The organism is Streptomyces pyxinicus (assembly GCF_024753135.1).
GTDB lineage: Bacteria > Actinomycetota > Actinomycetes > Streptomycetales > Streptomycetaceae > Streptomyces > Streptomyces pyxinicus.
This window is the reverse complement of record NZ_JANUGP010000010.1, coordinates 1-56,138: the sequence shown is the minus strand read 5'-3', so window position 1 is coordinate 56,138 and position 56,138 is coordinate 1. Positions and strand designations below refer to the sequence as shown.

Genomic DNA, 56,138 nt, shown 5'->3' with positions numbered 1-56,138 from the left:
GCGCGGGGGGCGTGCCTCGGGCGCCACGCGCGGCTCCCGGCCCCGGCCGACGTTTCGCGTGGCCGTGCGGTGATACTGGGAGGCGCATCCGCCCCCATCAGCAGATTGGCCCATGTCGAACTCCGCCGCCGACCGCGCCACCATCCCGCAGACCCTCTGGGCGGCCCGGGGCCGCCACACCGGTCCCGACCCCGGGGACGTCGTCCGCCGTACGCTGTGCCGGCACAAGGAGAGCGGCGCCATCGACGACTTCACCGAACCGCCCGTGCCCGATCCCGTGCCGGAGGAACCGGCCCACCGGGTCTTCGAGGCGCGCTGGCGGGCCGCCGGCACGGTGACCGTGCGGGCCCGGCTGACCCTCGTACCGCCCGAGGGCCGGACGCCGGGGCACGAGTGGCGGCTCGTCGCGGAAGGGGAGCGGCCCTGGGAGGACGCCTGGCCCTCGCCGGCGACCCTCTTCTGGCCCGAGACCGGGGCGGACGAGGGGGGCGACGGGGAGGACGGCGCCTGGGACCACCACGCCACCGTCGAGGGTCTCCGGCTGCGGCAGGTCAACGCGCTGCCCGCCGACGACAAGGAGATGCGCCGCCGGCTGAAGGACGCGGCCCGCGAAGGCTGGTGCGTGAACCTGGTCGTGCACGAGGCCATGACCCCGGACGAGCACGGCCGGCTGCCGCTGGCCCGGCTGCTGCCGCCCGGCCTGCGGCACCGCGTCGTGGAGCACCGCGCCGCCCCGCACCAGCTGCGGGCCGTCAACTGGGCGCTCAAGGACCTCGGGGTGGAGGTGCCGCGCGGCGGCGCCGTCCTGCTGCCGCCGGACCCGGAGCCCGCGGACTACGACAGCCGGGAGCACCGCGTGCGCAGCGTCTTCCTGGACGGCTCCGCGCCGACTGAACTCCTCGCCGCCCTGCGCCACTTCACCGCCCAGTCCCGCCCGCTGCCCCGGAGCGCCGAGGACGCGCTGACGGAGCTGCGCGAGAACTGGACGCTGCTGACCGCCCGGGAGGAGCTGGCGCGGGAGCGGGAGCTGGTCGCCATGTACGCCGGGGCGCTGGAGGCGATGACGAAGTCCCGGGACCTGTACAAGCAGGCCGCCGAGCAGGCTCTGGAGGCGCTGTCCGCCTACCGTGACGTCCCCGTGCCCGCGTTGCCGCGGCAGCAGCCGGCCGCTTCCTCCCGCACGTCCGGCCCGCTCCAGCAGTTGACGCGGACCTTCGAACGCTTGAAGTCCACGGCCAAGGGGCAGCGGTATTCGGTACCCGCCCAGGACGGCGCGCCGGACAGCTCCCCCGCCGCGCCCGAACAGGAGAGCGCCGACGGGACGACCACGGCCGACGGCACGGACCGGTCGTCGTAGCCCCGCCGTCGCGGAAGGAGGCCGGATGGATGCGACCACGACCCTGCTGGTGATCGCCGCCGTCGTCGCGGTGGTGCTGCTCGCGGTCGCCGTCGGGGTGCTGGTCAGGCTGGTCCGCACCCGGCGCACCCTGCGCCGGGCCGGGCTGCCGACGGGCCCGCGCTGGGTGTTCTGGGGCGCGGTCGCCTATCTGCTGCTCCCCACCGACCTGCTCCCCGACCCCGTCTACCTGGACGACATCGGCGTCCTCCTGCTCGCCCTGCGCAGCATGCGGGCCGCCCGCCCGCTGCCGCCGGATCCCACCCAACTCTGACCTGCGCGCACCGTGGCCAGGGGCGGGGCGGCACCCGTTCGGTCAGCTTCCCGCCCCGCGCCGCCGGGAGACGCCCACGGCCAGTCCCGCCGCGAGCACCGCCAGCGCCGCGAGCGCGGCGGCCGTCGCCGTCGTCGCGGCGAGCCAGGGCGGGGCGAGGGTGCCGTCCCACAGTCCGGCGAGGCCGGCCGGCCCGGTCCTGCCGAGCAGGTGCCCAGCGACCACCGCGCCGGTGACGCCCGCGGCGACCGCCGCCGCGACGAGCCGTACCGCCGTGGCCCGGGCGCGCAGGGCGAGGGCCGCCAGCATGCACAGTCCCGCGATGACGACCGTAGCTCCGAGGACGGCCTCGGACAGCCCGTCCCGGTAGCGCGGGGCGTGGGCCGCCCCGCACAGGAACACCAGCAGCGCGGCGGCCCGGGCGATCGACAGGGCGGCTTCCCCGCCCCGGCCCGGCGGTCGGCCCTCGGCTGCCTGGTTCCTGGCGGGCCGGTCCTCGGCGGCCCGGGCCGGTGCCGGCCGGTCCTTCCGCTCGGTCCCGGCCCTGGCGAGGAGCGCGGCCGGCGGGGCGGCCGATCCCGGATGCCGTCGCACGGGGTCGGCCTCGGCCGGGGGCCCGGCGGCGGAGGGGTCCTCGGCGAGCCGGCCGATCAGCTCGGCGAGTTCCTCCACCGGCCGGCTGACGGCCGCCGCCCGTACGGCCTCCTGGCGGCAGCGGCGTTTCCACCGGGGCGTCGTGCAGCAGCCGCATCAGCCGGGTCACGTCGTCCAGGGACCGGTGTGCGGCCGCCGCGCGGATCGCCTCGTCCGCGCTGTCGGACTCCCGGGGCGGCTCGGTGAGCAGCGCGACCAGGCGGGTGACGTCCTCCACGGACCGGCCGACCCCCGCGGCGCGCAGCGCGTCCGCCGCGGTGCGGGCGTGCTCGGGCGAGCGCTCCAGCAGCATGACCAGCCGCGCGACGTCCTCCACTGGACGGTCCGCGACGGCCGCGCGGACCAGGTCGTGCAGCGGGTCACCGTCCGGGAGACCCTGCGGCCGGCCGTCCCCGGGCGGTGCGGCCGGCCACTGCTCCACGGACTGCGGGGCCGGCGCGACCGCGATGCCGGCTATGACGGAGTCGTCGGGACGTGGGGACTCAGAGCGGGTCGTCATCTCGGCTCCAGGAGACTCCGGGAGAAGGGTGCGGCCGCCGTCGCGCCCCCGCGCGCGGCATCGCCGCACTCCAGTACGCGTCACTGCCCTCCATTACTAGGAGCGGGTGCCCGGCCCCGCCACCGGGACGGGCCAGGGGTGTGAGCGGACGGCCGGCGCCGGCCCTCCCGGCCCCGCGCACCGCGGATCCGGCGCGGGCGGCCCCACCCGTCCCTCCCCCGCCCAGGTGCATCCTCCGGTGCTCGTGGCGCATTCTTGCTGTGTCATCCACCCTGAGGCGCACGGGACGAGGTAGGGCCGATGGCCGGGAGCGGCGAGGAGGCGGTCCGTGGGCGGGACCGCCTTGCCGCGCTCCTGGCCGAGACCTCGACGGGCGCGCTCGGCGCGGCCCGGGGCCGGATGGCGGGCGTCTATCTCCGCTCCGGCACGCCCCGGCTGCTGCGTCTGGCGGTGCTCGCGGGACTGCCCGGGCCGCTGTTCAAGCCCTGGTGGCGGCTGCACGTGGACCGGCCCTTCCCGGTCTCCGACGCCTACCGGCTGGGCGTGCCGGTGCTGCTGCCGAACGCCACCGAGACGGTGCGCAGGTATCCGCAGTTCGCGGCGGGGCTGCCGTTCCCGTTCGGCTCGGTGCACGTGCCCGTGCCGGGGGGCGGGGGCGAGCCGCTGGGCGTGCTCACGGTGCTGCGGCCGGCGATCGCCGAGTCGGCGGACGAACTCCCGGACCGGGAACTGCTCGCCCGGCTGGCCGAGGGGCTCGGCGCCGAGCTGCTGGGACTCGCCGACGGCGACCCGGCGGCGGTCGCCTGGGAGGCGGACCCGCTGTGTGTCCGGCCGCCCGCGAGCCTGCCGGCGCGGGCGGCGGCGGGCCGCTTCAGCTGGGACCCGGTGAGCTGCTCGGTGGAGGCGGACGAACGGCTGCACGCGCTGCTCGGCCTGCGGCCCGGCGAGTTCGCGGGGACGGACACGGCGCTCGCGGACGCGGTGGCGCCCTCCGACGCGCGGCGGATCCTGGCCGCGCTGCGCGACGCGGCGGCCGGCCGGCCGCCCGACGCGCCCCTGGGCCTGCGGTCGCCGCACGGGGCGCCGCGGCTGCTGGACCTGTGGCCGGTGCCGGGCGGCGGTCCCGCCCGGATCGGCGGGGTGGTCGTCGAGCCCGGTCCGGGCGCGTTCGCCGACGGCGCCGCCGATCTGCTGCCGCAGGGCGTGCTGTGCGTCGACCGGACGGGCGTGATCGTGTACGTGAACCCGGCCGCCGCCCGGCTCGCGGGGCGGGAGCCGGAGTGGCTGCTCGGGCGGGAGCTGTGGGACGGCGTGCCCTGGCTGGCCGGGCCGCCGTACGACGACCACCTGCGGGGCGCGCTGCTGTCCGCCGACCCGGTGCACTTCCCTGTGCGGCGGCCGCCCGGGGGCCCCGGGAAGGGCGGGAAGGGCGACTGGCTCGCGGTGTCGGTGCATCCCGGTCCCGACCTGCTGGCCTGCACCATCGTCCCGGCCACCCGGATGGACGCGCCGGTCGAGCCGGTCGCGGGCGCCCGGGTGCCGCCGGACGGGGTGACGCATGTACCCGAGGACCCGGCGGACGGCCTGCCGGGCGGGCCGGCGCTGGAGCCGCTGTACCGGCCGATCGCGCTGGCCATCGCGCTGACGGACGCGGTCACCGCCCGGCAGGTGTCGGCGGTGGTGGTGCGGGAGCTGCTGCCCACGTTCGGGGGCCGCCGATTGGCCATCTACCTGCTGCAGGAGCGTCATCTGTACCTGGCCTGGGAGACCGGCTTCCCGCACGGCTTCCTGGCACCGTTCGAGGGAGTCGGCCTGGACGCCCATCTGCCGGGGGTGGAGACCCTCACCACGGGCCGGCCGCTGTTCTTCGAGTCGATGCAGCAGATGGCCGCCGCCTACCCGGGCATGCCGCTCGACGCCGACGAGGGCGCCCGCGCCTTCCTGCCGCTGATCGCCTCCGGGCGGCCGGTCGGCTCGTGCATCCTCGGCTTCGAGGGCTCGCGCGGGTTCAGCACCGAGGAGCGCACGGTGCTGACCGCGCTGGCCGGGCTGATCGCGCACGCCATGGAGCGGGCGCAGCGCTACGACAGCGAGGCGGCGCTCGCCCGCGGCCTCCAGCAGGCGCTGCTGCCGCGCCGGCTGTGTGCGCACCCGCGGGTGGAGACGGCGGGCCGGTATCTGCCGGGCACCCAGGGCATGGACGTGGGCGGCGACTGGTACGACGTGGTGGGGGCCGGGGACGGGCTCGCGCTGGTGATCGGCGATGTGCAGGGGCACGGGGTGCAGGCGGCGGCCACCATGGGCCAGGTGCGCAGCGCGGTGCGCGCCTTCGCGCTGGGCGACCGGCCTCCGGACGAGGTGCTCAGCGGCACCAACCACCTGTTGATCGACCTGGACCCGGGCCAGTTCGCCAGCTGCTGCTATCTGCGTCTGGACCCGGCGACCGGCCGGTCCCGGGTGGCCCGCGCGGGCCACCCGCCGCCGCTGCTGCGCGACCCCCGCGGCCGGACCCGGGTCCTCGACATCCCCGGCGGTGTGGTCCTCGGCGTCGACCCGTTGGCCCGCTACCCCGTGACCGAGCTGCTGCTGGAGCCGGACGCGATCCTCGCCCTGTACACGGACGGTCTCGTGGAGCGGCCGGGCGCCGACATCGACGACGGCATCACGGCGCTGCGGCTCGCCCTGGCCCGGGCCGGCCGCGCGGCGGGCCGGCGGGGCGGGCGGTCGCTCTCGGGGGTCGCCGACCGGCTGACCGCGACCGCCCGGGGGGCCAGGGACCGGCCCGACGACGTCGCGCTGCTGCTGGCCGCCCGGCGGGCCGGTCCCGGAAGCCGGTGATCGGGGGCGGCGGGGAAAGATCGGGACCACGGTCTCGCCTGACGGCGCCGGGCAGTGTAGACATGGGCACATGGTGCGACTGCCCGGCCGGCCCGTGACGCGGCCGCCCCTGCCTTTCGGGCAACCGCGCGCACAGCGGGGGCCGCGTCCGCAGGGCGCGGGCGGCGAACGGCCGGGTGTGCTGTGGGCGGCGGTGACCGGGCGGAACCTGGCCGGGCAGGTGTTCGTCCTGCAGGTGGTGATCGTGCTGCTGCTGGTCGTGTCGGCCGTGGTGGCGCAGGTGCTCCAGGTGCAGCACGACAGCACCCAGGAGGCCCGCAACCGGTCGCTGGCCGTCGCCGAGACCTTCGCCAACGGGCCCGGCACGGCCGCGGCGCTGCGCGCCCCGAATCCGTCGGCGGTCCTCCAGCCGAAGGCGGAGGCGGCCCGCAAGGCGTCCCACGTGGACTTCCTGGTGGTGATGAACACCGACGGCGTCCGTTACACGCACCCCATGCCCGACCGCATCGGCAAGAAGTTCGTCGGCACGACAGGGCCGGCCCTGGCCGGGGGCACCGTGGTCGAGGAGATCAACGGGACGATCGGACAGCTCGTGCAGGTCGTCGTCCCGGTGAAGGACGCCGGCGGCCAGGTGGTCGGCCTGGTGTCGGCCGGTATCACCACCGAGCACGTCGGCGGCACCGCCGACCAGCAGCTGCCCCTGCTGCTGGCGGCAGCGGCGGCGGCGCTCGCGCTGGCCACCGCGGGCACCGCGCTGGTCTCCCGGCGGCTGCTGCACCAGACGCACGGGCTCGGTCCCGCCGAGATGACGCGCATGTACGAGCACCACGACGCCGTCCTGCACGCGGTCCGCGAGGGTGTGCTGATCGCCGGCGGCGACGGCCGGCTGCTGCTCGCCAACGACGAGGCGCACCGGCTGCTGGACCTGCCCGAGGACGCCGAGGGGCGCGCCGTCGCGGAGCTGGGCCTGGACGGCGAGACGGCGGAGCTGCTGGCCTCCGGCCGGGTCGCGACGGACGAGGTGCACCTGGTCAAGGACCGGCTGCTGGCGATCAACCAGCGGCCCACCGATCTGCGCGGCGGCCCGCCGGGCAGCGTCACGACGCTGCGCGACTCCACCGAGCTGCGGGCCCTGTCCGGGCGCGCGGAGGTGGCCCGGGAGCGGCTGAACATGCTGTACGACGCCGGGGTGGGCATCGGCACCAGCCTGGACGTGACCCGCACGGCCGAGGAGCTGGCCGAGCTGGCGGTGCCCCGGTTCGCGGACTTCGCGACGGTGGACCTGTTCGACGCGGTGCTGCGCGGCGACGAGCCGAAGCCGGGGACGGGACTGCGCCGGGCGGCCGTGGCCGGGATCCGCAAGGACGCCCCGCTGTACCCGGTCGGCGAGCACATCCGGTTCGTGGCCACCTCGCCGCAGGCCCGGAGCCTGACCACCGGGCAGCCGGTGGTCGAGCCCCGGCTGCGGGACGCCCGCGGCTGGCGGGCCCAGGACCTGGAGCGCACCGACCAGGCGCTGGCGTACGGCATCCACTCGCTGATCACGGTGCCGCTGCGCGCGGGCAGCCTGGTGCTCGGCGTGGCGACCTTCTGGCGGTCGGAGCGGCCGCAGCCGTTCGACACCGAGGAACTGGCCCTGGCGGAGGAGCTGGTGGCGCGCGCGGCGGTGTCCATCGACAACGCCCGCCGGTACACCCGCGAGCACAGCATGGCGGTGACCCTGCAGCGCAGCCTGCTGCCCCGGTCGCTGCCCGAACAGGGCGCCCTGGACCTGGCCTACCGCTATCTGCCGGCGCAGTCGGGGGTGGGCGGCGACTGGTTCGACGTGCTGCCGCTGTCCGGTGCGCGGGTGGCGCTGGTCGTCGGTGACGTGGTGGGGCACGGTCTGCACGCGGCGGCGACGATGGGCCGGCTGCGGACGGCGGTGCACAACTTCTCGTCGCTTGACCTGCCGCCCGACGAACTCCTCGGCCTGCTGGACGAGTTGGTGGGCCGGATCGACCAGGACGAGGTCCCGGCGGACGGCGCGGCCGTCGTCACCGGCGCGACCTGCGTGTACGCGATCTACGACCCGGTGTCCCGGCGGTGCACGATCGCCCGGGCCGGCCATCCGCCGCCCGCCCTGGTGCGTCCCGACGGCCGGGTGGAGTACCCGGACGTGCCGGCGGGCCCGCCGCTTGGCCTGGGCGGGCTGCCGTTCGAGACGGCCGAACTGGAGCTGGCCGAGGGCAGCCGGCTGGTGCTCTACACCGACGGGCTGGTGGAGGACCGGGAACGGGACATCGACGAGGGCCTGGAGATGCTGCGCGACGCCCTGGGCCGGACGCCGGGCGACTCCCCCGAGGAGACCTGCCGGGCGGTGCTGGAGCGGCTGCCGAAGCGGCCGAGCGACGACGTGGCGCTGATCGTGGCCCGCACCCGGGTGCTGGGCGCCGGGCAGGTCGCCGAATGGCAGGTGCCCTCGGACCCGGCGGCCGTCTCGCAGGTGCGCTCCTCGGTGACGGAGCAGCTGGCCGCATGGGGGCTGGACGAACTGGCCTTCACCACCGAGCTGGTGCTGAGCGAGCTGGTCACCAACGCCATCCGGTACGGGCGGGGCCCGATCGGGGTACGGCTGCTGCGCGACCGGACGCTGATCTGCGAGGTCTCCGACGGCAGCACCACCTCCCCGCATCTGCGGTACGCGGCGAGCACGGACGAGGGCGGCCGGGGCCTGTTCCTGGTGGCGCAGCTCGCCGAGCGCTGGGGCACCCGGTACACCCCGCACGGCAAGGTGATCTGGGCGGAGCAGCCGCTGCCCTGAGCCGGGCGCCGTCCGGCGCCCGGCTCAGGGCAGCGGCCAGGGGCGGGTTCGGCTACTCGTCGACGACGGAGCCGAAGTGGGCGCCGTGCGCGGGGGCGCCGAGGGCGGCGGCGCCGTAGGAGCGGGAGCCGTCGGCGAGCAGTCCGCCGGCGCTCGCGGGCAGCAGCCAGACCGCGCCGTCGCCGGCGTTCTCGCCCGGTGCGGCGGCCACCAGTTCGGCGCGGCCGTCACGGTCGGTGTCCACGAGCCGCACCTGGGCGCCCCATGCGTCGCCGGTCTCGGCCGTGCCGGGGATGCCGGCGGTGTTCTGGTCGAAGGACTGGGCGCCGGTGCCAGTCAGGCCCTGCCGGGTGCCGCGCAGCAGCCAGACGGCGCCCGCGTCGGCGACGGTGCCGATGTCCTCGCCGGGCGCGCCGACCGCGACGTCCGCGTAGCCGTCGCCGTTCACGTCGGCCACCGAGAGGTCGTTGCCCCAGGCGTCGCCCGCCTCGGCGGTGCCGGGCACGCCCGGGGAGTTCTGCGACCACCACTGCGGGGCGGTGCCCGGGCCCTGGGTGCCGGCCGGGCCGTCCGCGCCGCCGCGGTAGACGGCGATCAGACCGCCGGGCGCGCTGGTGTCGCCGGCCTGGTCGTCGACGGCGCTGCGCTGGCCGACCACGAGGTCGTCGTAACCGTCGCCGTCGATGTCGCCGGACGCGGAGCCGAGTCCGCCGTGCAGGTCGCGGCGGTAGCCGAGGCCTTCGGCGCCGCCCGCGTAGTACGCCGACCAGCCCATGGCGTAGTCGTCGTCGGGGCTGTACCCGGAGACGACGAGGTCGGCGAAGCCGTCGCGGTCGTAGTCGCCGGTGGTGAGGTAGGCGCCCTGGAGGCGGTGGCCGGTGGAGTGCGGGGTGCCGACCTGGCGCAGGACGCCGGCGTGCCAGGTGAACACGTTCAGGCCGGACGTCTGGTCGAGGACGACGAGCTGGTCGGCGTCGATGTCGCCGGTGAACCGGGCGGCGGCCACCGCGAGGCCGAAGCGGGCGCCGGCGGTGGGCCGGGCGGCGGTGAGCGAGGCGGTCCGCTCGGCGCCGAGGCCGCCCTTCGAGCCGTACAGGACGGTCACCCGGCCGGCGTCCTCGGTGCCGCCCTCGTCCTCGCCGGGCGCGCCGATCACCGCGTCGTCGTAGCCGTCGCCGTCCAGGTCGCCGGTGGCCACGGCCCCGCCGAAGCGGTCGCCGGCCTCGGAGGTGCCGGGCACGCCCGCGGTGGACTGGCCGACGACCTGGACGCGCCCCCTGGGAACGGTGGCGTGGGTGCCGATGCCGTTCGGGGCGCCGTACTGGACGGTGACGTAGCCGGCGCCCTCCTGGCCGGCGTCGGTGCCGTCCGGGGCGCCGGTGAGGAGGTCGGCGTAGCCGTCGCCGTCGAAGTCGCAGTTGCGGTCGGCGGCCGCGGTGCCGCCGGGTACGCCCGCGAACGCGGCCGGCGCGGCGAGGATGCCCGCCGAGGCCAGCAGCAGGAAGGAGGCCGCGGCGACGGCAGCGGATCCTGTGGTGCGGCGCGTGAAGCTGGTCATGTCCCTTGCCCCCGTGGGTCGTTGACGCCTGTGGCGGTCGGCGGGTCGGTGCCGACACGGGGTTCGACCCGGCGCCCCCGGCAGGGGTTGTGGGGGCGCCGGGGGCTGTGACAGGGCGGTGACAGCCGTTGCGGGAGCGGGACGCTCCGGGCCGGTCAGCCGAGGGCGCGGTCCAGGTTGAAGGCGGCGCTGATCAGGGACAGGTGGGTGAACGCCTGCGGGAAGTTGCCCTGTTGCTCGCCGGTGCGGCCGATCTCCTCGGCGTACAGGCCGAGATGGTTGGCGTAGGTGAGCATCTTCTCGAAGGCCAGCCGGGCCTCGTCGACCCGGCCGGCCCGCACCAGCGCCTCGACGTACCAGAACGAGCAGATGGAGAAGGTGCCCTCGTCGCCGCGCAGGCCGTCGGGGCTGGCGGCGGGGTCGTAGCGGTAGACCAGGGAGTCGGAGACCAGGTCCTCGGTGAGGGCGTCCAGGGTGGACAGCCACTTGGGGTCGGTGGGGGCGATGAACTTGGCGAGCGGCATCATCAGCAGGGAGGCGTCCAGGACGTCGCCGCCCTCGTACTGCACGAACGCGGAGCGGCGTTCGCACCAGCCGCGGTCCATGATCCGCCGGTAGATGGCGTCGCGGGACTGCCGCCAGCGGGGCAGGTCGGCGGGCAGGCCGCGGCGGTTGGCGAGCCGGATGGCGCGCTCGACGGCCACCCAGCACATCAGCCGGGAGTACAGGAAGTTCCGGCGGCCGCCCCGGGTCTCCCACACGCCCTCGTCGGGCTGGTCCCAGTGGTCGCACACCCAGCTCACCAGCCGGCACACGTCGTCCCACTGGGCGCTGGAGATGGGCTGGGCCCACTTGTCGTAGAGGTAGATGGAGTCGATGAGGGCGCCGTAGATGTCGAGCTGGAGCTGGCCGACGGCGGCGTTGCCGACCCGGACCGGTGCCGAGCCGTGGTGCCCCTCCAGGTGCGGCACCTCGCGCTCGGGCAGCTCGGTGCGGCCGTCGATGCCGTACATGATCTGGAGCGGGCCCAGGCCGTCGTGGCAGCCGGGGCTGATGTGCGTGGTCAGGAAGCGCATGAACGCCTCGGCCTCGCCGGTGAAGCCCAGCCTCAGCAGCGCGTACACGGCGAAGGCGGCGTCGCGCACCCACACGTACCGGTAGTCCCAGTTGCGCTCGCCGCCGAGCTGCTCGGGCAGGCTGGTGGTGGGGGCGGCGACGATGGCGCCGGTGGGGGCGTAGGTGAGGAGTTTGAGGGTGAGCGCGGAGCGGTGCACCATCTCCCGCCAGCGGCCCCGGTAGCGGGACTGGTGCAGCCAGTGCCGCCAGTAGGCGACCGTGGCGTTGAACTGGTGCTCGGCCTCGGCGTGGGCGCAGCCGCGCGGGGCGATGACGTCGTCCACCTGGTCGAGGGCGAACACCGCGGACTCGCCCTCGCCGAGTTTGAAGTCGGCGCGCGCGTCGCGGTCGTCGCACTCCAGGGCGACGGTGGCGGTGAGCGCCAGCGCCTGGTCCGCCGACTCGAACAGCACCAGGTCGTCCGTGGGCCGCAGGGTGTGGGGGGCGGCGCCGTAGTCGAAGCGGGGGGCGACCAGCACCCGGAAGGGCACGGTGCCGCGGACGCACACCACGCGCCGGATCAGCCGGTGCCGGCCGGTCTCGGCGGGGGCCTCGCCGTCGACCGGCATGAAGTCCTGCACCTCGCCGACGCCGTCCTCGGTGAAGAAGCGGGTGATCAGCACGTTGGTGTCGGGGAAGTAGAACTGCTTGGTCCGGGCCGGTACGGCGGCGGCCAGCTCGAAGCGGCCGCCGCGCTCGGCGTCCAGGATCGCGGCGAAGACGCTGGGTGAGTCGAAGGACGGGCTGCAGTACCAGTCGATGGTGCCGTTGCTGCCGACCAGGGCCACGCTGCGCAGGTCGCCGATGAGGCCGTGCTCGGCGATGGGCAGGTAGCGCGGGCCGCGGGACGGGTCCTCGGGTGACGGGGTCTCGGCCATCGCCGGCCTCCCGGTACGTGGTGCGGGTGATGTCCAGCTTACGGGCGAGTGCTTCCGTGTCACGTGGGCAGGCGCTCCTCACTCGCCCCCTGGGGGCGCCTTCGCGGACGCGGGGTGCGCCGGGGCGCGGGATACGGAATGGTGAGAGTGTGCTCCATTCGGAGGCACCGGCACGGATGCGGTCATCCGGACCGAGGAGGAGGCATCATGTCGACATCCACACCCGAAGAGTCCCGGTCGTCCGACGACCACTGCACCCCGGACGCCCTGCTGCACTCCGCGCCCGCGCGGGGCGTCTCCGCCGAGGACCTGGTGATGGCGGCGGGCAGGGACGTCACCCCGCAGACCCTCGACTGGGCCCGTCGCAAGCTGGAGACGGAGGGGCCGGCGGCCATCGAGAAGCTGCTGCCGTAGGGCGGTCCGGTACCGGCCCGCGCGGGCGGTGAACGGGGAGCGACCGGCCGGGCACGGGCTGCCCGGCCGGTCGCTCCTGCGCTCGGGAACCCGAAGTCCCCGGACACTTGCGGCGCGTGGGTCACGGGAGTTCCCTGGAAGTACCGGCGGTGAAGCGAGCGCGAGAGGCCACGGCGGCCACGCCCTGGTCTGCATCCCCGGCGGCGGCCCGTGCCCGCTGCCGCCTTCCAGCGCTCGTCGCGGAGGTGACTTCAGGTGAAGGCCGTTGTCTACGAAAAGCCCTTCAGCGTCACGGTGAGGGACGTCGACGATCCGCGGATCCAGCATCCGAACGACGTGCTCGTACGGGTCACGTCGACCGCGATCTGCGGATCGGACCTGCATATGTACGAGGGCCGCACGGCAGCCGAGCCGGGCATCGTCTTCGGGCACGAGAACCTCGGGGTCGTCGAGGAGACCGGGGACGGCGTGACCTCCCTGTCCGTGGGGGACCGCGTCGTGATGCCGTTCAACGTCGCCTGCGGATTCTGCAAGAACTGTCTCGCCGGGGAGACCGGGTTCTGTCTGACGGTCAACCCCGGATTCGCCGGCGGCGCGTACGGCTATGTCGCCATGGGCCCCTACACGGGCGGCCAGGCCGAGCTGCTGCGGGTGCCGTTCGCCGACTTCAACTGTCTGAAGCTGCCGGCGGGCGAGGAGTTCGAGACGGACTTCGTGCTGCTGGCGGACATCTTCCCGACCGGGTACCACGGCTGTGAGCTGGCCCAGGTCACCCCCGGCGAGACGGTCGCCGTGTACGGCGCGGGTCCGGTGGGTCTGATGGCCGCCTACTCGGCGCTGCTGCGCGGCGCGGCGAAGGTGTTCTCGGTGGACCGGGTGCCGGAGCGGCTGGCCAAGGCGGAGGAGATCGGGGCCGTACCGGTCGACTTCACGAAGGGCGACCCGGCCGAGCAGATCAAGGAGCAGACGAAGGGAGAGGGCACCGACAAGGGCGTGGACGCCGTCGGCTACCAGGCCCAGGCGCACGACACCAGCCACGAGGAACCCGCCATCGTGCTGAACGCGCTGGTGGAGACGGTCCGGGCGACCGGCAGGCTCGGAGTGCCGGGGCTGTACGTGCCCTCCGACCCGGGCGGACCCGACGAGCACGCCAAGCACGGCCAGCTGCTCGTCTCGATCGGCCGGATGTTCGAGAAGGGGCAGAAGATGGGCACCGGTCAGTGCAACGTCAAGCGGTACAACCGCCAGTTGCGCGACCTGATCATCGCCGGGCGGGCCAAGCCCTGCTTCGTGGTCTCCCATGAGCTGTCGCTGGAGGAGGCGCCGGGGGCGTACGAGAAGTTCGACAAGCGGATCGAGGGCTACACCAAGGTGGTCCTGCATCCGGGTCACGCGCTGGCCGCGTGAGACGGGGCGAGGGGATGGGCGAGGGTCCGGGCAGGTGCCCGGACCCTTCCGCGTGTGCCCCCGCCGGGCCGGGCGGGGGTCAGTCCGGCAGGGCGGTCTCGTCCGGGATCACGTGCACGGCCGCCTCCTCGGCGCCCGCCGCTCCCCCGTCGATGCCGACGTCGTCGGCGATCTCCTCCTTGACGGTGTCGCCGTGGGCGCCCTCGTCGGGTGCGACCAGCCGGCCCGCGCGGTCCTCGCCCACCTCGGGGTCGAGGGGTTCGCCCGCGCCGCCGGGCAGGTCCCCGATCTCGTCGCCGGGCGGCACCGTCACGTCGGGCACCTCTTCGCCGAGCCGCTCGTCCAGGCTCTCGCCCTCGTGCTGCTCGGCGGCGGTGGTGCCGTGCCGGGTGACGCCGAGCGGGCGCTCGGGCGGCGAGTAGCCCTCGTCGAGCAGCTCGTCGTAGTCGCGTTCGCCCAGCGCGTCCTGGAGGTCCAGCGGCGCGGCGTCCTCCTGTTCCTCGTTGGTGCCGGTGGGCTGGTAGGCGTCGTCCGCCATGGGGGTCTGCTCGGACTGCTGGTCGCTCATCGTCGCCTCCTTCACGAAGCTCGCGGGCGGGTCCCGGACCGCGTTTCCCGAAGGCGGCCGGTTAACCCCGCGAAAGCCGGGGGACCTGCGGCGACGAGGTCAGTCGGCGGACCGGTCGGCGAGCTGTGCCGTCCACCGCTCCTCGATCCGGCCGGCCTTCCAGACCAGCAGCGCGATCACCCAGGTGGCGAAGAACAGGCCGACGATGACGAAGCCGACCGTATTGAGGTCGAGGCCCCCGACCCAGTCCCAGAACGCGCCGTGCAGGTCCAGCTTCTCGGCGAGCAGGCCCAGCAGTTCCACGGTGCCGATGATCAGGGCGACGGCGACGGAGAGCCCGGTGATGGTGAGGTTGTAGTAAACCTTGCGGACCGGCTTGGAGAACGCCCAGCCGTAGGCGAAGTTCATGAACGAGCCGTCGATGGTGTCCAGCAGGGACATGCCCGCGGCGAACAGGACCGGCAGGCACAGGATGGCGTACCAGGGCAGTCCGGAGGCGGCGCCGGAACCGGCGAGGACCAGCAGGGCGATCTCGGTCGCGGTGTCGAAGCCGAGCCCGAAGAGCAGGCCGAGCGGGTACATGTGCCAGGGCTTGCCGACCGAACCGGTGACCCGGCCGAGCAGCCGGTTCATGAAGCCGCGGTTGTTGAGCTGGTGCTCCAGGGCGGCCTCGTCGTAGTGCCCGGAGCGCATCTGCCGGAACACCTTCCAGATGCCGGCCAGGATGACCAGGTTGATGCCGGCGATCAGGTAGAGGAAGGCGCCCGAGACGGTGGTGCCGATGAGGCCGGTGACCTGGTGCAGGTGGGAGTCGTCGTCGCGGACGGGTCCGGACAGGGTGCGCAGGCCGAGGGAGAGCAGCACGGCGAGGCCGAAGACGATGCTGGAGTGGCCGAGGGAGAACCAGAAGCCGACCGACAGCGGGCGCTGCCCCTCCCCCATCAGCTTGCGGGTGGTGTTGTCGATGGCCGCGATGTGGTCGGCGTCGAAGGCGTGCCGCATGCCGAGGGTGTAGGCGGTGACGCCGATCCCGATGCCGAAGGACTCGGTGCCGACGCTGAAGTGCCGGGGCGCGACGAGTGCCACGAGCGTGCCCCAGCCGATGACGTGCAGGGCGAGGATGAAGCCGGCCATGCCGCCGGCCCTGATCCACTCCTGCCGCGTCATGGAGCCGAGGACGCGGTGCCGGACCGACGGGGTGGCCGCGGTCCGGGCGGGGAGGGTCGGAGCGGGATCAGGGGCGGCCGTCATCGGGAGGTGTTCCTTCGGTGGTGCGGGTACGGCTGCGTCGTACAGCCCGGTGTCTTCGGTGGAGCGGGTGCGGCTGCGTCACACAGCCCGGTGCCATCTTTCCGTACCTGCAAGCCATGTGCAGTAAAGGCGACGGCAGGCCTTGCCCATGGTCGGGGAAAGCCTGCCCCGGCCGGGGGCGCTCAGAGGGCTCTGCGGCGCAGCAGCACCCCGAGCACCAGCAGTCCGGGCAGCAGCGGCAGCCACACCGTCAGCAGCCGGTAGCCGAGCACCGCGGAGGCGACGGCCGCGCCGGGGGCGCCGGACGTGGTGAGGGCGAGGGCGAGCGCGGCGTCCAGCGAGCCGATGCCGCCGGGGGTGGGCAGCAGGGCGGCGGCGCTGCTGGCGGCCAGGTACAGCAGGGCCACCTGGAGCGGGGCGAGGGGCAGGGCGACGGCCCGGGTGACGGAGATCAGCACGAGGGCATGCAGGGCGGCGAAGGCCAGCGAGCCGCCCCACAGGGCCGCCGCGCGGGCGGGGGTGGCGTGCAGGGCGCGGAGATCGGCGAGGACGGCCGTGAGCGCCCGCCGGCAGCGCGGCCACCAGGGGGTGAGCGGCAGCAGCGACGGCAGGGCGAGGGCGGCGAGGACCACGGCGGTCACCGTGCCGGACGGGTGCGGCAGGCGCAGCAGCCCGGGGCAGACCGGGGCGAGCAGCGCCAGCAGCGCGAGGCGGACGGCGCCGCCCGCGGTGGCCTTGACGGCGAGGGCGGCGGCGGAGCGCGCGGCGGGCAGTCCGCAGCGCATCAGGAACCGCACGTTCACCGCGCCCGCGCCGAGCCCGGCCGGCAGCAGGTGGTTGGCTGCGGAGGCGGCGAACTGGGCGGCGACCAGCCGGGGACCGGGCAGCTTTCGCAGGACGGCGCCCTGCTGGGCGAGCGCCGAGGCCGCCCACGTGCCGGTGGCCGCGGCGGCCCCGGCCAGCAGCCAGCTCTGGTCCGCGACCGCGAGCCGCAGCGCCCCGCTCCGCAGGGCCGGCCAGTACCGGTGGGCGAGGCAGAGCACGCCGAGCAGGACGGCGAGCCCGGCGGCGGCCTGCCAGCGGGCCCGCCGGTGCCTGACGGGCGGGGCGGTCGGTTCCACCGGGGATGTCACGGGCCGGCCTCCGGGACGACGTAGTAGAGGCGCGTGCCGCCGAGGGTCACCGACGCCCAGGCGCGGGCGTAGCCGGGCGGTCGGGCGCCCTGCGGGACCAGGACGGCCGCCGGGATGCGCCGGGCGGTGCGGACGAGGGCGTCCTCGGTGGTGTTGGCGTTGTGTCCGGCGGTGGCGGCCGAGGAGCAGCCCGCGGCGAAGGCCACCGGGATGGCCTCCTGCCCGGTGACCAGACAGGGCGGGCGCACGCCCAGGTGGTGCAGCGTGTCCGCGGCGCGTGCCCAGGCGCGGTGCGCGGCGGTGGCGCCGGCGGCCGTGTGGTGCAGGACGGCGAGCTGGACGCCGAGATGGGCGGCCAGGGCCAGGCAGAGCAGGGCCGCGACGGGGCGGCGCCGGTCCGGGCGGGCGCGGGCGGGCAGGGCGAGGAGGGCGTCGGCGGCGGGGAGCGCGAGCAGGGCGTAGGCGGGCAGCAGGAAGCGGGGCGCGGCGTAGCCGATCAGGAACAGGTACGGGAACGCGGCGCTCGCCGCGCACAGCAGGGGCAGTGCCGTGGCCGCCGGGCGCCCGGCGCGGGCGGCGAGGACGAGCCCGAGGACGGCGAGCAGGGGCAGGACGAACCACCAGAGGGTGAGGGCCGGGTGCGGCAGCGCCCCGGCGCAGGGCCGGCACAGCGTGCGTCCGCCGAGCGCCCGCAGCTGGTCGGGTACGGCGACGTGCCAGGCAAGGCCGCCCTGGATCGCCGAGGCGTCCGCGAGCCGCCGCGCGAGACCGCCGTACGCGGCCGTCGCCTCGGCCACCCACTCCAGGGCCCCGGCCGCGAGCCCGGCGAGCAGCGCGGCGAGGGCGCGCCGGTGGCCGCGGCCCAGGCCCAGGGCGAACAGCGGCAGTGCGGCCCAGAGGGCGTCCATCGGCCGCGTCCAGGCCATCAGCGCGGCGCTCGCCGCCAGCCCCCACCGGGCGGACCGCTCGGCGCGGGCGCGGAGGAAGCAGCCGGCGGCGGCCAGGGCGCCCAGGGCGACCCAGAGGTTCGGCATGGCCTGCGGGCCGTAGAAGAGCGTCACCCACAGGGAGGCGAACAGGGCGCCGCCCAGGGCGAGTACGCGCACCGGGAACAGGCCGCGCCAGGTGCGCAGGGCCAGGTACAGGGCGAGGCCGGAGAGGGCCGCCAGGTAGCCGCGCAGCAGGACGGTCGAGGACGACCAGGAGGCCACCGGCGCGACGAGCAGCGACACGCCCCGGGCCCGGGGCGCGCTGAAGAACGCGGCGGGGGCGTGCCCGCTGACCTGGCTGACGTAGACCGTCTCGTCCCAGCCGAGGCCCATGCCGGGCCGGACGAGCAGCAGCTGGGCGAGGGTGTAGGCGGCCGCGACGGCGGCGAGCGGCAGCACCGCCCGCCGGGACCGGGCGTGCTCGGACGGATGACCCGGCCGCCCGTGCCGGATCCCGCCGAGCGTGGCGTAGGCGCCGCCGGTCATGCTCACCCCCTCTGCCCCTCCACGCGACAAACAGGGTCAAGCTAACCGGAATCCGGACGGATCACTGCTCGGACACGGCCATCCGGCCGTCGATGGCGCGGGTGTCAGCCTCCGTTCGGGGCGCGGTGCTCCGGCTGGTGCGGGACGGTTCGCCGGGGAGCGGCCGGGATGGGGCGTACGGCGGGTTCGTCGGCGCTCACCGTCAGGGCCTCCCCGTGGTGGCGCAGGCTGAGCGGCGGGCCGTCCAGCAGGGAGTAGGAGGCCTTGTCGGCGCCGATGTCGACGCGCAGCCGACGCCCCCGGAACTCCAGGTTGAACGCGAGCCGGCGCAGCCGCTCGGGCAGCCGGGGCGCGAACTTGAGCCGCTCGCGGTCCCGGCGCAGCCCGCCGAACCCGGCCACCAGCGCCATCCAGGTCCCGGCCAGCGAGGCGATGTGCAGCCCGTCCCGGGTGTTGTGCTCCAGGTCGTGCAGGTCCATCAGCGCGGCCTCGCGGGTGTAGTCCAGGGCGAGCCCGAGATGGCCGGCCTGGGCGGCGATGACGGCCTGGCAGCAGGCGGACAGGGAGGAGTCCCGGACGGTGAGCGGCTCGTAGTAGGCGAAGTTCCGGGCGGTCTGCTCGTCGTCGAAGAGCTCGTCGCACGTGTACATGGCCAGCACCAGGTCCGCCTGCTTGACGACCTGCTTGCGGTACAGGTCGAAGTACGGGAAGTGCAGCAGCAGCGGGTACTGGTCCGCGCGGGTGGCGGCGAAATCCCAGCGCTGATAGCGGGTGAAGCCGGCGTGCTGCTCGTGGACGCCCAGCTCGTCGTTGTAGGGGACGTGCATGGCCTCGGCGGCGTCGCGCCAGGCCGCGCTCTCCTCCTCGTCCACGCCGAGCCGCTCGGCCTCGCGCGGGTGCCGTTCGACGGTGTCGGCGGCGGCCAGCAGGTTCTGCCGGGCCATCAGGTTGGTGTAGGTGTTGTCGTCGGCGACCGCGCTGTACTCGTCGGGCCCGGTGACGCCGTCGAGGTGGAAGACGCCGTGGCTGTCGTGGTGGCCCAGCGACCGCCACAGCCGGGCCGTCTCCACCAGCAGCTCCACCCCGGCCTCCCGCTCGAAGGCGGTGTCGCCGGTGGCCTCCACGTAGCGGACGACGGCGTCGGCGATGTCGGCGTTCACATGGAAGGCGGCGGTGCCGGCCGGCCAGTACGCGGACCCCTCCGGGCCGGCGATGGTCCGCCAGGGGAACGCGGCGCCGCCGAGGCCGAGTTGGGCCGCCCGCTCGCGGGCCTCGTCCAGGGTGTGGTACCGCCAGCGCAGTGCCTCGGCGACGGCGGCCGGGGCGGTGTGGGTGAGCACGGGCAGCACGAACATCTCGGTGTCCCAGAAGGCGTGCCCGTCGTACCCGGAACCGGTCAGCCCCTTGGCGGGGATGGCCCGTCCCTCGGCGCGGGCGCCGGCCTGGAAGACGTGGAAGAGGGCGAACCGGACGGCCTGCTGGATCTCCTCGTCGCCCTCCACCTCGACGTCGGCGCGGGCCCAGAAGTCGTCCAGGGTGGCCCGCTGGTCGGCGAGCAGCCCCTCCCAGCCGTCGTGCGCGGCGGCGGCGAGCGCCGCGTCCACCTGGTCGGCCATGGCGGGCAGCGAGCGGACGCCGGACCAGCCGTGCGCGACCAGCTTCTCCACCCGGAGCGTCTGGCCGGGCTCCAGCACCGAGGTGACGGTCAGCCGGGCCACGTCGATGCCGCTCTCGCTGTGCGTGGTGGTGCGTTCCGGGCCGTCGACCACGTGGTCGGCGGCGACGGCGACCCGGAGGCCGCTGCGCCGGGTGCGGTGCACCAGCCGCAGCCGGTGCCCGGAGGCGAAGTCGTCCTCCTGCTCCAGGGGCGACTTGAGCGCGACCGCGGCGCGCGGGTCGCCGTCGGAGTCGGGCAGGCTCTCGTTGGCGACCAGCTCCGACTGGATCACCACCCGGCTGCGGGCGCCGACCGCCTCCACCTCGTAGGCCACGGCGGCCACCGCGCGCTGGGTGAGCGACACCAGCCGGGTCGAGCGGACCCGGACCGTGGAGCCGGCCGGCGAGGTCCACTCGCAGGTCCGCTCCAGCACCCCGCGGCGCAGGTCGAGCACCCGCTCGTGGGAGACGAGACGGCCGTAGCGCAGGTCGAAGGGCTCGTCGTCCACCAGCAGCCGGAGGACCTTGCCGTTGGTGACGTTGATGACGGTCTGCCCGGACTCCGGATAGCCGTACCCGGCCTCCGCGTACGGCAGCGGGTGGACCTCGTGCACGCCGTTGAGGTAACTGCCGGGCAGGCCGTGCGGCTCGCCCTCGTCGAGGTTGCCGCGCCAGCCGACATGGCCGTTGGACAGCGCGAACACCGACTCGCTCTGGGCGAGGACGTCCAGGTCGAGCGAGGTCTCCCGGACGGTCCACGGCTCGACGGCGTACGCCCGTTCGCTGATCACCGCGTGCCTCCCAGCTCGGCCAGGTCCTTGACGACGATGTCCGCGCCGTGCGTGTAGAGGGCGTCGCTCTGGCCGACCCGGTCCAGGCCGACGACGTAGCCGAAGTGGCCCGAGCGGCCGGCGTCCATGCCGGCGAGCGCGTCCTCGAAGACGGCCGCCCGGGACGCCTCGACTCCGAGGTCCTCGGCGGCGGCGAGGAAGGTGTCGGGGCGCGGCTTGCCCGGCAGCTTCCGCTCGGCGGCCACCACCCCGTCGATGCGGACGTCGAAGAAGTGCTCGGCGTCGATGGAGCGCAGCACGTCCCGGCAGTTGGCGCTGGAGGAGACGATCGCCGTGCGCAGCCCCCGGGCGCGGACCGCCTCCAGATAGCGCAGGGTGCCCTCGTAGGCCTCGACGCCGTCGGTGCGGATCTTCTCCAGGAGCAGCACGTTCTTGCGGTTGCCGACGCCGTTCACCGTGCGGGCGTCCGGTGGGTCCTCCGGGGTGCCCTCGGGCAGCTCGATGCCGCGCGAGGCGAGGAAGGCGCGGACGCCGTCGGCGCGGGGCCGGCCGTCGACGTACTCGTCGTAGTCGGCGGAGGCGTCGAACGGCCGCCCCCGCTCGCCGTCGTAGTCGCGCAGGAAGGCGTCGAAGGTCTCCTTCCAGGCCGCGGCGTGCACGACGGCCGTCTTGGTGACGACGCCGTCGAGATCGAACAGACAGGCCTGGATCGGGTCGGGCAGACCGAGCTGAGTCATACCCTGCACTCTTCCCCACCGAACGCCCTCCAGTGAGTGGCGCACGCCACATCAGGGCGGCTCCGGGTGAAAATCCGGCACGGAGACCACCGGGACCGCTCCCGCCCCCCGGTGCCACACTTGCCCCTGTGCCGCAGCCGACCTTCGACGACCTCCTCACCCGCGCCCGTGCCCTGGCCCAAGGCGGGCGGCGGGCCGTCCTCGGGATCGCGGGCGGCCCCGGCGCGGGCAAGACGACCCTCGCCGAGCACCTGGTGCGCGCCCTCACCGGTGACGGCCCGCCGTGGGCGGCGCACGTGCCGATGGACGGCTTCCACCTGGCCGACGCCGAGCTGGACCGGCTGAGCCGCCGCGACCGCAAGGGCGCGCCGGACACCTTCGACGCGGCCGGGTACGCGGCGCTGCTGAGACGGCTGCGCGAGGACAGTGACGAGGTGGTGTACGCGCCCGGGTTCGAACGGGTGCTGGAGCAGCCGCTCGCGGGCTCGATCCCGGTGCCGCCCAGCGCCCGGCTGGTGGTGACGGAGGGCAACTACCTGCTGCTGCGGGAGGGTTCGTGGGCGCGGGTGCGGCCGTGCCTGGACGAGGTGTGGTTCTGCGAGCTGCCCGAACAGGAGCGGATCCGCCGGCTGGTGGCCCGGCACGAGGAGTTCGGCAAGGACCGCGCGACGGCCAGGGCGTGGGTGCTGGGCACCGACCAGCGCAACGCCGACCTGGTCGCGGCGACCCGCGAGCTGGCGGACCTGGTGGTGCCGCCCGGGGCGATGCCGGTACGGGACACGCGCCGCCCGGGCTGAACCCCGGCCGGTCCCGGGCCGTACCCGTGGGCGCGGCGGAGGGTCCGCCCGCAGTGCTCGGGGAACGGTGAGGCCTTGTGGGGCGGTTGACGGCACGCGCGCGGCGGACGGTCTCGCGGCGCCGGCTGACGCCCTGTCTTGTGGTGCTGCTGCTGGCGCAGATGGCGGCGGTGATGGTGACCACGGCCGTTCAGCAGACGCCGACCATCGACGAACCGGTGTACGTGGCGACGGCCACCGACTACCTGCGCGCGCACCGGCTGCGCTACAACCCGGAGCACCCGCCGCTCGGCAAGCTGCTGATCGCGGCCGGCGTGGCGGTGGCGGACCCGCACTACGACCCCTCGTACACCGGAACCCAGGGCGACGTGGGCCGGCACCTGCTCTACGAGTCGGGCAACGACCCCGGACGGCTGATGCTGTGGGCGCGGCTGCCGGTGATCGCGCTGACCCTGCTGTTCGGGCTGGTCGCCTTCGCGTTCGCGCGCGGTGTCGCGGGTACGGCGGGCGGCCTGGTGGCGCTCGCGCTGTACGCCTTCGATCCCGACGTGATCACCCACGGCTCCCTGGCCACGCTGGACATGCCGGCGACCGGCTTCGTCCTCACCTCGGTATGGCTGGCGTGGAAGGCACGGGGCCGCCCGGGACGTTGCCTGCCGCTCGCCGGGGCGGCGCTGGGGGCGGCCGTGGCGACCAAGATGAGCATGCTGGCGGCGGTTCCGGTGGTGGTGGGGCTGGCGGTGGTGTCGGTGCGGAGGGCGCGCGCGGGCGTGGGGAGCGGGTTCGGGTGGGGGGCGGAGGCGTCCGGGCTCCGGTGGCCGACGGGGGCGTCCGCGCTCTGTCGGCGGCCGGCGCCGCTCGGGATCGGGTGGCGGGATGCGACGCCCGGACTCCGGGAGCTGGCGGCGGGGCCCGGACCCTGGTGGCGAACGGCGGCGCCCGGGCACTGGTGGCGGCCGGTGGCGGACGGGCTGGTGGCGGCCGGTGTCGTCGTGGGCATGGCACTCGCGGTCGTCTGGGCCGCCTATCTGGCCGTCGACCCCCGGCTGCGCTTCTCCCCCGCCGAACCCGTCCCCACCCTGCACGGCCTGCGCGGGCACCTGGTGGACCTGCTGCCGATGCCGCCCGCCTACCGGGCCGGGATGCGGGCGCAGTTCGGGCTGGAGAGCCGGCCGTGGCAGGGCTTCCTCTTCGGGCACCTGTACACGGGTTCGCGCTGGTACTACCTGCCGGCCGCACTGCTGGTGAAGACACCGCTCGGACTGCTGGCGCTGGGCGCGGCCGGTGCCGTGACGGCCGTGGCGCTGCGGCGGCTGCGGCCGGCGGCGCCGTATCTGCTGCTGCCGCCGGCGGTCCTGCTGGCGGCGGCGATGACCGGCACCCGGGACTTCGGCACCCGGTACGCGCTGTTCGTGCCGGTGTTCCTGGCGGTCGCGGCGGGCTGCGCGGTCGTACCGGGGCGGCGGTGGGCGCGACCGCTCGCCGGTGCGCTGGTGCTGTGGGCGGCGCTGAGTTCGCTGCGGACGTGCCCGTACTACCTGCCGTACGCCAACGAGGCGTTCGGCGGTCCCGCGCGCACCCACCTGCTGCTGCACGACTCCAACGTGGACTGGGGTCAGGACCTGGGCAGGCTCGGTGACGTGCTGCGCGAGCGGTACCCCGGCGAGCGGGTGTGGCTCGTCTACAAGGGCGCGGGGGTGCCGTCGTCCTACGGCATCCACGCCGCCGATCCGCGCACCGTGCCGGCGAACCGGGTGCACGGTCTGCTGGTGGTGTCGGACTCGGCACTCGCCAAGGCGCGCGGGGGTCTGGCGCGGCTGATCGACAGCAGCCGTCCGGTCGGTGACGTGGGCCGTTCGATCAGCCTCTACCGGCGCTGATGCCCTGCCTCAACCCCCTGGTCACCGTGGGCGGTGGGCTATGTTGAGTGCTCGTGGCAGAAAAAGGAGACGGACCGGTGCCCTCGCCGCAGCAGGCCCGCGCACAGGCGTCAGCGATCACGTCGGGCAAGACCGCGCCCGAGGCCGAGCCCTCCCCGACCTCCCGGCTGCGCGAGCTCTTCGACGGCCCGCGGCTGTCGCCCGGGCAGCGGCGCATCGCGCAGTACCTGATCGAGCACATCACCGAGGCCGCGTTCCTGTCGATCACCGAGCTGGCGGACCGGGTCGGGGTCAGCCAGCCCTCCGTGACCCGCTTCGCCGCCGCCGTGGGCTTCAGCGGCTATCCGGCGCTGCGCGAGAAGCTCCAGTCGATCGCGCTGAGCACGTTCGCCGGCGGGCCCGGCTACGTGGACCGGGCCAACGAACTCCAGGCGGCGGTCGACGCCGAGATCGAGAACCTGGAGAACCTGCGCCGCGACTTCGCCGACCCCGACCGGGTCATCCACCTGGGCCGCGAACTGTCCCGCTCCAGTCCGCTGACCGTGCTGGGCCTGAGGATCTCGGTGTCGCTCGCCGAGTACTTCGGGTACGCCGCGCGCCGGATCCACCCGGACGTGCGGCTGGTGACCCGGGGCGGCAGCGTCGCCTACGACACACTGCTCCAGGCCCGCGAGGCGGGCGGCACCTGGGTGCTGGCGTTCGCGATGCCCCGGCACTCGCAGGAGACACTGCAGGCGGTCCGGGTGGCGCGCGGCGCCGGTCTGAAGGTCGCCCTGGTCACCGACCTGGCCCTGGGGCCGCTGGCCGACGAGGCCGACATCGCTTTCGCCACCGGCACCGGCTCGCGCCTGGTCTTCGACAGCTACGCCGCGCCGGGGGTGCTGGCCGCCGCGCTGCTCCAGGCCATGACCGACGCCGATCCGGAGCGCACCCAGGCCCGGCTGGAGAAGTACGAGCAGCTCTCCGATCAGCACCAGTTCTTCCTCAGAGAGTGAGCGATCCCGGCGGTTGATCCTTCAGCTACCGCCGGGTACTCGTGAAGATCTTGCGGTCTCCCCCCACTCGGACAGGGACCATTCACCACAAAAGGTGCATGAATGTTTTCATACCTCTTGCCAACTGGACGGCATATATAAATACTGCTCACGGATCGCGCCCGATCGATCGCGAGCACGTTCCGCACCTGCGGATCTCCTTCCGCGTACCGCCCCGAGAAAGCCGACGGACCGCCCATGCGCCCGCACCACCGCACGCCGCACCGGTCCCCGGCACCCGGGGTCCTCGAACGGACACCAGGTGCCGCCGTCTCCTACCCATGGCGGCGCACGGGGTGTACCGGGGCACGTCGACTGTGCGACGCGCCCGTGGCGGCCCCGGCCATCCCCTAGGCCGGGGCCGCCCCGAATTCCGTCGGACCACCCTCACGACGCCGCACACCGGAAGCGATGATCATGACCCTGACCAGCACGCGCATCAGTCCGGACTGGCCCTGCCAGGTCAAGACGCCGGGCAGCTACGACTGGGAGCGCTCGGCGGCCAAGTGGCTGCGCGAGCTGATCCCCGCGCGCTACGCCAGCTACCCGGCCCTCATCCGGCACCCCGTGCTGCTGGCCCGGCACGCGCAGCTCCAGGTCCAGCAGGAGGTCCGGGTGGCCCGGACCGCGCTGCAGACGGCCCGCGCCGAACTGCCGGTGCTCGGCGTGCCCGAGTCGGTGATCGAGCACACCATCAAGCTGTACGCGGCCGAGATCATGCAGTTGCAGCACATCGCGCGCAGCGTCCGCGCGGTCACCGAGGCGCTGTCCGGCCGCGGCACGAGCCGCTGACCCGCCGCCACCGCGCGGCCCTCCCCGCTCCGGCGGACGAGTGATCGAACGCTCCCGGGTGTGCCATGCTCGGGGCGTGACGAGCGAGCCCGTGCATCCGACGGACCACGGCATCGGCGCCGACCTCGCGGCCCTGGCCGGGGTCGTGGCACGCCAGCGCGCTGAACTGGAACGACTGCGGGACCTGGCGTCGGCCTCGGCGGTGGTGGAGCGCGCCAAGGGCATGCTCATGGCGGCCACCGGATGCACCCCGGACGCCGCCCAGGAGGAACTGCTGCGGCGTGCCAAGGACGGCAACCGCACCCTCCTCGAACAGTGCTGGCTCACGCTCGGCGCCCTGCGACCGCCCGCACCGCAACCCGCCGCACCCGCATCCACACCCGCACCCGCACCCGCACCCGCACCCGCACCCGCACCACAGCCCGCCGCACCCGCGCCGGCCCCGGAAACCTGCCCGGCCCACGCTGCCGACGGCTCCGGCCGGCCCCCGGCCGGGACCATGGACCCGGCCGACGTACCCGCGCGGATCGGCCGGGAGCTGCTCCGCGTCCACTCGCCCCGGGAACTGGCCGACTGCCTGCTGGAACAGCTGCGCGCCGAGGCGCGGGCCGACGCCGTACTGCTCTACGAGCGGCTGCCCGAGGGCGGCCTCGCGCTGATCGGACACGCCGGCGTCGACGCCACCTTCGCCGCCCAGTGGCGTCAGGTGCCTCCGCTGAGCGGTGTGCCCGCGCTGTGCGCCCTGGAGTCCGGCGAGCCGTGCTGGCTGGAGGACTTCGCGTCCGACCGGGACCGGTACGTGCTGGCGGGCGTACCCGACGAGCGGTGGCGCTCCCGGGTGTGGCTGCCGGTGCCGGGCGGGGCACGCGCCGGGGTCGCCCTCGGGGTGCTGCGCCGGCACGGCGGGCCGTTCGCACCGCACGAGCGGGCGCTGCTGCGGGCGACGGCCCGGCTGTGCGCCGGCCGGCTGCGGGCCTTCGACGCCGCGCGGGACGACCCGGCCGAGGGCGGCACCGTACGGGCCGTGCAGGCGGTGCTCGACGCGCTGCCCCGGGCGGCGATCCTGCTGACGCCGCTGCGCGGGCCGTCCGGAGCGGTGGAGGACTACCGCATCGACGCCGCCACCGCCGAGGCGGTCGACGTGTTCGGCCGCACCGGCCGGGACATGGTGGGCGGCCACGTCCTGGAGAGTTACCCGTCCGTGGCGGGCGAGTCGCTGTGGCAGGGCTACCTGCACGCGCTGGAGACGGGCGAGCCGTTCGAGGGCGAGCCGTTCGCCTACCAGGACACGGCCGACGGACTGCCCGTCACCGCCACCTACTCGGTGCGGGCCGCCCGGCTCGGGGACGGCCTGCTGGTGACCTGGCTGCGGTACGACCCGGCGGAGCGCCAGGAACAGCGGCTGGCCGACGTGCAGCGGCTCGGCAACCTCGGCTGGGCGAACTGGAACCTGGTCACCGAGGAGATCTCCTGGTCCACGCAGGCCTACACGGTGCTGGGCCTGGATCCGGCGGGCGGTCCGCTGCCGCTGGAGCGGGTGCCGGAACTGGCCGTACCGGAGGACGCCGGGCCCCTGACGCGCGCCGTCCACGGACTCGTCGAGCGGGCCGAGGCCTGCGACATGCCGTTCCGCGTCGACGCGCGCGAGAGCGTACGGCATCTGCGCATCGTCGCGGAGGCCGTCACCGCCCAGGACGGCACCCCGGTCGAGGTGCACGGCTTCGTGCAGGACCTGACCGCTCAGCGCAGCGCGGAACTGGCGCTGGTGGAGAGCGAGCGCGCGATGCTGCTGCAACGGGGTGTCCTCCAGGCCGAGCGGGCGCTCGCGGGCCGGCTCCAGCACGCCCTGCTGCCGCTGCCGAGCAAGCCGGTCCGGCTCGCCGGGCTGCGCGTCGAGGTCGCCTACCTGCCCTCGCAGACCGGCATCCACGTCGGCGGCGACTGGTTCAGCGCGGTCGAACTGTCCGACTACGACGCCCTGTTCGTCGTCGGTGACGTGGCGGGGCACGGCATCGGCGCGGTCGCCACCATGGCGCAGCTGCGGTTCACCGCGAAGGGCATGGTCAGTACCGGGTCCTCACTGACCGGGGCGCTGGCGCGGCTCAACCGGCTGCTGCTGCACTCCCGCGACAGCCGGAACACGACGACCATGGTCCTGGCCCGTTACGACCCCGCCGACCGGCTGCTGGCCTGGGCGCAGGCCGGGCATCTGCCCCCGCTGCTGCTGCGCGGCGGCGTGGCCCGCTACCTGGAGCGTCCGCGCGGCATGCTGCTGGGCGCGAGCGGGACCGCCGTCTACGAGTCGGCGGAGCTGCGTCTGGAACCCGGCGACCGGCTGCTGCTCTACACCGACGGGCTGGTGGAGCGGCCCGGCGAGGGACTGGACGGCGGTCTGGCCCGGCTCGCGGAGGCGGTGCGCGGCCACGGCCGGAGCGGGTCCGGCTCGCTGGAGACCCTGCTGAGCGAGATGCTCGACGACGCGCGACGCGACGACGTGTGTGTGCTGGACATCCGGATGCCGTCGGAGGGTGACGCGACGGACGGCGACGACGGTCACGGCCCGGGCTGATTCCCCTCCCGTGCCGGGTCTAGGGCGCGTGGCCCGCCTCGATGCCGTGGGTGTCGGAGAGTCGTAGCAGCGGTCCGTCGCGGTCGGTGGCCTCGGCGTGCAGCGGGTCGAGGAGGAAGCCGACGTGGTCGCCGCCGTCGGTGCGGTGCAGGACGGTGCCGGCGAACCAGGCCGCCGCGTCGGTCAGTACGGCCGTGCCGCCGGGCCCCTCGTGCCAGGGCACCCGCGCGAACTTGTCGGTGTCGTCGCCGCTCTCGCCCCCGAAGAGTTCGGCGAGCCCCCGCTGGTCCGGGGTGAGCAGGTGGACGGCGAGGTGGTGGGCGGCGCGGGCGACGCGGTAGGTGCGGTTGGCCTTGGACAGCCAGACGGTGAACCGGGGTGGGTGGATGGAGCACTGGGAGGCGAAGCCGACCAGGCAGCCCGCGCGTTCACCGTCGGCCACGGCCGTGACCACGCACATCTCCGGGTTCAGCCGGTCGAAGAAGCCGTCGTAGTCGCAGGAGCCGTCGGAGCTGTCGGAGCCGTCCATGCCGACCGTCTGCCCGGACGGACCGCCCGCGAACCCCCTGTCGCCGCGAAACCCTCGGCACGATCGAAACGCTCAACTCGGAAAGAACTATTGAGCGTTTGATTACCCGCATGCTAGAAACCGCCGTCATGACGACTCCCTGGTCCCGTCGTGGTTTTCTGGCCGTCTGCTCCGGCACCGCCCTCGCCCTGGGCATGGACATGGGCATGGGCACCCGGGCGTTCGCGGCGGCGGACGCGTTCGCGGCCCTGCGGGCGAAGTGGCGCGCCCTGATCCTGGGCGAGGGGTTCAGCCCCACCGCCGAGCCGTTCGCGTCCCGGCTGGCCGCCCTCGGCAGCACGGCGAACCGGTACCTGTCCACCATGTCCCCCACCGCCGGCTCCCTGTGGCCCGACCTCGGCTACGCCGACCCCGACCCGGACACGGACCAGGAGTCGTACGGCTACTCGGGCAACATGAACACCAGCTACACCCGGCTGAGCACCCTGGCGCAGGCCTACTGCCAGCCCGGTACCGGTCTCACCGGGAGCACGGCCGTGCGGGACGCGATCCATACCGGGCTCGACCATCTCCACGACGACGTCTACAACGCCGGGCAGACCCGGTACGGCAACTGGTACAGCTGGCAGATCGGCGCCCCGCAGGCGCTGCTGGACGTGTGCGTGCTGATGTACGACACCCTGTCGGCCACGCAGCTCGCGAACTACCGCGCCGCCGTGGACCACTTCGTGCCCGACTCGGCGGTGGGCAGCTACTCCGGGACGAGCACCGGCGCCAACCGGGTCGACCTGTGCCGGGTGCTGGCGCTGCGCGGGATCGTCGGGGCGAGCGCGGCCAAGGTGGCGCTGGCCCGCGACGCCCTGTCCCCCGTCTTCCCGTACGTCACCTCGGGCGACGGCCTGTACGCCGACGGCTCCTTCGTGCAGCACACCTCGGTGCCGTACACCGGTTCGTACGGCTCGGTGCTGCTGGGCGGCCTCGGGCTGCTGTTCGCGCTGCTCGCCGGGTCCCCGTGGGAGGTGACCGACGCCGGCCGGCAGACCGTGTTCGACGCGGTGGAGCATGCCTGGGCGCCCTTCCTCTACAACGGGCTGGTCATGGACGGCGTGTCCGGGCGGGCGGTCAGCCGGGGGGTCTCGGCGGCCGACCCCGACGCGGTCCAGCAGGACGACCATCTGCGCGGCCATCCGATCCTCGCCTCGATCGTGCTGCTGGGGCAGGGCGCGAGCGCGGCGGAGAACACCCGCTGGCGCGGTCTGGTCAAGGGCTGGACGCAGCGCGACTACTACAGTCCGCCGCTCGCCGACCCGGTGCTGGGTCTGCCGCAGCTGGCCCGGCTCATGAGCGTGCGGGACGACGGGTCGGTGAGCGCGGTCGCCGAGCCGACCGGGCACCGGCTGTTCCCGTCCATGGCGCGGGCCACCCACCGGCGGCCCGGCTGGGCGGCCGCGCTGAGCATGGCGGACCGCAGGACCACCTATTACGAGACCGGCAACGGCGAGAACCTGCGCGGCTGGCACACCGGTTCCGGGATGCTGTACTGGTGGGGCGACACCTTCGCCAACGGGCAGTACAGCGACGCGTTCTGGCCCACCGTCGACCCGTACCGGCTGCCCGGCACGACCGTCTCCCGCAAGGCGCTGGCCGACGCGGCCGGCGGTGACTGGGGTGCGGCGATGCCCGACGTGAACTGGGTGGGCGGCGCGACGGACGGGCAGCGGGCCGCCGTCGGGCAGTACCTCAAGGGCCTCCAGTCGACGCTGGTGGCGAAGAAGTCGTGGTTCTTCCTGGACGACACGGTCGTGTGTCTGGGCGCGGGCATCTCCTGCACCGACGGCGCCGCCGTGGAGACGACCGTCGACAACCGCAACCTCGGCTCGACCGGTGGCGCCCCGCTCACCGTGGACGACACCGCCCAGCCCACGTCCTCTCCGTGGTCGAAGACGCTCACCGGGGCGCGCTGGGCGCATCTCGGCGGGCACGGCGGTTACGTCTTCCCGGCCGGCGGCGCGACCGTGCGGGCGCTGCGCGAGGTCCGCGACGGCAGCTGGAGCACGATCAACAAGGGCGGCTCGGCCACCGTGCTGCACCGCAGGTACCTGACGCTGTACGTCGATCACGGCACCGCTCCGGTGAACGCGACGTACGCCTACCAGCTGCTGCCGGGCGCGAGCGCCGACCGGACGAAGGCGCGGGCCGCGGACACCGGCTGGCTGACCGTGCTCGCCAACACCGACGACCAGCAGGGCGTTTCGGTCCCTTCGCTCGGCTTCACCGGTGTCAATTTCTGGTTCGGCGGAACGGTCGGAACGCTCACGGCGAGCGATCCGTGCTGCGTGATGATCAGCGAGCGGCAGGACGGCACCGCCGTGATCGGAGTGAGCGATCCGATGCGGATGCGTGCCTCGCTCACGGTGACCTGGCGGCGGGCGGTGACGGCGGTGACGTCCGCGCCGGGCACGCTCGTGTCGTCGGGTACGGGTGCGGCGCTGACGCTGGGCTTCGGTGACCTGCGGGGCACGGCGGGCGCCACGCAGCGGGTGACGGTCAGGCTGGACTGAGCGCGCCCCGCACGAACCGGCTCAGGGAGGCCGTGAACGCGGTGCAGAAGGCGTCCCTGGCCTCCTCCGGGAGGGCGTCCAGGGACAGGTAGGGGTTCAGGTCCTCCAGTTCGACCAGGAGGAGGCCGCCGTCGGGGGCCCGGCAGGCGTCGACGCGCTGGATGCCGTGCCCGAGGTCGTTCCAGTCCACGAACCGGCGGGCGAACTCCAGGTCGGCGGCGGTGGCCGGATAGGGCGTCAGCTCCCAGCGGCGCCCGGGGTCGGGGGCGTGCAGGGCGTACTGGAAGTCGTCGTCCACGAAGTAGAAGGATACCTCGTAGGCGAAGTCGACGCGGGGCTGGATCAGGACGTCGCCGGTGGCGAGGGCGGCGACCTGCCCAGCCGGGACGGTGCGCAGGCCGAGGGAGTCGGCGCCGAGCCGGGGCTTGACCACGTAGCGTTCGGCGGCCGGCAGCAGGTGCAGGTCCTCGGCTCGGCCGACGGTCGGTATCACCGGGTAGCCGGCGGCGCTCAGGTCGAGCAGGTACTGCTTGCCGGCCATGTCGGCCTTGCCGGTCAGCGGGTTGTAGACCGGGGTGCCGGCGGCGAGCGCGCGGGTGCGGAACTCCTCGTACTCCCGGGCGTAGCCGAGCACCGGGCCGCTGTTGCGGACCACGACCGCGTCGAAGGCGTCCATCAGGGCCGCCGCGTCCCGGGGGTGGCACAGGGCCAGGTCGAAGTGGGCGCGCATCCGGGAGGTGAGGAGGATGTCCTCGTCGCCGTAGCGGCGCCCGCGCGCCGGGTACGCCAGGTCCGTGACGTAGAGCAGGCGGGGGCGGGCGGGCATGCGGCGGCTCCTGGGCGGACGGGCGTCGGCGTGAGGGGAGAAAGGTTACGTCGCAGGGGGCGGGGTGCCGCCACCGCCCCCGCGGCCCGCTGCCGGCGCGGTGGTCACAGGCCGGCGGCCCACAGGTCCTCGACGGTCAGGCCGCCGAGGCCGTCCCGGACCGTCCGGCCGGGCCCCGGCTCGACCGGCAGGTACGACGGCACGGCGAGCACCCGGCAGCCGGCGGCCTCGGCGGCGGCCACGCCGGTGGGCGAGTCCTCGACGGCGAGGCAGGCCGCCGGGTCGGCGCCGAGGGCACGGGCGGCGGCCAGATAGGGGTCGGCGTGCGGTTTGGTGCGCCGGGTCTCCCCCGCGGTGACGGTGGCGTCGAAGGCGGGGACACCGGCGTCGGCGAGCAACTTCAGCACGGCGTCCACGACGGGCCGCGAGGACGCCGACACCAGGGCCGTGGGGATGCTCAACTCGTCCAGCAGTGTGAAGAGTTCACGCACTCCGGGGAGCAGGGCGGTCTCCTGTCGTACGGCGTCGAGGAACCGGGACTCCAGGCGCGCGGCGAGGGTGTCGGGGTCGGTGCCGGCGAGGGGGTGCAGGAGGGCGGCGGTGTCGGGGGTGGAGCGGCCGAGGGCGGTGTGCAGGTCGTCGGCGCCGATACCGGGCACGGTCGCGCGGACGGTGTCCAGCCACCGCGACTCGGTGTCCACGAGGGTGCCGTCCATGTCGAGCAGCACCGCGTGCGGCCGGGCGGCGAAGGGGCGGCCGTCGAGCGTCCAGTGCCGGTCGGGGTGGCGGCCCAGCGCGGCGTACACCTGGGCGGCGACGTCGACGTGCCGGACCCGGCCGGGCGCGGCGCCGATACCGGGGCCGGCCGCGGCCAGCCAGGCGGTGCGCTCGGCGTCGGTCCGGCCGCCGTGTCCGCCCGCGTCGACGTGCCCGTGGTCGGTGACGACCAGGTACGTCCACTCCTCCGCCGCGTGTCCGGGCCGGGCGCGGACGGCGGCGAGCAGCCGGCCGAGGCGGGCGTCGGCGCGGACGACCGACCGCTCGTACGCCTCGCCGCAGCCGAGGACGTGCGCCGTCTCGTCGGGGGCGCCGAGGTAGACGAAGGCGGCCTCGGGGCCGTCCTCGGTGAGGGCGCGGGCGGCGGCCTCGGTGATCCGCTCGTCGCACTCCTCCCAGGCCTCGGGGGTGTCGGCGCGCGGGGCGATGTGGACGGTGGCGGAGGGGGCGCGGAAGAGGGGGCCGCCGTCGCGCGGCAGCATCAGCGGGCGCCAGCCGGCGGCGACGAAGGTGCGGCGGCCGTCCTGCTGGTCGAGGCGGGTGGCGAAGTCGGGGAAGACGTCGAGGCGGTGACCGGTGAAGTCGTTGCTCCACACGGCGTGTTTGGCGACGGACACTCCGGTGACGACGGTCGCCCAGCACGGGCCGGACATGGTGGGGGTGTCCTCCTCGACCCGCACCGGGGCGAGGAACCCGGCGGCGGCGAGGGCGTCGAGGTGCGGGGTGGGCAGACGGCGCAGGGTGTCGAGGCGTACGCCGTCGATGCCGACGACGAGGACACGGCGGGCGGGCATGGGGGTCCCTTTCACGGGCCGGCGAGGGTGACGGTCGGGCGGTCAGGCGGAGCGGCCCAGTTCCTCGGGGCCGACGGCGTGGGCGAAGGGCAGGCCGCGGGCGTAGCGGGCGACCTCGTCCACGGCCCAGTCGGTCATCCGGCCCAGTTCGTTGCCGAGGGAGCCGGCGATGTGCGGGGTGAGCAGCACGTTCGGCAGGGTGTAGAGGGGTGAGCCGGCGGGCGGTACGTCGGGGTCGGTGACGTCGAGTACGGCGTTCAGCCGGCCGGTGAGCAGGTGCCGGGTGAGGGCGTCGGTGTCGACCAGGGAGCCCCGGGCGGTGTTGACGAGGGTCGCGCCGTCCCTGAGCAGGGTGAGCCTGCGGTCGTCGAACATGTGCCGGGTCTCGGGGAGTTGGGGTGCGTGGATGGTGACCGTGTCGCTGCGCCGGGCGAGTTCGTCCAGGCCGACCGGTTCGGCGCCCAGGGCCCGGGCCTCGGCCGGGTCGACGTAGGGGTCGTGCAGCAGGACGTCCAGGTCGAAGGGGCGCAGCAGGCCGAGGACTCGGCGGCCGACCCGGGAGGCGCCGACGACACCGACGGTGCGCCGGTAGTTGCCGTGGCCCCGGTAGTACGGCAGGAGGCTGGGCGGGGTGCGGGTGTGGGCGTACTCGCGGGCGACGTGGAAGACCCGCTTGCCGGCGAACAGGACGGCGGCGAGGGTGAATTCGGCGACCGGGACGGCGTTGGCGTCGGCCGCCGAGGACACGGTGATGCCGCGTTTCCAGACGGCGTCGGTGACATGGTGCTTGACGGAGCCGGCCGCGTGGACGACGGCTCGCAGCCGGGGCATGCGGCGCAGGGCCGCCTCGGTGAGCGGGGGCGCGCCCCAGTGGGTGAACAGGACTTCGGCGTGGGCGAGCCGGGCGGCGGACGCCGGGGCGGTGCCCGGGCTGGTTGCGGTGTCGGTGTCGGTGAGCGTGGTGATCGGGGCGGCCGTGTCGACGCGGGCGACCGTGTGGAGCCGGTCGAGGTGGCCGTCGGCGAGCAGGGCCCGGTGGATGTCGGCGCCCATGGCGAGGACGGTACGGGGACGGGTGGGGGTGGGTGGGGGTGTCGGGGTCACGGTCACCTTCACTTCACCGCGCCGGCGGTCAGGCCCGAGCGCCAGAAGCGCTGGAGGCAGACGAACGCGGCGATCAGCGGGAGGACGGCCACGAGCGAGCCGGTGATCACGAGCGCGTAGTACTCGGGCTGTTGCTGGGTGACGCTGTTCCACATGAACAGGCCCAGGTTGACCGGGTAGAGGTGATCGTCGTTGAGCATGACGAGCGCGCCGAAGAAATTGTTCCAGCTGGCCGTGAACGAGAACAGGAAGATCGTCATGAAGCCGGGTGCCAGCATGGGCAGTCCGATGCGGGCGAAGGCGCCCAGCTCACCGGCGCCGTCGACGCGGGCGGCCTCCAGCACCTCGTTCGGGACGTAGCCCTCGGAGAAGACCCGGGCGAGGTAGACGCCGAAGGGGTTGACCAGGGCGGGCAGCAGCAGCGCCCAGTAGGTGTTGACGACTCCGGCCTTGGTGGCGAGCAGGTACATGGGCAGCTGGATGACGGTGCTCGGCACCAGGACGCCGCCGAGGACGAGCCCGAAGAGCTTCTCCTTGCCCCGGAAGTCGTACTTGTCGAAGGCGTAGCCGGTGGCCACGCAGATCAGACTGGAGAGGGCGGAGCCGACGACGGAGTACAGGACGCTGTTGCCGAGCCAGCGCAGGAAGATGCCGTCGTCGAACGTGAACAGGTGGCGCAGGTTGGCCAGGAGGTTCATGTCGCCGAGGGCGAAGCCGGAGGTGGCGAACAGGTCGCGGTGGTTCTTGGTGGCGGCGATCAGCAGCCAGCTGACGGGCAGCAGGGTGTAGCAGGCCGCGACGGCCAGGATTCCGTTGACGACCGCCTTGGAGAGCAGGCCGCTGCCGGGGGCGCGCCGGCGGCCGGTCGCGGTGGCGCCGTCGCCTTCGGTGGCGGACCCGTGGGCGGGGGCGTCGGTGGGGTGGGTGAGGGTGGTCATGCCGCCGCCTTCCAGCGGTTTCCGAGGCGGGTGACGAGGAAGGAGAGGGCGATGCCGAGCGCGGCGAGCAGCAGGGAGGCCGCCGCGGCGAGGCCGTAGTCGTGCTGCACGAAGCCCGCCTTCCAGATGAACAGGGTGGGCGACCAGGCGGTGTCGATCGAAGGTGCGCCGCGCTGGTTGAGCAGCTTGGGTTCGGTGAAGATCTGGATCGCGCCGACACAGGTGAACAGGACGGTCATGACGACCGCGGAGGCGATCATCGGGACCTTGATCTGGATCGCGGTGCGCAGGGCGCCGGCTCCGTCCACGACGGCCGCTTCTATCACTTCGCGCGGTACGGCTTGCAGGGCCGCGTAGAAGATGACCATGTTGTAGCCGGTCCACTGCCAGGCGGACAGGTTGACCAGGGAGAGCAGTACATGGTCGCCGGCGTAGAAGTCCCAGCTGCCGCCCGCGGCCTGGATCCCGTCGAGCACGGGGCTGAGGCCCGGGGTGTAGAGGTAGATCCAGATGATCGAGGCGATCAGTCCGGGGATCGCGTGCGGCAGGAACAGGGCCAGTTGGAAGAACCGCTTGGCGCGGGCGAGCGCGGAGTCGACGAGCAGGGCGAGGGCGAGGGAGCCGCCGGTCATCACCGGGATGTAGAGGGCGCAGTAGAGCGCGATGTGCGCGAAGGAGGCGCGGAACCCGGCGTCGGAGAGGGCGGCGGTGTAGTTGCCGAGTCCGGCGAAGACGCGCCGGGTGCCGCCGAAGCCGAGCCCGGAGGACCGTTCCTGGAACAGGCTCATCCAGAGCGCGTAGCCGATCGGGGCGATCATGACGACGGCGAACAGTGCGAAGAAGGGCGTGATGAGCACGGCGGCGGCCCGGCGCCGGCCGCGTGCGGCCCGGGTGGCGGCGCCGGGTCCGCCCGGCACCCGCCGGTCCGGGGTACGGCGGCCGGCCGGGGGTCCGGCGGTCCGGGCCAAGGGTGCTGCCACTGCGGCTCCTTCGGGTCGGGGGTGGGCGTGTCGGGGGGGGCGGGGCGGGCGACGGCACCGGCGGTGGCTTCGCGCGGGCGCGGCGATCGGAAGTGCCGGGCGGGGAGCTGAGGGTGCCGGATGAGGAACTGAGGTCTCTGGGCCTGGAGTTGAGGGTGCCGGGTGTGGTGTGGTCCGGCCGGGTGCGGCACATTCCCTCGTTGTGCCGCACCCGGGCCCTCCCCTACCGCCCCCCTCAAGGGGTCAGTTGGCGAGCTTGAGGCCCCGGTCGGTGATGCCGGACTCGGCCTTGCGCTCGCCCGCCTCGACGCCGGCGGTGAAGCCGGACTTGGCGGTGGTGTCCTGGATGGCGGTGTAGACGTCCATCTGGTCGGGGCCCCAGGTCCAGCCGGGGACGATGGTGTCGGCCTGCCGCGAGGCGAGGCCGTACAGGTCCTGCCCGTCGAAGTAGCCGGTGTCGAACTCGGCGGCGGCGACCTTGCGCATGTCCGGGTCGGCGGGCAGGGCGCTGCTGGGCGACTCCAGGTCGGCGAGGCGGGCTTCGACGCCGGCCTTGTTCGTGGTGAGCCAGGTGATGAACTCGGTGGCGGCCTCGGCGTGTTCGCTGCCCTTGAGGACGCCGTAGGAGGTGCCGCCGTAGTTGCCGCTGGCGGCGGTGCCCCAGTGGGGCAGGGGGGCGACGGCCCACTTGCCCTTGAGGTCGGGCAGGGCGGTCTTCATGCCGCCGGCCGACCAGGAGGCGCCGAGGAAGGCGATCGTCTTGCCCTGGGCGCGGGCCTTGGTCTCCTCGGGGCTGTAGCCGGTGAAGGTCTGCACGAGGCCGTCCTTGACGAGGCCGTCCCAGTAGGCGGTGACCTTCTTGGTGGGGGTGTCGTCCACGCCGGTCTTCCAGGCGTCGCCCTCGGTGCCGAACCACTTGCCGCCGGCCTGCCAGGACAGGGCGGCCAGCAGGGCGGGGTCGTTCTTCGGGAGGGAGGCGAGGCGGACGCCGCCGTCCTGCTTCTTGACCTTCTCCGCGGCCTTCCGGAACTCGTCCCAGGTCGTGGGGACGGTGATGCCGTACTTCTTGAAGAGGTCGGTGCGGTAGTAGAGAAGCTGGGGTGCCAGGTCGTAGGGGACGGTCCAGGTGCGTCCGCCGAAGGTGACCAGGGACTGGACGGACTTGGGGAACTTCGTCCTGACCGTGTCGCCCGCGTACCGGGTGAGGTCGAGCAGATTGCCCTGGCTGGCGAACTCGGGGACCATCTGGTACTCGATCGTGGCCACGTCGGGCGCGTTGCCCGCCTTCACCGCGTTGGCGAGCTTGCTGTAGCCCTCGGTGCCGCTCGGTATCTCGGTGAACCGGATCTTGATGTCCTTGTGCGTCCGGTTGAACGCGTCGACGGTCGACTTGGCGCCGAGGGTCCAGGTCCAGTAGTCGAGGGTCACCGGCTTGCCGTCGGAGGCGGCGTCCGTCGCACCGTCACCGCCGCCGCAGGCGGTGGCGAGCAGCCCCAGCGCGGTGGCGGCGGCGGTGACGGCGAGGGTGCGGAACGATCGTGACGTACGCGTCATGGCACGGCTCCTGTGAGACCTCGTACGGGAAGAGGCGGTCGCAGGACATCTTTTGTGCACGACAGGTGAACGTCAAGAGCGTTCGCGCAAGATAATCAAAACGATCGCGCAGCGATCGGTTTCCGGGCGGCCTATTGCCGAGCGGGCGGTCCGGCTCAGCACGCGTCGACGGGCGCGCGTCCGCCGCAGGAGGAGCGGATGCGCAACTCCGGGAGCAGGTCGAGGTGTTGCCGGGGTCCGGGCCGCCGTCCGGCCGCCTTCTCCGCGAGGCGCTGGAGCAGGAGTCCCGCGGCGAGTTCCCCGACCGAGCGGGTGGGCGGGGCGACGGCGGTGAGCGGGACGTCGGCGAGTCCGGCGACCTGGTCGTCGTAGGCGATGAGCGCGAGGTCGCCCGGGACCCGTACGCCGTGCGCCTGGAGCCGGGGCACGAGCACGATGGCGTCCTCGTCGCTGTGCACGAGGGCGGCGGTGACGCCGCGTTCGCGGACCGCGCGGACCAGGTAGTCGACGGAGGAGTCGTAGTCGCCGTGTTCGCGCACGCTCGGCGCGCCCTGGTCGACGTCCATGCCGCGGGCGCGGACGGCGGCCTGGAAGCCGGCGCTGATCCGGTCGGCGTGCGGGCCCTCCTGGAGTACGGCGGTGATCCTGCGGTGGCCGAGGGCGGCCAGGTGTCCGACGGCGAGGGCGGCGCCCTGGGCGCGGTCGGTGCGCACCCGGTCGAGGCCGGCCGCCGGGTTGCCGGGCGGCGCCGAGCGTTCCACCAGCACGGTGGGCACCTCGCACTCGACCAGCCATTCCTCCTGTCCGTCGGCGGGCACCCCGCCGAACCAGCTGGGCGCCACCAGCAGGCCCTGGGCGCCGCCCGCGACGAGGTGTCCGGCCTGCACGGAGTCCTCGGTGTCGACATAGCCGGTGACACCGAGGACCAGGCGTCCGCCGTGCGCGCCGACGGCCTCGCGGGCGCCGCGCACGATGTCGGCGAAGATGCTGACCGTGGTCGGCACGATCATGCCGATCACGGCGCCCTCGGCGGACTGCGGGCGCCGCTCGGGGGCCGGGGCGGTGTCGCCGGGCCAGACCACCGCGCCGTGCAGCCGCTGCACCCGGCCCTGGGCCGCGAGGGTCTCCACGTCGCGCCGCAGGGTGACGGCGGAGACGCCGAGTTCGGCCGCCAGTTCGGCCACGCGGAGGCTGCCCCGCCGGCGGACGAGTTCGAGCACCCGCTCGTGGCGCTGGTCGACGTGCAGTCGCATGGGGTTCCCCCTGGCACAGTGGTCCGAGGCCTTTTACTCTACGCCCCTCAATCGTATCGATCGGTTCCAATCAATTCGATCGCTCCTGTGTTCGGACAGGGGCCAGCGCAGCACTCAGTTCCCCTCTATCCGGCATACATCTGCACTGAGTGTCAGGGGTGGCGCCCGGGTGCTACGTTCCCGTCCATGAGCTCCAGCAGCGCGGTGCCGGCCGCGAAGCCGCCGATGCGGGACGCCCTGGTCGCGGCGGCCTTCCGGCTCTTCCTGGAACGCGGGTACGAGCAGACCACCGTGGACGACATCGTCGCCCTCGCGGGGGTCGGGCGGCGCTCGTTCTTCCGCTACTTCCCGTCCAAGGAGGACGTGGTCTTCCCCGACCACGAGCGCTGCCTGGCCGACATGACCGCCTTCCTCGCGGCGAGCGGCGCGGAGCACGAGCCGGTGCGGCGGGTGTGCGACGCGGCCCGGATGGTGCTGGGCATGTACGCGGAGAACCCGACGTTCTCGGTGCAGCGTTACCGGCTGACCAGGCAGGTGCCGGGCCTGCGTGCCTACGAGCTGTCCGTGGTGTGGCGCTACGAGCGCGCGCTCGCGGCGTATCTGCGCGGGTGGTTCGCCGGGCAGCCCGACGGGACGCTGCGGGCGGACGTGATCGCGGCGGCGGTCGTCGCCGCGCACAACAACGCGCTGCGCTCCTGGCTCAGGTCGGACGGCGCGGGCGACGCGGGCGCGGCGGTGGACCACGCGCTGGGGTGCGTGCAGCGGGCGTTCGGGCGCCCGGCGGAGGTCGCGGGGCGGGCCGGCGGTTCCGGTCCGGCGCCGCTGTGGGGGGCCGGGCGCGCGGACGACGTGGTGGTGCTCGTCTCGCGCCGGGACGCTCCGGTGTGGCAGGTGGTGCGGGAGTGGGAGGCGGCGCTGGGCCGCGGCTGACCTGGCGGGATACCGGCCAGATTCGGGGTACGCAGTGCCTTTACGCGTGACACTGAGTGCCATACGCTGTCGGGCGTGCACGGTGGCACGGCTACCGCGCACGCGTGCCCGGTTCGCGCCGGGCGCGCGGGATTCCGGCCGAGCGCAGGGAGTTGACCAGCGTGTACCACCATTCAGCAAGCGTCTCGTATCCGGCGGCCGGTTCGGCGGCGGGTGTTCTCGAACCGGCCGCCGCCGACTCCCCCGACGCCCTCGTCTTCCAGCGCTGCGCCTGGTGCGGCACGGCGATGTTCCACCGCCTGCTGTGCCCGGTGTGCCAGGGCAGCGAGCTGCGCACGGAGCGCAGTGAGGGGGTCGGCACGGTCCGCCACTCGTCCGTGGTGCACCGCAACACCCCGGCGGCGCGCAACGTGTCGTTGGTCGAGATGGCCGAGGGTTTCGTCGTCCGGGGCCGGGTGATGGGTCCCCCGATCGGCATCCACAGCGGCGACCGGGTGTGCCTGTCGACGGCGAAGGACCCGGTGCGCGGCGAGCCGGTCTTCCAGTTGGTGGACGAGCCGTACCGCGCCTGGGCCTGACGCCCGCGCCCGGCAATTCCCCACCCCTCGGCCCGGGTTGCCTCGGCCGGCACCCCTCGGCCCGGGTTGCCTCGGCCGGCTCGCGCCACCGATGTGATCGATCCCCCGCGCCCCACAGGCAACCCACAGACTCTTCCTTCCCTCCTCCTCGTTCGAGGGCCTCCCCGTCACCGAGGGCAGGCCCCGGCAAGGGGTTCGAGGAGGAACAGTGGTCCGTGCCCGGCACATAGGGGTGACCGCCGCCGCGCTGCTCGCGGTGGCGGGGGCGTCCCCGGGGGTGGCAGCCGCCCAGGAGCAGCCACCACCGTCGCACAGCAGGACGCTCGCGGACGGCGGGACGCTGCCGCCCGGGTGGCGGCTCACCGACGGGCGTTCGGCACCCCGGCTGGAGTGGCGCTCGGCGCGCCCGGTGCCGATGGGTGACGCCCGGGTGGAATTCCGGTCCGCCGGGCGGCTGTTGGGCGTCCCGGAGCAGGGCGGGGACGGGCGCACCTTCCGACTGCCGGTCGACGCGCGGCACCCGGAGCGGCTGCACGGCCTCCAGGTCTGGTCCGGCGGACGCCGGCTGGACGCGCGGGAGTCCACCGTCTCCGCGCCGGCGGTCCGGCCGCCGGCCCCGTTGCCGGCCAACGGCGTGGACCCGGGCAAGCCCGGTTCGTACCGCACGAGGACGGGGACGTACGACCTGAAGTCGGTGCGGCTGCCCGGCTTCCCGAAGCCCGTGGAGATGCGCGGGGTGGTCGTCGCCCCGGTCGGCGCCGCCGGCAAGCGCCCGCTCGCCCTCTTCCTGCACGGCCGGCACTACACCTGTTACCAGCAGAACGGCGGCGGAGCCGGCGGTGACTGGCCCTGCGCGGCCGGCAGCAAGCCGGTGCCGAGCGAACGCGGTTATCTGCGCGACCAGAAACTCCTCGCCTCGCAGGGCTACCTGACCGTGTCGATCGCCGCGAACGGCATCAACGGCCAGGACGGGGCCGTCGACGACGGCGGCGCGCAGGCCCGTTCCTCGCTGGTGCGGCTGCACCTGGCCGACTGGGCGGACTGGACCGCGCACCCCGAGAAGGCACCGGCGTTCGTACGGCAGTCCCCGCGCGCCGATCTGGACAAGGTCCTGCTGGTCGGTCACTCGCGCGGCGGCGAGGGCGTCAGCCGGGCCGCGATGGACAGCCTGTACCCGCCGCCCGCGGCCGAGGACGGCTATCACGGCCCGGTCCGCTGGAAGGTCCGCGGCACCGTCCTGATCGGCCCCACCGCCTTCGGCCAGAACCCGGTGCCCGACGTGCCGTCCCTGACGATCCTGCCGGGCTGCGACGGCGACGTCTCCGACCTCCAGGGCGAGGCGTACGTCGACGGCACGCGCGCGACCGGCGGCGGCAGCGCGCTGCACAGCGCCGTGTACGTGCTCGGCGCGAACCACAACTTCTTCAACTCCGAGTGGACGCCCGGCCAGTCGGCGGCACCTTCCGAGGACGACTTCTCCGACGACCCGCACCACCCGGACCCGGTGTGCGGCAAGCGGGCGGCGACCCGGCTGACCGCCGACCAGCAGCATCGGGCCGGTTCCACGTACATCGCGGCGGCGGCCCGGCTGTTCCTGGCCGGGGACGACCGGGTGCGGCCGCTGCTGGACGGTTCCGGCAAGCGGGCGCCGTCGGCGGATCCGGCGCGGGTCCTCAGCCACGCGGTGGGCGCCCGCCGGGGTGCCGGGTTCCTGCCGGACGGCGGGGTGTCGGTGACCGGCGCCAAGCTGTGCGACGCGGTCGACCCGAGCCCGGCCAAGGCCTGCCTGGGCCAGGGGACGAAGGGCGCCTCCCCGCACTTCGCGCAGTGGGAGACCGAGCGGGAGGCCGGCCGGCACGCCGTCGCCCTGCACTGGACGCGCGCCGGGGCCCCGGCCCGGGTGACCGCGCCGAAACCGCTCTCGCTGTCCGGCGCCACCTCGCTGGCGGTGCGCCTGTTCGTACCGCCGAACTCGACGAACACGCGGCTGGACGTGGACCTGACCGACGCGTCCGGACACCGGGCGACGCTCGGCCGGATCCGCGCCGACGGACTGCCGGGCAGTGAGCGGACCGCGTCCTACTGGGCGCGCGAGTTCCGGGTGCCGCTGACCGCCGCGACCCGTGCCGGGCTGGACCTGAAGTCCGTCACGTCGCTGACGCTGACCCCGCGTTCGGGTTCCGGGCGGGCCTGGCTGATGGACGCCTGGGGCTGGCGGGCCGGCACCCCGGCGGTGCGGACGGCCGCGACGCCGCGGGTGGACCTCGGCCGCACCACCGTGGACGAGGGCGACTCCGGCGTGCGCACCTACCACGTCCCCGTCCGGGTCACCGGCTCCGGCAGCGGCCAGGTGCGTCTCTACGTGCTGGACCCGAGCACCGGCGCGACGAAGGACCGGCTGGTCACGGTGCGCGCCGGCGGCGCGGGTGTGGACATCCCGGTCGAGGTGAAGGGCAACACCCGTTACGGCAACGACGTGTCGTACGACGTCGTCGCCAAGGCGGTGCACGGCGCGGTCGTCGGTTCGTACCGGGGCGGGATCACCGTGCGCAACGATGATCCCGCGCCGAGGATGACGGTGACGCCGGTCGCGGACCGGGTGGCCGAGGGCAAGACGCTGAAGTGGCGGGTGACGCTGTCCGAGGCGGTCGACATCGACATGGGCGCGCTGCTCCGGGCCAGGCCGGTCACGGGCGCGGAACTGTCCACCAAGGACGTCTCGGCGCGCTGGCTGCGGGACACGGCCGGGGTGAAGCCGGACCCGGAGCGCAAGCTGTCCGCGGTGGACGAGCTGTACCTGTGGGTGGACGTCCCGGCGGGCCGCACCACTGCCGACGTCACCCTGCCCACGGTCAAGGACCAGGTGCGTGAGGGCGTGGAGTCGGTGCGGTTCCAGCAGGTCGACATGGCGACGAACAAGCCGGTGACCGACGGCCTGGTGCTGTCCGGGTCAGTGACGAACGCGTCGTAGCGCGCGCTGTCCCGGTGGCGCTGTCCGGGTGGCCCTCAGGTTCCCAGGGTCACCCGGATGCCCACCGTGCCGGCCGTGCCGCGCCGCAGTCTGCTGCCGAGCAGCGTGAGGCGGCCCACGATGCCGTACTTGCGGGCGATGAGGGCGCGGTAGCGGGCGGTGGTGGCCGCGTCGGCGATCTCGGCGCGGGCCGGCGACTGGTCCCCGGTGGGGTTGCCGCGCACGTCACAGGGGCCCACGAGGACGTCGGGCCGGCGCCGGATCCGCTTGACCTTGTGGCTGCCCGCGGCCGTCCACACCCCGAGGGCGTCGCCGTCGCGGACCACCCAGACGGGGGTCGCGACGGGGGTGCCGTTCTTGCGGTAACTGGTCACCAGCAGGTACTTGCCGGAACCGAGCCGGTCGAGCCGCGTGTCGTCCATGTCCGGCAGTGTAGGAGGCCGCCCGCCGTCCCGGCAGACCGCCGCGGACCGGCGCCGGCCGTCACGCCACCGCCGCCGCCATCCGCCGCACCCCCTCGGTGAGGATCTCCGGTGTGGTCGCGAGGTTGAGGCGGGCGTGGCCGGCGCCGCCGGTGCCGAAGGGCAGGCCGGAGCTGAGGGCGACCCGGCCGCGTTCCAGGAAGGCGGCGGCCGGGTCGTCGCCGACGCCGAGGGCGCGGCAGTCGAGCCAGGCCAGGTAGGTGGCCTCGGCCGGGTAGGGGCGGACGGCGGGCAGGTGGGCGGCGAGCAGGTCGCTCAGCAGGGCGCGGTTGGCGTCGAGTCCGGCCAGCAGCGCGTCGAGCCAGTCCGTCGCCTCGCGCAGCGCGGCGGTGTGCGCGATGACGCCGAGGTGGCTGGGTCCGTGGCCGACCTCCTCGGGCAGCCGGTCCAGGTCGGCGCGGGCCCCGGGTCCGGCGAGGGCCAGGGCGGCCTTGAGCCCGGGCAGGTTCCAGCCCTTGCTGGCGGACATCAGGGACAGGCCGCGTTCGGCGCCGGGCACGCTCAGGTACGGCACGAAGGCGGTGCCGGGGGTGACGAGCGGGGCGTGGATCTCGTCCGCGACGACCCGGACGCCGTACCGCTCGGCGAGGGCCGCGACGGTGGCGAGTTCGGCGGCGGTGTGCACGGTGCCGCCGGGGTTGTGCGGGCTGCACAGCAGGTAGGCGGCGCGCCCGCCGTCGGCGGTCAGTTCCCGGAAGGTCTCCTCCAGCGAGGCCGGGTCGATGCGCAGGGCGGGGTCGAGCGGGTTCTCCACCACCCGGCGGTCCAGGTGGGTGAGGAACGCGAAGAACGGCGGATACACGGGCGGGTTGACGACGACCGGATCGCCCGGCCCGGTGACCAGTTTGAGCATCTCGACCACTCCGAGCATCACGTCCGGGACGATCGCGGTGCGGGCGATGTCGATCCCGGACCAGCCCCAGCGGTCGGCGGCGAAGGCGGCGAGCGCCTCGGCGTAGGCGGTGCCGGCCGGGTACCCGGTGTCGCCGAGGGCGAGGGCGTCGGTGACGGCGCGGACGACGGGTTCGGCGAGCGGTACGTCCATCTCGGCCACCCACAGGGGCAGCACGTCCTCGGGGTAGGTGCGCCATTTCATGCTCGTACGACGCCGCAGCCGCGCCAGGTCGAGGGCGCGCAGCGGATCCGGGTGGCCGGGTGTGCCGTGCGGGATGCTGGTCATGCGGCTCAAGATAGGGGGCCGCGGAGTGAGGGGGAACGGGGACACGGGGGCGGACGGCGGGCCGGTGCGGGTCTCGCGGGTGTGGTCGGCGGCGGGTGCGGGCGGCGGTGTCCTGCTCACGAGCCACCGGTGTCAGGGGGACCCCGGGGCCGGTGAACACCCAGGCGCCGGGCCCCGTATGGAGGGGTGGGTCCTCGACGAGCCGGGGGCCCGGCGGTGCCCGGACGGGCATCGCGTCTCCGGGTCGGCTTCGGGAGCCATGCATGCGGCACGCACGACGACGCCTCGTCCGGCGGGTGACACGGTCGGCGGCGGTCGGCGGACTTCTGCTGGGGGGTGCGATGGTCGCCCAGGCGGCCATGGCGAGCGAGACTCCGCCGGCCGCCGCCCGGCCGCTCGCCGCCGCCGGCCGCGGTGGTGACGCGGGCGCCGCGCTGGTGGCGCGGCTCGGTACGGCGCGGACGGCGGGCAGGTGGACCGGCGCCGACGGGCGGCCGGTGGTGGCGGTGACCGACGCCGCGGCGGCCGGGGAGGTCCGGCGGGCCGGGGCGGTGGCGAAGCTGGTCCCGCACAGCATGAACGAGCTGAAGTCGGCCACGGCCGCGCTGCGTTCGGCGCCGCGGGTCGCCGGGACGGCGTGGGCGGTGGACTACCGCACCAACCGGGTGGTGGTACGGGCGGACCGCACGGTGTCCGCCGGCGACTGGTCCGCGCTGACCCGGGTCGGGGTCCGCGCGGGTTCGTTCGTGCACATGGAGCGCACTCAGGACACCTTCAGCACGCGGTTGAACGGTGCCCAGCCGATCCTGTCGACCGGCGGCCGCTGCTCGGCCGGGTTCAACGTCACCGACGGGCGGCGGGACTTCATCCTCACGGCCGGTCACTGCGGACCCACGGGCTCCGTCTGGTTCGCCGACGGCCAGGGCGACCGGCAGCTCGGCAGCACCGTCGACAGCGCCTTTCCGGGCAACGACTTCTCCCTCGTGACGTACGACTCCGGCAAGGCCGGCGCGGGCGCGGACGTGGTGGCGCTCGGCGGCGGCAAGGGCGTGCGGATCACCGGCGCCGGCGAGGCGACGGTGGGGCAGCGGGTGTTCCGCAGCGGCAGCACCAGCGGTCTGCACGACGGCCGGGTCACCGCGCTGAACGCGACCGTCAACTACCCGGAGGGCACGGTCACCGGGCTGATCGAGACGGACGTGTGCGCCGAACCGGGCGACAGCGGCGGCCCGTTGTTCTCCGACGGTGTCGCGCTCGGCGTCACCTCGGGCGGCAGCGGGGACTGCACGGCGGGCGGTACGACGTTCTTCCAGCCGGTGACGAAGGCGCTGACGTCGCTGGGTGTGCGGCTCATCACGGCGGCGCCGGCCACGGGTGGCGCCGCCGGTGGCGGCTCCCCCGCGCCGTCGGCCTCCTCGGCGGGCGGCGCGGCGGACCCCGGTTCGGCCTCGCCGGGCTCTGCGGCGCCGGTGTCAGATGCCGCTCGGGGCGGCACCACCCTGCTGGCACGGCTGACGGACACCCGGAACGTCGGTCCGGGGCTGCTGGTGATCGCGGGGAGTCTGGTCGCGCTGGTCGCGACCCGGTACCTCAGGGCCGAGCAGGACCGCAAGGCGTATCAGCGGCGCTACTCGACGACGTGGGGCTGACGGACGGCGGCGGTCGTTCCGCCACGGTGGTCACGAGAAGGGCACCCGTGCTCGCGCGGGTGCCCGGGACGGTTCGGCGCGGGGTGCGCCGGTGGGTCAGGCCGCGCGGTGCGACTCGGCCTCCGGGGCCGCTGCGGCCCACTCCAGCACGAGGCGCTGGTACTCCGCGCGCTGCTCGGTGGTCAGTGTCCCGCCCGACCGGAGCCACAGGGCCCGGATCTCCTCGTTGACCTCCGCGGCCGATCGCTCGGAGGCGGTTGCAACAGTGGTGGACATGCTGTGAAGCATATGCCGACCGAGGTGAAGGCGCTGTGAGCAAGTAGGAGCGATACGGACATTTCGGACCGTGTTACTCATCACGTCAATCTGTCAAGCCCCCACGGGAGTTCGGTTTCCAAAGCCTCGGAACTGCGGCACGGCGAAGCGGCCGCGGGAGTCCGGCCGGCTGCCTGCCGGGCACGAGGGCGGTCACCGCTTCCCGGCGGACGGCTTCGTCACCGCGGTCGACACGCGCACCCCGCCGCCGGTGGACGCGGGGGTGGCCGCCCGCCGCACCCTGCCGGGCGTCGTCGCGCACGAGTCGGCGCGGCAGGGCGGACGGCGGCCGGCGATCCCGGCTTCGGGGACGCGCCCGGGCGCCGAGGCTCAGGTGCCGGGCTTGCGGCCGTAGACGTAGACGTCGTCGCCGTTCTTCAGCAGCGACCAGTACTTCTTGGCGGTCGTCGGGGTCATGTTGACGCAGCCGTGCGAGCCGGGCGGGTTCCACATGCTCAGGCCGACCGAGTGGAAGGCCTGGCCGCCGTTGAAGAACTGGCTGTAGGGCATCGGCACGTCGTACAGGTTGGAGACGTGGTCGATGTCGCGCCAGTAGATCTTCTTCAGCCCGGTGCGGGTCTCGTAGCCGTCCCGGCCGGTGCGCACCGGGACGGGGCCGTAGACCAGCTTCTTGCCGTCCTGGATCCAGCTCAGCTGGAGCGTGAGGTTCACGCAGGTGATGCGGCCCTTGTTCACGGGGCACTTGCCGTCCTTGTTCGGCTTGTTCCCGACGGCCTTCTGCTTGTTCATGAGGTCCATCACGCCCCAGGTGACCGACCCGGCGTAGCCGATGTTCGGCGTGATGCCGTGCTTGTTCTGGAAGGCCTGGACGGCCTTGCAGTCGGCGGCGGACTGCCTGCCGTCGACCGGGCGGCCCAGGAACTTCTCCACCTGCTTCTGGTACGGCCCCGCCTGCGTCGTACAGCTCGCGGCCTGGGCCGGTGCCGTGGTGAGGGCGAGCGCCAGCGGTGTCACCAGTCCCGTCACGCCGAGCGCGACGACACCTCGTCTACGTATGTCCCGCATGCCGGACATGTCTCCTTCTCCCCTTTTTCCCAGGGGGCCTCCCCGGGTCCTTCGTGCGCGGTTTCCCGCGGCCTCGGAGAGCTAGACCTGTCCGGCCGGTCCGGGGTTGTGTTTCCGGCCAGGCTGTGACGAAACGGTTAACTTCGGCATCGCGTGGATCGGGCCCTACCCGGCCAGCCGCTCGTCCAGCTCCGTGAGGTCGGTGAGGAACCAGAGCTGGGCCCCTTGGTTGGACTCGTACACGAAGTCGCGCAGGGCGGCGCTCTCGGCGACGTGGCGGGAGATGTCCCCGATCACGGCGAGGCGGAGCCGGTAGGTGGCGAACTTCTGGACGGCCGCGCCGGCGACCCCCGAGCGCAGCCGGAAGAAGTCGTCGGCGACCCGCCGCACGGGAAGGGCGACCAGCTGGGCGTCGTGCCCCATGGCGTCGCCGATCAGGTCCAGGGCCGCGCGCTCGCCGTCCAGCGGGGGGCCCTCGGGGGCGCAGCGCAGGACGCGGGTGCCGTGCAGGGTCAGGAGGGTGTCGGTCGTCATGACCGGGATCCTAGGGGCGGGCCTCAGGGGCCCGCCCCCGAAATATGCCGGGGTGTGTCAGTGGCCGCGGTCCAGCCACTCCTGGAGGTGGGGTGCCTCGGCGCCGATGGTGGTGGGGTCGCCGTGGCCGGTGAGGACCTTCGTCTCCGGCGGCAGCGTGAGCAGGCGGTCGCGGATGGAGTCGATGATCGTCGGGAAGTGGGAGTAGGAGCGTCCGGTCGCGCCCGGGCCGCCCTGGAAGAGGGTGTCGCCGGTGAAGACGGCACCGAGCCCGGGGTCGTGCAGGCACACCGCGCCGGGGGCGTGCCCCGGGGTGTGCAGGACGGTGAGGTCGGCGCCGGCCGCCTCGATGACCTGCCCGTCGGTCAGGAGCCGGTCGGGGTCGCGGTCCGGGTGGGTCATCTTCCACAGCGGCAGGTCGTCGGGGTGCAGCCAGATGACCGCGCCGGTGAGGTCGGCGAGGGCGGGGGCGGCGTCGATGTGGTCGTTGTGGGCGTGGGTGCAGATGATCGCGGTGAGCCGGCGGTCGCCCAGCGCCTCGGCGATGGCCCGGGCGTCGTGGGCCGCGTCGATGACGACGGCCTCGCGTTCGTCGCCGACGATCCACACGTTGTTGTCGACGTCCCAGGTGCCGCCGTCGAGGGTGAACTGGCCGGAGGTGACGAGGCGTTCGATGCGCGTGGTCATCACAGCACCACCACCGAACGCAGCACGTCGCCCTGGTGCATCCGCGCGAACGCCTTCTCCACCTCGTCCAGTTGGATGGTCTCGGTGACGAACGCGTCGAGCGGCAGCCGGCCCTGGAGGTGCAGGTCGATCAGCAGGGGGAAGTCCCGGCTGGGCAGGCAGTCGCCGTACCAGGAGGACTTGAGGGCGCCGCCGCGGCCGAAGACGTCCAGCAGCGGCAGTTCGAGCTTCATCTCGGGGGTGGGGACGCCGACGAGGACGACGGTGCCGGCGAGATCGCGGGCGTAGAAGGCCTGTTGGTAGGTCTCGGGCCGGCCGACGGCCTCGATGACGACGTCGGCGCCGAAGCCGCCGGTCAGCTCGCGGACCGCCTCGACCGGGTCGGTCCGCTTCGCGTTGACGGTGTGGGTGGCGCCCAGGGTGCGGGCGGTGTCCAGCTTGCGGTCGTCGATGTCCACGGCGATGATCCGCGCCGCGCCCGCCAGGTTCGCCCCGGCGATGGCCGCGTCGCCGACGCCGCCGCAGCCGATGACGGCGACGCTGTCGCCGCGGCCGACGTTGCCGGTGTTGATGGCGGCGCCGATGCCGGCCATCACGCCGCAGCCGAGGAGGCCCGCGACCGCCGGCGAGACGGACGGGGCGACCTTGGTGCACTGGCCGGCGGCCACCAGGGTCTTCTCGGCGAACGCGCCGATGCCGAGCGCCGGGGACAGCTCCTGTCCGGTCGCGGCGAGGGTCATCTTCTGCTCGGCGTTGTGGGTGTTGAAGCAGTACCAGGGGCGGCCGCGCAGACACGCCCGGCAGTTGCCGCACACGGCACGCCAGTTGAGGATCACGAAGTCACCGGGCGCGACCTCGGTGACGCCCTCGCCGACCGACTCGACCACACCGGCGGCCTCGTGGCCGAGCAGGAAGGGGAAGTCGTCGGAGATGCCGCCCTGCTTGTAGTGGAGGTCGGTGTGGCAGACACCGCAGGCCTGGACACGGACGACGGCCTCACCGGGCCCCGGGTCCGGCACCACGATCGTCTCGACCCGTACGGGCTCGTCCTTCCCCGGTGCGATCACGCCGCGAACTTCCTGCGCCATGGCCTGGTCCCTTCCATCGGTTGCGTTCACCACCGACCCTACGCGCGACCGATCGATGCCCGCACGGGCCACGACGGTGACCGCCGGTCCGCACGGTGCGCGGCGCGGCGTCGAACTGTCCCGGCGTCCTTCGCTCTTCGTGCCGGGCAGGCCGGAGGGCCGCCCCGGCGGGGGCGGCCCTCGGTGCCGGGGGGGTGGGCTCAGTGGATGCCGCCGAGCAGCCCCAGCACGGGCGCCACGGGGGCGAGGACCTGCTCCAGCTGGTTCAGCTGGTTGAGTTCCTTGAGGTGCTTGACGGAGTCCAGCTGCTGGGAGAGCCGCGGGATCCGGTCCTTCTGCGGTGCGGGGATGCCGGTGCCGGGCAGCGAGTCCAGCGTGCTCATCGCGCCGAGCTTCCCGACGAGCGAGTGGTCGAAGTCGGCCGCGTTCGCCGCCGGTGCGGCGAGGCCGGCGATACCGGCGGCGAGGCCGACGGCGGCCGCGATGCGTCGTGTTGAGATCATGCCCTCAGCAACGCCGGCGGGGCCCGGCCGGACACGGGCGGCCGGCCGCGCTCACTCGTGAGGCGGAGCACGCGGCCTGCGCTTGCCGAGGCCGCCGGGCCGGAGGACGCTCGGAGGTGGGGCCCGGGCGGCCCGCTCCCCGCCGGGCCGCGGGCGCCTGAAGGAGGTCACCATGGGCACCGCGACAGGCTCCGCCTTCGACGCCGAGACGCTGCGCCGGGGCATAGAAGGGAACACCGGGAACACGCTGTTGGCGCTCTACGCCGACGACGCCGAGATCCGTGTCGTCGACCACGCGAACCAGCCGAGTCACCCCACCGTGCTGCGCGGGCGGGGTCAGATCGCCGAGATGCTGGACGACATCTACGGCCGCGACATGACGCACAAGCTGGAGCAGTGCGTCGTGGAGGGCGACCGTGCCGCGTTCAGCGAGGCCTGCGAGTACGCGGACGGCACCCGGGTGCTCGCCGAGTCGATGGTCGTCCTGCGGGACGGCAAGATCACCGAACAGCTGATCATCCAGGCCTGGGACGAGTAGGGATTCCCGGGCATGTCAGGCGGTTCCAGGAGGATCGCGCGGGTCCAGGTCACCTCCCGGATGACCTGGACCTTCTCCGCCCGGGCGGCGGCGGGGAAGGCGCGGCCGGCACGCCGAGGGCGCCCACCGGTCCCCGCGACCGCCCCGCCGGTGACCGTGACACTGCTGTGCTCGGCGGCCCTGCTGCGGTCGGTGCTGCGCGCGGTGCGGGGGCGCCGGGCGCCGGCGCGCGCGCTGCGTACCGGCCGGCGCGCCCGGTTCCGGTGAGCGGGCCTGTCGGGGACGGGCAGGGGCCTCGTAGCCGCTCTCGGTTACGCTGGTCCCGGGTCGTGACTGGCGCTGAGGTGGAGTACCACCGGGGAGCGGCCCGGGTCGGATGCCGCGCGCCTGGGCGAGGAGAGTCGATCCAGCCCAGGAGTGTGCAGCATGGCCCAGGCCCGTCTCATGGACGGCACCGCCCTTGCCCGCCGCGTTGTCGAGGACGCCGCGAGGAAGGCCGCCGATCTCACCGCGCGCACCGGCGGCGCGCCGTGTCTGGCGACCGTGCTGGTCGGCGAGGACCCGGCGTCCGTGACCTATGTCCGCATGAAGCAGAACCGCTGCCGCCGGGCGGGCGTCGCGTCCCGGCACGTGGCCCTGCCCGCGACCACGACCACCGCCGAACTCGTCGGTATTCTGCGTGAGTTGTCGGCCGATCCGGGCGTGCACGGCATCCTGCTCCAGCACCCGGTGGGCGACCATGTCGACGAGCGGGCCGCGTTCGAGGCGATCGCGCCGGAGAAGGACGTCGACGGGGTCACCTTCGCCTCGTTCGCCACGATGAGCTTCGGTCTGCCGGGCTTCGTGTCCTGCACGCCCGGCGGCATCCTGCGGCTGCTGGACGAGTACGGCGTCGACCCCGCCGGGAAGCGGGCGGTGGTCGTCGGCCGCAGCGCGATCCTGGGCAAGCCGGTGGGGATGCTGCTGCTGGCGCGGGACGCGACGGTGACCTACTGCCACTCGCGCACCCGGGACCTGTCGGCCGCGGTCCGCGAGGCCGACATCGTCGTGGCCGCCGTGGGCCGGCCGCGGCTGATCCGCGGGCAGGACATCAAGCCCGGCGCGGTCGTGATCGACGCCGGGTACAACCCGGGGAACGTCGGTGACGTCGACTTCGACTCGGCGGTGGAGCGGGCGTCGCTGATCACGCCGGTGCCGGGCGGGGTCGGTCCGATGACGATCGCCACGCTGCTGGAGCAGACCGTCGACGCCGCCGCCCGGCAGCTCGGCGCGTAGGGCTCAGCGCATCCAGGCCTTGTACTCCATGACGTCGCCGGCCTTCACCCCGTAGCGCGGGTCGTCCCGGGTGAAGGTCGTCTCCATGCCGAGGACGGCGCCGGTGCGGGGGTCGAGGATCAGCATGCGCCGGCCGTGACCGTCCCCGCCCTGGTGCGCGTAGGCCTCTCCCCGGCGCCCGAGCCGGTCGGTGACCTCCCCCAGCGGGCGCAGGCCGCCGCTGTCGGCCAGGAGCCGGACCAGCGCGGCGGACTCACGGGCGCCGAGCGTCCAGTGGTCCAGCAACTGGTCGACGCCGTCGAGGAGTTCGTCGGTGGACAGGGTGCGGGCGGGGGTACGGCGGCCGGGCTGGACGGTCTCGCCGAGGTAGGTACGGAGGGCGGCCGGGGTGTGCGGCGGGGTCGCCGCGGGCGGCGCGTCGCTCCAGCTCGGCGGGTAGGTGGTGCGGCTGATCACCTGGCCGTCCGCCACGACGTGCGGGTCGAGGGCCGTGTCGGTGAGGACGGGGCGGCCCGGGTGCCGCGGGTCGGTGGCCACCACGACCTCGGTGCCGCCGGCGTCGGCCCGCCACCGCACGACTCGTTCCTCGGGCAGGGTGACCGGGGGTTCGCCGTCCGCCATGCCGAGGCTCCAGGACTGCACATGGGTGCCCTTGCGCAAGCGCGGGGAGCCGTCCTGGGCCGCCGCGGCGGCCAGTTCCGCCATGCGCGCGAGCGGTACGGGCGTGGAGTGGACGCGCACGGTCAGCGGCCGGGGCGCGGCCAGCGCGGGCTGGGTGCCGGGGCCGACGAGCACCGCGGTGAGGGTGGCCGCGAGGACGGCACCGGCGGCGGCGAGGGCCCACGCCGGGCGGGGGCGCGGCAGCGGGATGCCGGTCCGGGTGCGGAGGCGGGCGAGGCGGCGCGGTGCGGGCGTCTCGCGCGGAGTCCGGTACGGCGCGGTACGGCGCGGCAGCCGGAAGCGGCGCGGTGGGGGCGTGTGGTGCAGGAGCCGGTCGAGGTGCCGTTCCGCGTGCGGGTCCAGGGGACCGTCCCCGAAGTGCGGCGCGTCGGCCGGTACCGGGTTGGCCCGGCGCAGGAGGTCGAGTTCGTCAGGCATGGCGGAGGTCCTTGCGGGGGCGTGCGCCGGGGGTGGACGGGAGCGGGGCGGTACCGGCCGGCGAGGCGGGTCGCCGGTGTTCCTGGCCGGGCGGCCGAGGGTTCGCGGGGCGGGGGCCGGGTGCGGGGGGCGCCTTGTCCTCCGGGGGCCCGGCGTGCGGCCCGCGCGGCTGTCCGGGGCGCGGAGCCTCTCCACCCGTCGGGGGCGCGACCGGGCCGGCCGGGGGCGGCGTGGGGTGTGTGCCGGGGGCCGGGCCCTGGGATGCCGGGTGCGGGCCGTCGGTCGCGGCGGCGGATCGTGCCGGGCCGGTGCCGGGGGCCGGGTCATTGCCGGGGACCGGTCCCCGTGCCGCCCGGTGCAGGCGGTCGATCTCGGTGCGCAGGCGGTGGCGGGCGCGGTGCAGGCGCATGGCCGCCGCGCGGCTGCCGCAGCCGAGGACGACCGCGATCTCCTCGGTGCCCAGTTCCTCCCAGGCCGCGAGGCGCAGTACCTCGCGGTCGGCCGGGGAGAGCCGGTCGAGCGCCTCGTGCACCCAGGCGCCGGGCGCCTCGGTGTCGGGGCTGGCCACGATGTGCCGGCCGTGCGCGGCCTCGTCGTTGCCTATCCGGTCCACCAGCCGGCGCCGCCGCCCGAAGCCGCGTACCGCGTTCGCCAGGCAGTTGCGGGCCACCCCGTACAGCCACGGCAGCGGTGCCTCCGGCAGGTCGCCACGGCGGCGCCAGGCCACGGTGAACACCTCCGCCACCACTTCCTCCACCTCGCCGGTCCGCCCCTGAAGTCGCCTCGCGACATAGCGGCTGACCGCCCAGTAGTGCTCGCGATAGGCAGCGGCGAAGATCTCGTCGTTGCTCATGTTCGGTTCGTGTCCGGCACTTCCCGGATCGTCACACCCTTCTCCGGTGATGTTCGTCGCCTCGTCCGAGTGTGATCTGCCGCGTCGGCGCGGACACAGGCGGGGCGTGAAGAGGATCAGAGACACCAGGGCCGTGCAGTGGCTCACCACCACCGACCACAAGACGATCGGGACGCTCTATTTGGTCACAGCGTTCGCGTTCTTCCTGATCGGTGGTGTGATGGCGCTGCTGATGCGCGCCGAGCTGGCCCGTCCGGGCCTGCAGATCATGTCGAACGAGCAGTTCAACCAGGCGTTCACGATGCACGGCACGATCATGCTGCTGATGTTCGCGACGCCGCTGTTCGCCGGTTTCGCGAACTGGATCATGCCGTTGCAGATCGGCGCGCCGGACGTGGCGTTCCCGCGGCTGAACATGCTGGCGTACTGGCTGTACCTGTTCGGCTCGCTCATCGCGGTCGGCGGTTTCCTCACCCCGCAGGGTGCGGCGGACTTCGGCTGGTTCGCGTACGCGCCGCTGTCGGACGCGGTCCGCAGCCCGGGTATCGGCGCCGACATGTGGATCATGGGTCTGGCCTTCTCCGGCTTCGGCACG

General features: G+C 74.3%; 46 protein-coding genes, 2 pseudogenes and 1 riboswitch. Of the genes and pseudogenes, 21 read left to right on the top strand and 27 right to left on the bottom strand.

Going from position 1 to position 56,138, the window contains the following annotated elements; translation table 11 throughout:
• The first annotated feature begins 112 nt into the window (after window positions 1–112).
• Complete coding sequence (locus NX794_RS15705) at window positions 113–1,357, top strand: hypothetical protein (RefSeq protein WP_258779155.1); 1,245 nt, start codon at window positions 113–115, stop codon at window positions 1,355–1,357.
• Between the two features lie 25 nt (window positions 1,358–1,382).
• Entirely contained in the window at window positions 1,383–1,670 is a 288-nt protein-coding gene (locus NX794_RS15700; protein ID WP_258779154.1) for a DUF1232 domain-containing protein, read from the top strand.
• 42 nt (window positions 1,671–1,712) lie between these two features.
• Here NX794_RS15700 and NX794_RS15695 read toward each other — a convergent pair whose 3' ends face one another.
• Window positions 1,713–2,342: a hypothetical protein gene (locus tag NX794_RS15695; protein WP_258779300.1), complete on the bottom strand. Its 630-nt coding sequence runs from the start codon at window positions 2,340–2,342 to the stop codon at window positions 1,713–1,715.
• Window positions 2,343–3,123: 781 nt separating this feature from the next.
• On the opposite strand from NX794_RS15695, the gene NX794_RS15690 reads away from it, so the two are divergent.
• Entirely contained in the window at window positions 3,124–5,661 is a 2,538-nt protein-coding gene (locus NX794_RS15690; RefSeq protein WP_258779153.1) for a SpoIIE family protein phosphatase, read from the top strand.
• 70 nt (window positions 5,662–5,731) lie between these two features.
• Window positions 5,732–8,464 (top strand): SpoIIE family protein phosphatase, encoded by a 2,733-nt coding sequence (locus NX794_RS15685; protein ID WP_309505996.1) that lies wholly within the window; start codon window positions 5,732–5,734, stop codon window positions 8,462–8,464.
• Window positions 8,465–8,516: 52 nt separating this feature from the next.
• On the opposite strand, the gene NX794_RS15680 is transcribed toward NX794_RS15685, so the two are convergent.
• Window positions 8,517–10,022, bottom strand: coding sequence for an FG-GAP repeat protein (locus NX794_RS15680; RefSeq protein ID WP_258779152.1), 1,506 nt, complete (start codon window positions 10,020–10,022; stop codon window positions 8,517–8,519).
• Between the two features lie 155 nt (window positions 10,023–10,177).
• Window positions 10,178–12,016, bottom strand: coding sequence for a glycoside hydrolase family 15 protein (locus NX794_RS15675; RefSeq protein ID WP_258779151.1), 1,839 nt, complete (start codon window positions 12,014–12,016; stop codon window positions 10,178–10,180).
• Between the two features lie 207 nt (window positions 12,017–12,223).
• Here NX794_RS15675 and NX794_RS15670 point away from each other — a divergent pair, with 207 nt between their 5' ends.
• Together NX794_RS15670 and NX794_RS15665 are read left to right on the top strand one after the other, a co-directional pair.
• Window positions 12,224–12,430: a hypothetical protein gene (locus NX794_RS15670; protein WP_258779150.1), complete on the top strand. Its 207-nt coding sequence runs from the start codon at window positions 12,224–12,226 to the stop codon at window positions 12,428–12,430.
• Window positions 12,431–12,685: 255 nt separating this feature from the next.
• Window positions 12,686–13,837: a glutathione-independent formaldehyde dehydrogenase gene (locus tag NX794_RS15665; RefSeq protein WP_258779149.1), complete on the top strand. Its 1,152-nt coding sequence runs from the start codon at window positions 12,686–12,688 to the stop codon at window positions 13,835–13,837.
• 79 nt (window positions 13,838–13,916) lie between these two features.
• Here the strand turns inward: NX794_RS15665 and NX794_RS15660 are convergent, their stop codons facing one another.
• The 6 genes from NX794_RS15660 to NX794_RS15635 all read right to left on the bottom strand — a co-directional run bounded on the left by NX794_RS15660 (window position 13,917) and on the right by NX794_RS15635 (window position 21,448).
• Window positions 13,917–14,405, bottom strand: coding sequence for a DUF5709 domain-containing protein (locus NX794_RS15660; protein ID WP_258779148.1), 489 nt, complete (start codon window positions 14,403–14,405; stop codon window positions 13,917–13,919).
• Window positions 14,406–14,504: 99 nt separating this feature from the next.
• Complete coding sequence (nicT, locus tag NX794_RS15655; protein WP_258779147.1) at window positions 14,505–15,656, bottom strand: Nickel transporter NicT; 1,152 nt, start codon at window positions 15,654–15,656, stop codon at window positions 14,505–14,507.
• Between the two features lie 182 nt (window positions 15,657–15,838).
• Window positions 15,839–16,789, bottom strand: coding sequence for a lysylphosphatidylglycerol synthase domain-containing protein (locus NX794_RS15650; RefSeq protein WP_258779146.1), 951 nt, complete (start codon window positions 16,787–16,789; stop codon window positions 15,839–15,841).
• Window positions 16,786–18,264, bottom strand: a complete 1,479-nt coding sequence (locus NX794_RS15645) for a hypothetical protein (RefSeq protein WP_258779289.1) — start codon at window positions 18,262–18,264, stop codon at window positions 16,786–16,788. The genes NX794_RS15650 and NX794_RS15645 overlap by 4 nt, the downstream gene beginning before the upstream one ends.
• A gap of 104 nt (window positions 18,265–18,368) precedes the next feature.
• A complete protein-coding gene (locus NX794_RS15640; RefSeq protein ID WP_258779145.1) occupies window positions 18,369–20,711 on the bottom strand; it encodes a glycoside hydrolase family 65 protein in 2,343 nt (780 codons plus the stop codon).
• The gene (locus tag NX794_RS15635; protein ID WP_258779144.1) at window positions 20,708–21,448 is read right to left on the bottom strand and encodes a beta-phosphoglucomutase family hydrolase; all 741 of its coding nucleotides are present in this window, start codon (window positions 21,446–21,448) and stop codon (window positions 20,708–20,710) included. The genes NX794_RS15640 and NX794_RS15635 overlap by 4 nt, the downstream gene beginning before the upstream one ends.
• 128 nt (window positions 21,449–21,576) lie before the next feature.
• Between NX794_RS15635 and NX794_RS15630 the strand changes: the two genes are divergently transcribed.
• From NX794_RS15630 to NX794_RS15610, 5 genes are all read left to right on the top strand, one after another.
• Entirely contained in the window at window positions 21,577–22,245 is a 669-nt protein-coding gene (locus NX794_RS15630; protein WP_258779143.1) for a nucleoside/nucleotide kinase family protein, read from the top strand.
• Between the two features lie 77 nt (window positions 22,246–22,322).
• Complete coding sequence (locus NX794_RS15625; protein ID WP_428985911.1) at window positions 22,323–24,125, top strand: phospholipid carrier-dependent glycosyltransferase; 1,803 nt, start codon at window positions 22,323–22,325, stop codon at window positions 24,123–24,125.
• Between the two features lie 77 nt (window positions 24,126–24,202).
• Window positions 24,203–25,120 (top strand): MurR/RpiR family transcriptional regulator, encoded by a 918-nt coding sequence (locus tag NX794_RS15620; protein WP_258779142.1) that lies wholly within the window; start codon window positions 24,203–24,205, stop codon window positions 25,118–25,120.
• A gap of 450 nt (window positions 25,121–25,570) precedes the next feature.
• Entirely contained in the window at window positions 25,571–25,951 is a 381-nt protein-coding gene (locus tag NX794_RS15615; protein ID WP_258779141.1) for a hypothetical protein, read from the top strand.
• Window positions 25,952–26,027: 76 nt separating this feature from the next.
• Window positions 26,028–28,520: a SpoIIE family protein phosphatase gene (locus NX794_RS15610; RefSeq protein ID WP_258779140.1), complete on the top strand. Its 2,493-nt coding sequence runs from the start codon at window positions 26,028–26,030 to the stop codon at window positions 28,518–28,520.
• 19 nt (window positions 28,521–28,539) lie between these two features.
• Here the strand turns inward: NX794_RS15610 and NX794_RS15605 are convergent, their stop codons facing one another.
• Complete coding sequence (locus tag NX794_RS15605; protein ID WP_258779139.1) at window positions 28,540–29,049, bottom strand: flavin reductase family protein; 510 nt, start codon at window positions 29,047–29,049, stop codon at window positions 28,540–28,542.
• A gap of 128 nt (window positions 29,050–29,177) precedes the next feature.
• Between NX794_RS15605 and NX794_RS15600 the strand changes: the two genes are divergently transcribed.
• On the top strand, window positions 29,178–31,610 hold the full coding sequence (locus NX794_RS15600) for a polysaccharide lyase 8 family protein (RefSeq protein ID WP_258779138.1): 2,433 nt from the start codon (window positions 29,178–29,180) through the stop codon (window positions 31,608–31,610).
• Here NX794_RS15600 and NX794_RS15595 read toward each other — a convergent pair.
• From NX794_RS15595 to NX794_RS15565, 7 genes are all read right to left on the bottom strand, one after another.
• Entirely contained in the window at window positions 31,597–32,436 is an 840-nt protein-coding gene (locus tag NX794_RS15595) for an ATP-grasp domain-containing protein (RefSeq protein WP_258779137.1), read from the bottom strand. The two genes, NX794_RS15600 and NX794_RS15595, sit on opposite strands and share 14 nt — an antisense overlap.
• 104 nt (window positions 32,437–32,540) lie before the next feature.
• Window positions 32,541–34,007, bottom strand: a complete 1,467-nt coding sequence (locus NX794_RS15590) for an HAD-IA family hydrolase (RefSeq protein ID WP_258779136.1) — start codon at window positions 34,005–34,007, stop codon at window positions 32,541–32,543.
• A 42-nt stretch (window positions 34,008–34,049) separates the two neighbouring features.
• Window positions 34,050–35,060 (bottom strand): hydroxyacid dehydrogenase, encoded by a 1,011-nt coding sequence (locus tag NX794_RS15585; RefSeq protein ID WP_258779135.1) that lies wholly within the window; start codon window positions 35,058–35,060, stop codon window positions 34,050–34,052.
• A 59-nt stretch (window positions 35,061–35,119) separates the two neighbouring features.
• Window positions 35,120–36,049 (bottom strand): carbohydrate ABC transporter permease, encoded by a 930-nt coding sequence (locus NX794_RS15580; protein ID WP_258779134.1) that lies wholly within the window; start codon window positions 36,047–36,049, stop codon window positions 35,120–35,122.
• Window positions 36,046–37,029 (bottom strand): carbohydrate ABC transporter permease, encoded by a 984-nt coding sequence (locus NX794_RS15575; protein WP_258779133.1) that lies wholly within the window; start codon window positions 37,027–37,029, stop codon window positions 36,046–36,048. The genes NX794_RS15580 and NX794_RS15575 overlap by 4 nt, the downstream gene beginning before the upstream one ends.
• A gap of 243 nt (window positions 37,030–37,272) precedes the next feature.
• On the bottom strand, window positions 37,273–38,583 hold the full coding sequence (locus NX794_RS15570; RefSeq protein ID WP_258779132.1) for an ABC transporter substrate-binding protein: 1,311 nt from the start codon (window positions 38,581–38,583) through the stop codon (window positions 37,273–37,275).
• A 155-nt stretch (window positions 38,584–38,738) separates the two neighbouring features.
• Complete coding sequence (locus tag NX794_RS15565) at window positions 38,739–39,836, bottom strand: substrate-binding domain-containing protein (protein WP_258779131.1); 1,098 nt, start codon at window positions 39,834–39,836, stop codon at window positions 38,739–38,741.
• A 186-nt stretch (window positions 39,837–40,022) separates the two neighbouring features.
• On the opposite strand from NX794_RS15565, the gene NX794_RS15560 reads away from it, so the two are divergent.
• The 3 genes from NX794_RS15560 (at window position 40,023) to NX794_RS15550 (ending at window position 44,315) form a co-directional block, all read left to right on the top strand.
• On the top strand, window positions 40,023–40,766 hold the full coding sequence (locus NX794_RS15560; protein ID WP_258779130.1) for a TetR/AcrR family transcriptional regulator: 744 nt from the start codon (window positions 40,023–40,025) through the stop codon (window positions 40,764–40,766).
• Window positions 40,767–40,927: 161 nt separating this feature from the next.
• Complete coding sequence (locus NX794_RS15555) at window positions 40,928–41,344, top strand: Zn-ribbon domain-containing OB-fold protein (protein WP_258779287.1); 417 nt, start codon at window positions 40,928–40,930, stop codon at window positions 41,342–41,344.
• 208 nt (window positions 41,345–41,552) lie between these two features.
• Window positions 41,553–44,315 carry a dienelactone hydrolase family protein gene (locus tag NX794_RS15550; protein WP_258779129.1) on the top strand — a complete coding sequence of 921 codons (2,763 nt, stop codon included), beginning with the start codon at window positions 41,553–41,555 and terminating at the stop codon, window positions 44,313–44,315.
• 35 nt (window positions 44,316–44,350) lie between these two features.
• Here the strand turns inward: NX794_RS15550 and NX794_RS15545 are convergent, their stop codons facing one another.
• Window positions 44,351–44,737, bottom strand: a complete 387-nt coding sequence (locus tag NX794_RS15545; RefSeq protein WP_258779128.1) for a PPOX class F420-dependent oxidoreductase — start codon at window positions 44,735–44,737, stop codon at window positions 44,351–44,353.
• Window positions 44,738–44,798: 61 nt separating this feature from the next.
• Window positions 44,799–45,977 carry a MalY/PatB family protein gene (locus tag NX794_RS15540; RefSeq protein ID WP_258779127.1) on the bottom strand — a complete coding sequence of 393 codons (1,179 nt, stop codon included), beginning with the start codon at window positions 45,975–45,977 and terminating at the stop codon, window positions 44,799–44,801.
• A gap of 263 nt (window positions 45,978–46,240) precedes the next feature.
• Between NX794_RS15540 and NX794_RS15535 the strand changes: the two genes are divergently transcribed.
• Window positions 46,241–47,626 (top strand): S1 family peptidase, encoded by a 1,386-nt coding sequence (locus NX794_RS15535; protein ID WP_258779126.1) that lies wholly within the window; start codon window positions 46,241–46,243, stop codon window positions 47,624–47,626.
• 96 nt (window positions 47,627–47,722) lie between these two features.
• On the opposite strand, the gene NX794_RS15530 is transcribed toward NX794_RS15535, so the two are convergent.
• The gene (locus NX794_RS15530; protein ID WP_258779125.1) at window positions 47,723–47,914 is read right to left on the bottom strand and encodes a hypothetical protein; all 192 of its coding nucleotides are present in this window, start codon (window positions 47,912–47,914) and stop codon (window positions 47,723–47,725) included.
• Window positions 47,915–48,044: 130 nt separating this feature from the next.
• Between NX794_RS15530 and NX794_RS15525 the strand changes: the two are divergent.
• Window positions 48,045–48,296, top strand: a pseudogene (locus NX794_RS15525) (hypothetical protein); the annotation flags it as partial.
• Here the strand turns inward: NX794_RS15525 and NX794_RS15520 are convergent.
• The 5 genes from NX794_RS15520 to NX794_RS15500 all read right to left on the bottom strand — a co-directional run bounded on the left by NX794_RS15520 (window position 48,272) and on the right by NX794_RS15500 (window position 51,779).
• On the bottom strand, window positions 48,272–48,967 hold the full coding sequence (locus tag NX794_RS15520) for a L,D-transpeptidase family protein (RefSeq protein WP_258779124.1): 696 nt from the start codon (window positions 48,965–48,967) through the stop codon (window positions 48,272–48,274). The pseudogene NX794_RS15525 and the gene NX794_RS15520 sit on opposite strands and share 25 nt — an antisense overlap.
• 165 nt (window positions 48,968–49,132) lie before the next feature.
• A complete protein-coding gene (locus NX794_RS15515) occupies window positions 49,133–49,501 on the bottom strand; it encodes a DUF4180 domain-containing protein (protein ID WP_258779123.1) in 369 nt (122 codons plus the stop codon).
• A gap of 57 nt (window positions 49,502–49,558) precedes the next feature.
• Window positions 49,559–50,188 carry an MBL fold metallo-hydrolase gene (locus tag NX794_RS15510; RefSeq protein WP_258779122.1) on the bottom strand — a complete coding sequence of 210 codons (630 nt, stop codon included), beginning with the start codon at window positions 50,186–50,188 and terminating at the stop codon, window positions 49,559–49,561.
• Window positions 50,188–51,276: an S-(hydroxymethyl)mycothiol dehydrogenase gene (locus NX794_RS15505; RefSeq protein ID WP_258779121.1), complete on the bottom strand. Its 1,089-nt coding sequence runs from the start codon at window positions 51,274–51,276 to the stop codon at window positions 50,188–50,190. The genes NX794_RS15510 and NX794_RS15505 overlap by 1 nt, the downstream gene beginning before the upstream one ends.
• A gap of 200 nt (window positions 51,277–51,476) precedes the next feature.
• On the bottom strand, window positions 51,477–51,779 hold the full coding sequence (locus NX794_RS15500) for a hypothetical protein (protein ID WP_258779120.1): 303 nt from the start codon (window positions 51,777–51,779) through the stop codon (window positions 51,477–51,479).
• Window positions 51,780–51,951: 172 nt separating this feature from the next.
• Here NX794_RS15500 and NX794_RS15495 point away from each other — a divergent pair, with 172 nt between their 5' ends.
• The 3 genes from NX794_RS15495 (at window position 51,952) to NX794_RS15485 (ending at window position 53,592) form a co-directional block, all read left to right on the top strand.
• Complete coding sequence (locus tag NX794_RS15495) at window positions 51,952–52,317, top strand: nuclear transport factor 2 family protein (RefSeq protein WP_258779119.1); 366 nt, start codon at window positions 51,952–51,954, stop codon at window positions 52,315–52,317.
• Window positions 52,318–52,329: 12 nt separating this feature from the next.
• A complete protein-coding gene (locus tag NX794_RS15490; RefSeq protein ID WP_258779118.1) occupies window positions 52,330–52,584 on the top strand; it encodes a hypothetical protein in 255 nt (84 codons plus the stop codon).
• Between the two features lie 52 nt (window positions 52,585–52,636).
• Window positions 52,637–52,717, top strand: a riboswitch (ZMP/ZTP riboswitch).
• A 26-nt stretch (window positions 52,718–52,743) separates the two neighbouring features.
• On the top strand, window positions 52,744–53,592 hold the full coding sequence (locus NX794_RS15485) for a bifunctional 5,10-methylenetetrahydrofolate dehydrogenase/5,10-methenyltetrahydrofolate cyclohydrolase (protein ID WP_258779117.1): 849 nt from the start codon (window positions 52,744–52,746) through the stop codon (window positions 53,590–53,592).
• Window positions 53,593–53,595: 3 nt separating this feature from the next.
• On the opposite strand, the gene NX794_RS15480 is transcribed toward NX794_RS15485, so the two are convergent.
• Window positions 53,596–54,690, bottom strand: a complete 1,095-nt coding sequence (locus NX794_RS15480; RefSeq protein WP_258779116.1) for a CU044_5270 family protein — start codon at window positions 54,688–54,690, stop codon at window positions 53,596–53,598.
• A gap of 358 nt (window positions 54,691–55,048) precedes the next feature.
• Window positions 55,049–55,543: pseudogene (locus tag NX794_RS15475) on the bottom strand (RNA polymerase sigma factor); the annotation flags it as partial.
• A gap of 49 nt (window positions 55,544–55,592) precedes the next feature.
• On the opposite strand from NX794_RS15475, the gene NX794_RS15470 reads away from it, so the two are divergent.
• A partial coding sequence (locus NX794_RS15470) for a cbb3-type cytochrome c oxidase subunit I (protein WP_258779286.1) occupies window positions 55,593–56,138 on the top strand: 546 nt, incomplete at its 3' end.

Excerpts from the sequence above, each read along its gene's own strand:
- NX794_RS15705 (WP_258779155.1), top strand. The coding sequence starts at position 113 with ATGTCGAACTCCGCCGCCGACCGCGCCACCATCCCGCAGACCCTCTGG.
- NX794_RS15700 (WP_258779154.1), top strand. The coding sequence starts at position 1,383 with ATGGATGCGACCACGACCCTGCTGGTGATCGCCGCCGTCGTCGCGGTG.
- NX794_RS15690 (WP_258779153.1), top strand. The coding sequence starts at position 3,124 with ATGGCCGGGAGCGGCGAGGAGGCGGTCCGTGGGCGGGACCGCCTTGCC.
- NX794_RS15685 (WP_309505996.1), top strand. The coding sequence starts at position 5,732 with ATGGTGCGACTGCCCGGCCGGCCCGTGACGCGGCCGCCCCTGCCTTTC.
- NX794_RS15680 (WP_258779152.1), bottom strand. The coding sequence starts at position 10,022 with ATGACCAGCTTCACGCGCCGCACCACAGGATCCGCTGCCGTCGCCGCG.
- NX794_RS15675 (WP_258779151.1), bottom strand. The coding sequence starts at position 12,016 with ATGGCCGAGACCCCGTCACCCGAGGACCCGTCCCGCGGCCCGCGCTAC.
- NX794_RS15670 (WP_258779150.1), top strand. The coding sequence starts at position 12,224 with ATGTCGACATCCACACCCGAAGAGTCCCGGTCGTCCGACGACCACTGC.
- NX794_RS15660 (WP_258779148.1), bottom strand. The coding sequence starts at position 14,405 with ATGAGCGACCAGCAGTCCGAGCAGACCCCCATGGCGGACGACGCCTAC.
- nicT (WP_258779147.1), bottom strand. The coding sequence starts at position 15,656 with ATGACGGCCGCCCCTGATCCCGCTCCGACCCTCCCCGCCCGGACCGCG.
- NX794_RS15645 (WP_258779289.1), bottom strand. The coding sequence starts at position 18,264 with ATGACCGGCGGCGCCTACGCCACGCTCGGCGGGATCCGGCACGGGCGG.
- NX794_RS15635 (WP_258779144.1), bottom strand. The coding sequence starts at position 21,448 with ATGACTCAGCTCGGTCTGCCCGACCCGATCCAGGCCTGTCTGTTCGAT.
- NX794_RS15615 (WP_258779141.1), top strand. The coding sequence starts at position 25,571 with ATGATCATGACCCTGACCAGCACGCGCATCAGTCCGGACTGGCCCTGC.
- NX794_RS15605 (WP_258779139.1), bottom strand. The coding sequence starts at position 29,049 with ATGGACGGCTCCGACAGCTCCGACGGCTCCTGCGACTACGACGGCTTC.
- NX794_RS15600 (WP_258779138.1), top strand. The coding sequence starts at position 29,178 with ATGACGACTCCCTGGTCCCGTCGTGGTTTTCTGGCCGTCTGCTCCGGC.
- NX794_RS15595 (WP_258779137.1), bottom strand. The coding sequence starts at position 32,436 with ATGCCCGCCCGCCCCCGCCTGCTCTACGTCACGGACCTGGCGTACCCG.
- NX794_RS15590 (WP_258779136.1), bottom strand. The coding sequence starts at position 34,007 with ATGCCCGCCCGCCGTGTCCTCGTCGTCGGCATCGACGGCGTACGCCTC.
- NX794_RS15585 (WP_258779135.1), bottom strand. The coding sequence starts at position 35,060 with ATGGGCGCCGACATCCACCGGGCCCTGCTCGCCGACGGCCACCTCGAC.
- NX794_RS15580 (WP_258779134.1), bottom strand. The coding sequence starts at position 36,049 with ATGACCACCCTCACCCACCCCACCGACGCCCCCGCCCACGGGTCCGCC.
- NX794_RS15570 (WP_258779132.1), bottom strand. The coding sequence starts at position 38,583 with ATGACGCGTACGTCACGATCGTTCCGCACCCTCGCCGTCACCGCCGCC.
- NX794_RS15565 (WP_258779131.1), bottom strand. The coding sequence starts at position 39,836 with ATGCGACTGCACGTCGACCAGCGCCACGAGCGGGTGCTCGAACTCGTC.
- NX794_RS15560 (WP_258779130.1), top strand. The coding sequence starts at position 40,023 with ATGAGCTCCAGCAGCGCGGTGCCGGCCGCGAAGCCGCCGATGCGGGAC.
- NX794_RS15545 (WP_258779128.1), bottom strand. The coding sequence starts at position 44,737 with ATGGACGACACGCGGCTCGACCGGCTCGGTTCCGGCAAGTACCTGCTG.
- NX794_RS15540 (WP_258779127.1), bottom strand. The coding sequence starts at position 45,977 with ATGACCAGCATCCCGCACGGCACACCCGGCCACCCGGATCCGCTGCGC.
- NX794_RS15535 (WP_258779126.1), top strand. The coding sequence starts at position 46,241 with ATGCGGCACGCACGACGACGCCTCGTCCGGCGGGTGACACGGTCGGCG.
- NX794_RS15530 (WP_258779125.1), bottom strand. The coding sequence starts at position 47,914 with ATGCTTCACAGCATGTCCACCACTGTTGCAACCGCCTCCGAGCGATCG.
- NX794_RS15520 (WP_258779124.1), bottom strand. The coding sequence starts at position 48,967 with ATGCGGGACATACGTAGACGAGGTGTCGTCGCGCTCGGCGTGACGGGA.
- NX794_RS15515 (WP_258779123.1), bottom strand. The coding sequence starts at position 49,501 with ATGACGACCGACACCCTCCTGACCCTGCACGGCACCCGCGTCCTGCGC.
- NX794_RS15510 (WP_258779122.1), bottom strand. The coding sequence starts at position 50,188 with ATGACCACGCGCATCGAACGCCTCGTCACCTCCGGCCAGTTCACCCTC.
- NX794_RS15505 (WP_258779121.1), bottom strand. The coding sequence starts at position 51,276 with ATGGCGCAGGAAGTTCGCGGCGTGATCGCACCGGGGAAGGACGAGCCC.
- NX794_RS15500 (WP_258779120.1), bottom strand. The coding sequence starts at position 51,779 with ATGATCTCAACACGACGCATCGCGGCCGCCGTCGGCCTCGCCGCCGGT.
- NX794_RS15495 (WP_258779119.1), top strand. The coding sequence starts at position 51,952 with ATGGGCACCGCGACAGGCTCCGCCTTCGACGCCGAGACGCTGCGCCGG.
- NX794_RS15490 (WP_258779118.1), top strand. The coding sequence starts at position 52,330 with ATGTCAGGCGGTTCCAGGAGGATCGCGCGGGTCCAGGTCACCTCCCGG.
- NX794_RS15485 (WP_258779117.1), top strand. The coding sequence starts at position 52,744 with ATGGCCCAGGCCCGTCTCATGGACGGCACCGCCCTTGCCCGCCGCGTT.
- NX794_RS15480 (WP_258779116.1), bottom strand. The coding sequence starts at position 54,690 with ATGCCTGACGAACTCGACCTCCTGCGCCGGGCCAACCCGGTACCGGCC.